The organism is Acidovorax sp. Root217 (genome assembly GCF_001428645.1).
GTDB lineage: Bacteria > Pseudomonadota > Gammaproteobacteria > Burkholderiales > Burkholderiaceae_C > Acidovorax.
Genome location: NZ_LMIH01000012.1, coordinates 345,627 through 386,944 on the forward strand (window position 1 = coordinate 345,627; position 41,318 = coordinate 386,944).

The window sequence follows — 41,318 nt, forward strand, 5'->3', positions numbered from 1 at the left end:
GAGTAAGTCACGGATTCCAGAAATGAAAAAGCCCGCAGCTGCGGGCTTTTTCTTTTTGCGCTGGACGGGCTCAGTCCCTGGTCGCGCGCCTCTGCACGGCGGCGATATAGGCGTCGCCATCGGGCGGGCGGCCCGAGCGCTGGCTTTCCCACAGCATCTGGCCCAGGCATTCCATGGTGGCGTGGTGGGCGTCGTGCAGCGAGTCGAGGCGCTTGGCCAGCAGCTCCACCGCCTGGCGGATGCCGCGCGGCTGGTCGATGCTGCACTGCTCGCTGATCGACAGGTGCATCGACAGGTGCAGGAAAGGGTTCGTGCGGTCCGGCGTCTCGTCGTAGTTGCGGGCCACCGCGGCATCGGCATCGGCGAAGTCGGCGTGGTATTCGGGGTGCTCGGCGATCCACAGGCTGGCCAGTGTCTCGATAGCCTCCATGGGTGCGCCGGTCTGGGACTTGGCGTGCACGCCGCAGATAAAGCGGCGCACGTCGGCTTGGGACGGGTTGAACATATTGGGGCAGCAGCGTAGCACGCAGCGCGTGCCGGGGTAGGGTGCGGGGGTATGTGCGCGTTGCAGCCAAGGGGGCTGACTACCGCTGCCTGAAGCGGCCCGGCTCGCACCAGAAACGGGTTTTGACGCCCGGCTGGCCCTCGAACAGGTCGGCCGCATGGTCGCAGTTGGCCAGGTTGTAGGCCTTGCCATCGGCTGCATCGAAGGTGGCGACATGCATCCGCAAGGTGCCGTTGACGGCGCTGTTGCGGTACAGGGTGAACACCACGGAGTTGTCATCCGTGGCGGCGGTGGTGGTTGCCGAAATGGCCGCGCAGCACGCGAACAGTACCGCGAGGCCCAGCCAGCGGGAGCCTGGAGGGAGCGTCATGCTTTCAATTTAGCAGCCTGCCATGACAAGCGGTAGTGCCAAATTACCAGCCCGCTGCGCTCGGGCTTTTGCGCCGACTTGGTGCCAATGCGGCGGAACGTCTTCAGCGCACCCGGCCAGGTGGCTGGTGGGTGGCTGGCGATTTTGCTGCACAGGGCGGGGCGAATCCGTCCTACGCAATCGCCCCAGGCCCGCCCCTACATTGGAGCCGCGGGGGACACAGCTTGTCACCGCCCGATACAACCCAAGACAAACAACCACCATCCAAGGAAACTGCCATGAACAACAACGCAACGCGCATCATCGGGGCCCTGCTGCTCATCGTCGGCCTGGCCGGCTTCTTCACCGGCGGCTTCAGCTTCACCAAGGAAACCACCCAGGCCAAGCTCGGCCCGCTGGAGCTCAAGGTGCAGGAGAAAGAGTCCGTCAACGTGCCCCAGTGGCTGAGCGTGGGCGCCATGGCGCTGGGCGCGGTGGTGCTGGTGCTGGGCTTTCGGCGCCGTAGCTGAGGCGTCTGCGGGTCACGGCCTCGGGCCAATGGTGAAGCGGCCCACGGTGACAGTGTCTCCCTGGCCCGTCAGGCGCAGCACCACGTCCTCGTCCTTCTGCGCGGGCGTGCCGAAGCCGGTGCTAAAGCGCAGCATCAGCGTCGTCGCCGGGGCCACCACCTGCTGGCGGTGGCCGTAGAAGCGGGCGCGCACGGTGTAGGTGCCGGGCTTTGCGTTCTTGAGTGAAAACTCCTCGGGGCCATAGCCGCCCGTGAAGTCGGCCGACATGCGCCCGCCCTGGTAGGTGAGGCGGTTGCCGAAGTAGGCTTCTTCGCCATTGGGGTCCAACACGTACAGGTCGATGTCGGTGTTGTCCGCATCCCATGAGAGCACGGCGCGCAGGTCGAGCGGCAGGTTGCGCAGCATGCGCGGGTCCACGGCGCTGGTGTTCACTGTCTGTCCATTGGCCTGGGCCTGGGCCACGATGGCGTTGAGCTCGGCCAGCGCGATCAGCTCCACGCCGGGGAATCGCCCGGCCCAGGGTTTGGCCACCACCTGCCACAGCTGGTCCGCCGCCGCCTGGGGCTGGCCCGCCTTGGCCAACGCCAGGCCCAGGTCGCGCCATGATTGGGGTTCGTCGGGGCTCAGCGCCAGCACCGTGCGCAGCACGGGCAGGGCCACGGCGGTGTCGCCGGCCTGCAGCAGCCGGTAGGCCAGGATGCGCAGCACATGGCGGTTCTCCAGCTCCATCTCGGCCAGGTTCGACAGCACTCGGCGCGCGAGGGCACCATGGCCACGCTCGTACAGCAGGTCGGCCACGTCGAGGAAGAACGCCGTGCTGTTGGTGTGCGAGGGGCGCTCGTCGAGGTAGATGGCCTCCAGGTCTTGCACCGAGCCTGCCGAGCGCAGGCGGCGCAGGTAGGGCGCGTCGGGCTGCCAAGCGCGCAGCTGGATGGAGGCGGAGGGTGGTGCTGCGGCCCGCCCAGGCGCTGCAGCCATGGCATCGGCACCTGGTGCGAAGGGTGCTTCCCGCGTGAGGCCCCTGGTGCCCGTGGATGCGGTCGAGCGATTGGTGCTGCCGTCCATCTTGGGGAGCACGGCGGGCGATGGCGTAGGCGGTGGCGGCGCTGCCGACATGCCCACCGCACCTCCGCGCGCCTGCTCCTTCAGCCTGGGCGGCGCCTCGTCCTTGGGGAAGTCCTTGTCCCACCAGGCCAGCTTCTCGTCGAACTGGCGCGCGATGCGGTCCAGGTGCTGGGCGCGGGTGGCCGCCTCGCGGCTGGCCGTGTCGGTGCGCAGCAGGGCCCAGCGGGCGCGCAGTGCGGGCGGAGGCTCGATGTCGTGGCGCGCATAGTCCTGCACGGTGTCCAGCACGATCAGCGAGGTCTCGCGGCCGGCGATGCGAAAGGCCTGGCCCAGGCGGCGCACGGCGGCGCGCTGGCGCTCGCCCTCGGACTCGAGCCGCGCCATGCGCAGTGCGGCCCAGCGGTGGGCGGCCACGCCGGGGGCCGGGACGGTGGTGCTGTCCGCTGCGGGCGCTGCGATGCGCAGCGTGCGGGTTTCGCTCTTGCCGCCGGGCTGCGGCCATTGCAGGGTGACCACCGCCTCGGGCCCGGTGAAGCGCCCGGCCAGCGCGATGCGGCCTTGCTCAGGCAGTGCCGAGGCCAGCTCCACATCCTCGGCCCCCTCGCTGGTGGCCACTTCCCCGCGCGGCGCCTGCTGGGCCAGTGCGTCGAGCGCTTGGGTGGTGGACACGGCCAGCAGGTCCAGGTAGCCGCCGCCACTGGCATCGGCCATGCGGCGCAGCCCGGCTGCGTTGCTGCCGGCGCTGGCGGTCACGGCATACGTCGGCACGGGTTGCGCGGGCAGGGCGGCGGCGTCGGGTCCGCTGCCCCAGTTGCCCAGCCCGTCGCTGAACACCAGCGCCATCTGCACGTCTTCGGGGGCGCGCAGCGCGGCGGCCTGGGTGGCGCCGTCGTAGGCCATGCCCTTGAGCCGGTCGCGCAGTGCCGACCAGTTGCCGCCCTGCACGGCAAAGCGCTCGATGGGCCCGGCCACGTCGCGCACGGGTTGCAGCAGCACCTCCACCGTGCCCAGGCGGCGCAGCCAGCCGTCCAGCAGCGCAAGCTCGCGCGCATGGTCGCGGGCTGCGCCCGAGCCCGAGGCGTCCCACACCAGGCCCACGCGCTCGGGCCGTGCGCGCTCGGCGCTGCGCGCGGCTACCGGCACCTCGGCATAGAAGTAGCTGGCGCCGTCAAAGCGCTGCGTGGCCACCAGGGGCTGGGGCCTGGAGAACCAGGTGGATGCCTGCGCCGGCAGCTCCACGCGCAGCTCCTCGCCCCGGCTGTGCTGCGCGCCCACCAGTGCGATGTGCGTGTCGGCTCCCTCGGCGCGGGCCGCCATGCCCAGCGTGCCCAACTGGGCCTTCACGGCACCTGGCGCCACGCCCGCCACGCGCACCGACACATCAAGCCGCGTGGCCGGCGCCTGCAGGCCCAGGGGCAGGCGCCACACGGGCGCGGCGGCGTTGGGCAGCACCTCGCTCAGCTCCAGCACCACGCGCCGGCTGCCCTGGGCGGGCAGTGGGTAGACGCGCAGGCGATGGTGGTTGCCGCCCACCGATTCGAGCAGGGCCGGGTCCACGCGGGCGCGTGTGATGTCCTCGAAGACCTGGCGGCCCTTGGCTTTTTCGACCGGCACGGCCGGGCGCAGCTCGCCGTCGATGTCGAGCGCAAAGCCGGTCACGCTCTGGCCCTCGGCCAGGGGGAACTGCAGCTGCACCTCCAGCTGGCGCCCATTGGGGTTGAACAGCTCCAGCTCGATGCGCGTGGCCGCCGTGCGCCCGACGATGGTGGCCTGCACGTCGAGGCGGCGCAGCTCGATGGGCGTGGCTGCTGCGGGTGTCTGCCACGTGAGGACGCGTGGAAGTAGTCTCTGCGGTTGCGTCTGCGCGGCTTTCATTCTCGCCAGGACTTCCTGTGCGTGTACCTGTACCTGTGCCACCTCTGCCGGTGTCAGAGCTTGCGGCGTGGGCATCACTCGAAAGCGCTGCGGGGCCTGTGCGGGCGCCTGCGTTTGCTCCGGCTGGGCCTGGGTGGGTATAGCCAAGGGCAGCAGGGCCAGTGCGCACAGAATGCCGAGCAGCGGGCGCTGCCAGGGGCGGCGGTGCGCGGGTGCAGGGGCAAGGTTCTTGGTCATGGTCATCGCGTGCTCTGGAGTGGGCAGAGCCGCACGATAGACGCAGGCCAACGCGCCGCACGCACCACGTCGCCCATGTGGCGCCGGTTTCCGTGACAAATCGGACGAATCAGGTCCGGGGTGCGCCCATCATTCTGGAAATCAATTTGGCCGCCTTGAGCAGCGCCGGCAGCATCGCCTCCTGCATCACCTCGGCACTGGTGCGGTTGGCCTGGCCGCTGATGTTGAGCGCGGCCACGGTCTGGCCGGTGCGGTTGGTGAGCGGCGCAGCGATCGAGATCAATCCCTCCTCCAGCTCCTGGTTCACCAGGCACCAACCCTGTTGGCGTGCCTGGCGGATGCGGGTGAGCAGGGTGGGCACGTCGGTGGCGGTGTGCTCGGTCCAGCGTTGCAAGGGGTGGGCTGCGAGCCTGGCCTGCAGTTCCTCGTCGGGCAGGGCGGCCAGCAGCATGCGGCCCATCGATGTCCAGCATGCGGGCAGGCGCGAGCCCACGCCCAGGTTGGTGCGCATGATCTTGTGCGTGGGCACGCGCAGCACGTAGACGATGTCCAGGCCGTCGAGCACGGCGGCCGATGACGACTCGCGCACCTCTTCCACCAGGTCTTCCATCACCGGCTCGGCCAGGTTCCAGATGGGCAGGGACGACAGGTAGGCAAACCCCAGGTCCAGGATGCGCGGCGTGAGGCGGAACTGCCGGCCATCGGTCTCCACATAACCGAGTGTCTGCAGCGTGAGCAGGATGCGGCGGGCCCCGGCGCGCGTGAGGCCGGTTTGCGCAGCCACCTCGCTCAGCGTCTGCTGTGGTGCAGTGGCGCTGAACGAGCGAATCACCTCCAGCCCGCGCGCAAAGGATTGCACGTAGCTGTCGCTGGGCTTGGGGTCTTTGGCGGGCGCAATTTGGGTGTTCATGGACGGTGTGACTATAATTCTTTTAGCGAACATTTGTTCTTTAGGCGAACAAAATCAAGAAGAAGTTGCAGGTGCGAGACAAACCCGCCGCAGCTTCCCTCCATTCTCAGGAAAGCAGATCGATGATCAACAAGATTGCAGAGTCGGTGGCCCAGGCGCTGGCTGGCGTGAAGGACGGCGCCACGGTGCTGATCGGTGGCTTCGGCACGGCCGGCATCCCTGGCGAGCTGATCGATGGGCTCATCGCCCAGGGCGCGCGCGACCTCACCGTGGTCAACAACAACGCCGGCAATGCCGACCATGGGCTGGCCGCGTTGCTCAAGGCCGGCCAGGTGCGCAAGATCATCTGCAGCTTTCCGCGCCAGGTGGACAGCTACGTTTTTGACGAGCTGTACCGCAGCGGCAAGCTCGAACTCGAACTGGTCCCCCAGGGCAACCTGGCCGAGCGTCTGCGCGCCGCAGGGGCCGGCATCGGCGCCTTCTTCTGCCCCACGGCCCATGGCACCGAGCTGGCCGCAGGCAAGGAGACGCGCGAGATCAACGGCAAGCACTACGTGCTGGAGTACCCCATCCACGGCGACGTGGCGCTGATCAAGGCCGAGAAGGGCGACCGCTGGGGCAACCTGACCTACCGCATGTCGGCACGCAACTTCGGGCCCGTGATGGCAACGGCGGCCAAGACCACCATCGCCACCGTGCACGAGGTGGTGGAGCTGGGCGCGCTGGACCCCGAGGCCATCGTCACGCCCGGAATCCACGTCACGCACGTGGTGCGCATCGACCGGGTTGCCACGCAAGCCGGCGGTATCAAAAAATGAGAAGCCCCCCTGAGTCGCTTCGCGCCATCCCCCCAGGGGGACGCCCCCAGCGCGGCGGGGCGGCCCTTGCGCGGGGGCGCTGGCATGGAGCGCGCCAGTTTCAACGTGCGGCAGGTGCCGCACACGCCTCGGACAACTGCAACGACAACCGCGGATGAAGTGCCCAATATGACCACCACCAGCTACCAAAAACGAAGCAAGGACGACCTGGCCCGCCGCGTGGCGCAGGACATCCACGACGGCGCCTACGTGAACCTGGGCATCGGCCAGCCGACCCTGGTCGCCAACCACATCCCCGCGGGCCGCGAGGTCATCCTGCAAAGCGAGAACGGCATCCTGGGCATGGGCCCGGCGCCCGCTGCGGGCGCGGAGGACTACGACCTCATCAACGCCGGCAAGCAGCCCGTGACCTTGCTGCCAGGCGGCGCGTATTTTCACCATGCCGACAGCTTTGCCATGATGCGCGGCGGCCACCTCGACATCTGTGTGCTGGGGGCCTTCCAGGTCTCGGCCACGGGCGACCTGGCCAACTGGAGCACGGGCGAGCCCGGTGCCATCCCCGCCGTGGGGGGCGCCATGGACCTGGCCATCGGCGCCAAGCAGACCTGGGTGATGATGGACCTGCTGACCAAGCAGGGCGCCAGCAAGGTGGTGGCCCAGTGCAGCTACCCGCTCACCGGTGTCGCCTGCGTCAAGCGCATCTACACCGATCTGTGCACACTGGCCTGCACGCCAGCGGGCCTGCAGGTCATCGACACGGTGGACGGACTCACGCATGCCGAGCTGGAACGACTGGTGGGACTGCCCCTGCTGGCCGCTGCGTAAACGCTTTTCATACCGCTTTCATAAACCCCTCAGGAGACAAGACCATGAGCCAGCAAGCCTTCATCTGCGACGCGATTCGCACCCCCTTCGGCCGCTACGGCGGCGCGCTGTCCAGCGTGCGCACCGATGACCTGGGTGCCATCCCCCTCAAGGCGCTGATGGCGCGCAACCCCGGCGTGGACTGGGCGGCGGTGACCGACGTGCTGTACGGCTGCGCCAACCAGGCCGGCGAAGACAACCGCAACGTGGCGCACATGTCCAGCCTGCTGGCGGGCCTGCCCATCGAGGTGCCCGGCGCCACCATCAACCGCCTGTGCGGTTCGGGGCTGGACGCCGTGGGATCGGCCGCGCGCGCCATCAAGGCCGGCGAGGCGGGCCTGATGATTGCCGGCGGCGTGGAGAGCATGAGCCGCGCACCATTCGTGATGCCCAAGGCCGAGACGGCCTTCAGCCGCAACAACGCGGTGTACGACACCACCATCGGCTGGCGCTTCATCAACAAGCTGATGAAGGAAAAGTACGGCGTGGATTCGATGCCCGAGACGGCCGAGAACGTGGCCACCGAGTTCGGCATCGAGCGCGAGGCGCAGGACCGCATGGCCCTGGCCAGCCAGCTCAACGCCGTGGCCGCGCAAAAGGCCGGCCACCTGGCGCGCGAGATCACGCCCGTCACCATCCCCCAGAAAAAGGGCGATACCATCGTGGTCGACACGGACGAGCACCCGCGCGAAACCAGCCTGGAAGCGCTGGCCAAGCTCAAGGGCGTGGTGCGGCCTGACGGTACCGTGACCGCCGGCAACGCCAGCGGCGTGAACGACGGCGCCTGCGCCCTGCTGCTGGCCGACGCTGCCAGCGCCGGCAAGTACGGCCTCAAGCCCCGCGCCCGCGTGGTGGGCATGGCCACGGCCGGCGTTGCGCCGCGCATCATGGGCTTTGGCCCCACACCCGCTACGCTCAAGGTGCTGGCGCAGACCGGCCTGACCATCGACCACATGGACGTGATCGAACTCAACGAAGCCTTTGCCGCACAGGGCCTGGCCGTGCTGCGCGCCCTGGGTTTAAAGGACAACGATGCCCGCGTGAACGCCTGGGGCGGCGCTATTGCCCTGGGCCACCCGCTGGGTGCCAGCGGTGCGCGCCTGGTGACCACCGCCGTCAACCGCCTGCACGAGCACGCCGGCCAGTACGCGCTGTGCACCATGTGCATCGGCGTGGGCCAGGGCATTGCCATCATCCTCGAACGCGTCTGACCCGCAGCTTGTCTACAGGAGCCAGGCCGTGCCCACTACCTTGTTGCAGACCCCCGCCGGGGCCTTTCGCGTCGCCATCGACGGCCCCGAGGGCGCGCCCGTGCTGGTGCTCTCCAACTCCCTGGGCACCACCCTGGAGATGTGGGACGCGCAGGCCGCGCGCCTGGCCACCAGCCACCGCGTGGTGCGGTACGACACGCGCGGCCACGGCGGCAGCGTGGTGCCGCCTGGCCCCTACAGCTTCGAGCAACTGGGCGGTGATGTGCTGGCCCTGCTCGACGCCCTGCAGGTCGAGCGCGCCAGCTTCTGCGGCATCTCCATGGGCGGCTTCACCGGCCTGTGGCTGGGCGTGCACGCCGGCCACCGGCTGAACCACCTGGTGGTGGCCAACAGCGCCGCCAAGATCGGCACCGAAGAGGGCTGGCGCACCCGCGCCGCCCTGGTGCGCGAGAAGGGCGCTGCTGCCATGGCCGAGCTGGCCGCATCGTCGCCCGGCCGCTGGTTCACCGAGGCCTTCGTGGCCGCGCAGCCCGCGCTGGTGCGCCAGGCGCAGGGCTGGATCGCCGGCATCGCCCCCGAAGGCTATGCCGCCTGCTGCGAGGCCCTGGCCCAGGCGGATCTGCGCAGCAGCATCGCGCGCATCGCCGTGCCCACCCTGCTGATCGCCGGCGCGGCCGACCCCGTGACCACGGTGGCCGACGCCCAGGCCATGCAGGCCGCGATCCCCGGCGCGCAGCTGGTGCAGCTGCCGGCATCGCACCTGTCCAACCTGGAAGCCCCGGCCGAATTCGACGCCGCGCTGGCCGCCTTCGTGGCCTGAGCACCGTAACACGCCGCCCCCGCCACTGCGCCGTTTGGCGCGTGTGGCGCCCGCTGGCTGGGCGCAACCCTGGCCACCCCTTGAATCTGTGAAGGAAGCATCCCCATGACCCACCCCAGCACCCAGCGCGAGCGCGTTCTCATCACCGGCGGTGGTGCCGGCATCGGCGCGGCCACGGCCGAGCGCTGCCGGGCCGACGGCTATGAGCCCGTGGTCATCGACCGCGTGGTCAACCACGTGCCCGGCGGCATACAGGCCGACCTGTCCAACACGGCCGACACGGCGCGCGCGCTGCAGCAGGCGCTGGCCGGCGGCCCCATCACGCGGCTGGTGAACAACGTGGGCGTGGTGGTGCCGGCCGATGCCGAGCACCAGACGCTGGACGAGTTCGACCTGGCCGTGGCGCTGAACCTGCGCTGCAGCCTGCAGTGCATGCAGGCCCTGCTGCCCGGTATGAAAGAGGCAGGGTTCGGGCGCATCGTCAACATGTCCTCGCGCGCCGCGCTGGGCAAGGAGCTGCGCACCGCGTATTCGGCCACCAAGGCCGGCCTGATCGGCATGACGCGCGTGTGGGCGCTGGAGCTGGGGCGCCACGGCGTCACCGCCAATGCCATCGGCCCCGGCCCCATCCGCACAGAGCTGTTCGACCGCGCCAACCCGCCCGACGCGCCGCGCACGCGCGCCATCATCGAATCCGTGCCCGTCAAGCGCGTGGGCACGCCGGACGACGTGGCGCATGCCGTGTCCTACCTGCTCGATGCGCGCAGCGGCTTTGTCACGGGTCAGGTGCTGTACGTATGTGGCGGCATGACCGTCGGCGTCGCCGGCGTCTGACGCAGATTTGCCTTCAACCGGCTAACGTCGTTGGGGAGCCTTGCCGTGCAACAGCACTGTCTGCGGCTCCCCGCCTAGTTATCCGGCTGAATGCAAATCTGCAGGGCGTGCTTTGTGAAGCCGCCATCCCTCTATCCCTTTTCCATGCAACCGTTGTTCTAGGAGACACATGAACCCCATCCGCTTTCCCTCCACCCGCCGCACCCTGCTGGCTGCATTGGCCACCGCCGCTGTCGGCGCTGCGATCCCTGCCGGTGCCCTGGCACAAGCCGCCTACCCCACCAAGCCCGTGACCATCGTCGTGCCGTTTGCGGCGGGCGGCACCACGGACATCCTGGCGCGCATCATCGGCCAGGCCCTGACGACCGAACTCGGCCAGCCGGTCGTCGTGGACAACCGCGCAGGCGCGGGCGGCAACATCGGCGGCGCCCTGGCAGCCAAGGCCCCGGCCGACGGCTACACCCTGTTCATGGGTACCGTGGGCACGCACGCCATCAACGCCAGCCTGTACAAGAAGATGCCCTTCGACCCGGTCAAGGACTTCGCGCCCCTCACGCGCGTGGCCAACGTGCCCAACCTGCTGGTGGCCAACCCGGCCCAGCCCTACAAGAGCGTGAAGGAGCTGATCGCCTACGCCAAGGCCAACCCCGGCAAGGTCAACTTCGGCTCCTCGGGCAACGGCAGCTCCATCCACCTGTCGGGCGAGCTGTTCAAATCGCTGGCCAAGGTCGACATGGTGCACGTGCCCTACAAGGGCAGCGCCCCCGCTGTTACCGACCTGCTGGGCAACCAGATCGGCATCATGTTCGACAACATGCCCTCGGCCATCCAGCACGTGCGCTCGGGCAAGCTCGTGCCCATCGCCGTGACCACCGCCAAGCGCTCGCCCGAGCTGCCCAACGTGCCCACCATCGCCGAAGCCGGCGTGCCCGGCTACGAGGCCACCTCGTGGTTCGGCATGTTCGCCCCGGCCGGCACGCCCGCGCCGGTGCTCGCCAAGCTCAACACCGCCCTGGTCAAGGTGCTCAACCAGGCCGAGGTGAAGAAGAAGATCAACGAGCAGGGTGCCGAGACGACCAGCGAAACGCCCGAGCAGTTCGCCGCCTTCATCAAGGCGGAAAGCGTGAAGTGGGGCAAGGTCGTCCAGGAGTCCGGCGCGAGTCTGGACTGAGGGAGAAAAAAAGCCCTCGCTGGCAGGGGCCGGCCAGCGGGGCTTTGCACATGCCGCGTGCTCACTGCACGCGGTACACCCGCCCGGTCTGCCCGCCTTCCACGCTGCGCTGGTAGGCCAGGGCCGCACGCGCGGCGGGCACGGTTTCGAAGCCCGGGAAGAAGGGGCCGTAGCTGCCCACCGATTCGGTCAGTATGGTGGGGCTCACGGCATTGATGCGAACCCCGCGCGGCAGCTCGATGGCGGCAGCCGCCACGAAGCCGTCGATGGCCGCGTTCACCGCCGTGGCGTTGGCCCCGTTGCGGATGGGCTCGATCCCCACGATGCCGCTGGTCAGCGTGATCGAGCCGCCGTCGTTCAGGTAATGCTGGCCCAGCAGCGCCAGCTGCACCTGGCCCAGCAGCTTGTCCTGCAGGCCCAGGTTGAACTGCTCGGCCGTCATCTCGGCCAGCGGGCCGAAGTGCAGGTTGCCAGCGGTGCTGACGATGGCATCCACCTTGCCGACCGCCTTGAACAAGGCCGCCACCGATCCTGGTTGCGAGAAGTCCGCACGGTGCGTGCCGCTGGTGCGGCCCACGGTGATGACCTCGTGGCGTGCCGAAAGATTGGCCAGAACGGCCTGGCCGATGGTGCCGCTGGCGCCGATGAGAAGAATCTTGCTGGTGGTGGACATGGCTTGTTCCTTTTTGCGGGTGTTGCCCGAAAGCGTTGAAGAAGCCTGGATTGTTTTGTGAATCAATCGGCGCATAAAGTAAAGTGAAGTTATTCTTGAACTAACCTGGGGTTCGTAATCGCCATGGACAAGCTGCGCAACATGGAGGTCATGGTGGCGGTGGTCGAGGCCGGCAGCTTTGCCGCTGCGGCGCGCCAGCAGGACATTTCGGCCGTGATGGTGGGCAAGCACATCCGCCAGCTGGAGGAGCACCTGGGTGCGCGCCTGTTTCAGCGCAGCACGCGCCAGAACAGCCTGACCGAGGTGGGCGCGGCCTTTTACGAGGACTGCCGGCGCGTGCTCGAACAGGTGCGCTGGGCCGAGTCAGCCGTGGAGCGCAACCGCGCCGTGCCCCAGGGCCTGCTGCGCGTGAGCGCGCCCTTCACGCTGGGCAACCAGGTGATTGCGCCGCTGGTGGCCGACTTTCTGCTCGCCCACCCGCAGGTGCGGGTGGAGCTGCAGCTGACCGACAGCGTGGTCGACATGGCAGGTGAGGGCTTCGACGCGGCCGTGCGCATCGGCGCCATTGCCGACGAGGGCCTGGTGGCCCGGCCGCTCAAACCCTACCGCATGGTGATCGCCGCCACGCCCGGCTACCTGGCACGCCATGGCCGCCCCGAGCGCGCGGCCGACCTCGCGCAGCACCAGTGCCTGAGCCATTCGGTCTGGCAGCGGCGCGTGGAGTGGACGCTGTTCGACGGCGGCAAGGCCTTCCAGTGGCCAGAGCTGGCCCGCTTCACCTGCAACCAGGGCGACGGCCTGCGCCAGGCCGCGCTGCGTGGCCTGGGCCTCATCATGCAGCCCGAGGTGCTGCTGGCCGAGGAGATCCGCGAGGGCCGGCTGGTGCCGGTGCTCACCCGCTGCGTGCCGGCAGCGCGCCCGGTGCACATCGTCTATGCGCCGGACCGGCGCCAGTTGCCCAAGCTGGCGCGCTTCGTTGAGTTCGTGGTGCGGGCCATGGGGGAGCCCTAGAGATTGCGCACCTTGCACGCCGCCGAGATCATGCGCCGCGACCATTCGCCCGACATGTCCTTGAACAGCACCGGCGCCTCGCCTTCCTTGTAGTCCTCGCGCCCGACGATGGGGCCGGCCCACTCGGGCTGCGCGTAGTACGAGAGCCACAGGTACCAGGCCTTGCGGGTGGGGCAGTCCACTACCACCTTGGCGTAATAGGAGCGGTATTTCTGCCCACGGAACGAGGTGCGCTGCTGGTCGCGCGAGACGCGCAGGTCGAGCACCACGCGCTGGTCCACCCCGATGGGCTCGGGCAGGATCTCGATCAGGTTCTTGCCCGCCTCGGCGCGGTCACCGCTCAGCGTGAACCAGCCATCCGATGAAACGGGCCGTTGCTGCGGTTGCGCTGGTGGTTGCTGGCCCCCAACCAGGGCTGCGATACATAGAACAACGGCGCAGAGCATGGGAGGCTTGGGGGTGTCCAGGGACGGGTGGTGGCAATCGGAAAATCATTATCACTGAGGCTGGTGCTCAGTTTCTACCTGTTACAACAGGGCGCGCGCCGGGCCGTGGCGGGCCCACCCGTTCAGGTGATGCGCCAATCCGATGTTTCTGCCAACAGCCAATCAACTGTAGTTGTTGGGCACGTCCGAGGCAAAGGGTTTGATCAAACGCCCTACCGTAATGTCCGCCGAGACCACCATCCGGCTGCAGGGGCTGGCGTTCGGGGCGTGCATCCTGGTGGTGCCGGGGATGATGGCAGTGTCGTGACGGGCCATTGCGGATTTTGATCGCTGTCGGGCACTCAACTTCGCAGAGATGGGGTTTTGGACAGGATTCGACCTGTCCCACACTACGTTTGTACTCTTTCACGCCGGCGTGCCCAGGCCAGCAGCGCCCACCCTGCGACCACGACGACGACCGCGATTCCCACTGCATACACCGCCACGCCGCCGTACCCGCCCACCTTTGCTGGATTCAGGAAGGGGTAGGGATACCACCCAACGGCAGCGCCGCGCACCATTGAATACGCGAGGTACAGGCCCGCAAACGCCACCACCCAGCGCAGCGGCCGTACGCCCACGGCCGGGCGCGGCGGCCACAGCAGCCAGTCAAGCAGCACCACGACGGGCATCACATGGTGCAGCACCGAGTTCACCCAAGGCCTCAGCGCGCCCAGATCCACGTCGCGCAGCAGCAGCGCGAACACCACGCCGACCACCAGCATGCAGGTTGCGGCCACGGCGCGCAGCGATTCGAAAGCCGCCGAGGGCCGCGCGTGTGTCCATTGGCGGCATGCACCAGCGATCAAGACGCCAGCGGCCAACAGGTTCGACAGGTTGGTGAAGTAGCTGAAGAAGTTGAGCGCGCTGTAGCCCAGTCCCACATGCAGCCAAAGTTGCCAGCCGATGGCGGCGAGTGCGAGCAGGGCGAAGGCCAGGCGGAGGACGGCAGTGAGGGGCGTTGGGGTCATGGTGGATCGTCGTTGATGGCGATGAAGCTGCTGCGTGGCCGGAGCATCACACCCGCCACGCCGGCAACTCCCAGTTGCGCCACAGCGCCAGCCCGCGCAGCCCGGCCGTGGCCACCACGCAGGCCAGCAGCGGCGCCCAGCCCGGCGCATCCAGCTGGCGCAGGGCCACGTCGATCCAGCCGCCGGCAAACGCGCACAGGGCGTACGGACGGTGGTCGCTGAAGGCCTGGGGCACCTCGTTGCACAGCACGTCGCGCAGCACACCGCCGAAGACGCCGGTGGTCACGCCCATCATCACGGCGATGATGGGCGGCATGCCGATGGCGGTGGCGATGTCCACCCCCACGGCGGCGAACAGGCCCAGGCCGATGGCGTCGGGCAGCAGCATGGCGCGCTCGGTGGGCTGAAAATGCCGCTGGCGCATGAACAGCATGGCGCACACGCACAGCGCGATGAGCCCCCAGATGAAGCCGGTGTGGCGCACCCAGAAGAAGGGCCGCTGGTCCAGCAGCAGGTCGCGCAGCGTGCCGCCGCCAAACGCTGCCACGAAGGCCACCACGCACACGCCCACCACGTCCATGCGCTTGCGCGCCGCGGCGATGATGCCCGATAGCGCGAAGGCGATGGTGGCCGCGACTTCGAGAAAAAAGCGCAGCGTCTGAATCCAGGGGGCGTCGAGCAGGTCCATGGCGGCGATTGTGCCGCGCGACCTGTCACCAGGCCAGTGCGTGAATAAGCAGGCCCAGTACGCAGCCAGCCCAGCCCACCGCGCCAATGCGGCGCGCCCAGCGCAGGCTGCCCTTTGGCCACTGGTTCATGGCCAGCACCAGGCCCCAGCCCAGCACCATCCACGATGCGAGCGCGATGGCGATGCCTGCGGCCGGGCCGGCGGCCATCGTGGCGGCAGTGGCCTGCAGCGCCAGCGTGGCCAGCGCCAGGCCCCAGGCCTTGCGCTGCGTTGGCGGGCCGGCGAGGACATCGCCCCAGGCGCGCGTAGCAGTGGCCTGGGCCCAGTGCACCAGGGCCAGCAGGCAGGCGGCGGCCGCGCAGGCCAGGGCGAGCGTGTCGCCCATCATGCGGCGGACTCCGCGCGCTGCCCAGGCCGTGTGGCGTGCACGGAGGAGGCTGCGCGGTGCTTCCATTGGCGGTGCAGCACCGCGATGCCCATGGCCAGGCACAGGGCCGCAGCCCCGCCCCACACTGCCATGCCTGATCGCCATGCCAGCCCCGCCAGGGCCGCTGCGGCCAACGCTGCCAGCACTGCTGCGGCGCGTGGCCACCAGGCCTGCAGCGTGGCGGCCGGCAGCACCAGGAAGAAGGCCACCAGCAGACCCAGCATGCCGGCCGAGCGCGCGGGCTCCACCGCCACGATATGGGCGATGCGGAACGACTCGATGGCCAGCAGGCCCGCCAGCCAGAACGAAAGGGTCTGTGTGGAGGGCATGGCGGGCCAGCGCCATCCCCCGCGCGCGGCGCGGCGCGGTGGGTGGCTGCCGTTGTCGCGGCGGCGGTTCGCCTGCACCCGCGCCGGGCCAATGAAGGCGGCCAGGCCCGACAGCACGGCGCCCAGTGCCACCAGGCTGGCCAACATGGGCCACTGCAGCGGCGCGCCCAGCACCATGCCCGCCGCGCCGGCCAGCCCCAGCAGCCCGCCGGCCGCGCAGAGCGACACGCGCCACAGCGCCAGGTGGCGTAGCGCCCAGGCCGCGAGCAGCGAGGTGATGAGCCAGGTGGCAATCAGCGTCCACACGGCCCACACCGGCCGCTGCGCCAGCGGCGGCAGGCCGGCGGGTGGCCACAGGTGCATGAGCACGGCCACCAGCACGGCGGCGGGCACGGTGGCGTGCAGCGCGAGGAAGCAGCGCACCACGAAGGAGGCGCAAGGGGCTGCGGCCTGTTTCGTCATGCCTGCAGCCCTGGCGGCCCGCTGGCCTGCTGCCCTGCCGGTTGCGATTCACGCCGCCGCTGCTGGCGCGAGTCCAGCCAGATCAGCGTGCCCGAGATGGACAAAAACGCCGGCGTCATGCCCAGGATGAAGTAGAGCCACTTCAATGCCAGCCCACCGAAGTCGCCGAAGTGCAGCGGCTCCATGAGCCCGTTGACCAGCGACCAGAAGCCCGCCGTGCGCGGGTCCAACGTCTTCTTTGGCGCACCTGTGGCGGCGTTCATGTCCACCCGCGCCGTGCTGGCCAGGTGGCCGGCCAGGGCGCCGGTGAAGCTGGCCTCGGCCGCGCTGGTACCCCAGCGGCGCAGCGACACATAGCGTGCCTCCAGCCCCGGCACGGCCTGCTGCGCGCTGCGGTACAGGGCGTCGAGGGACTGCATTGCCGCGGGCTCGGCGGCCGGTGGAGGCTTGCGCGCGGCGCTGGCGGCAGGCGCGTCCGCGCTCACGTATTTGTAACCCTGCTCGAACAGCGGTGCCAGGCCCAGCCAGGCACCCGTGGCCGCGATCAGGATGTGAAAGCCCAGCCCCCAGATGCCGGCGGACTTGTGCAGGTCCGACATCACCACCCGAAAGCTGCGGCCCCAGCGCTGGGTGAACAGCTCGGTCAATATCTTGCGGTGGATGACGATGCCCGTGGCGATCAGCACCAGCATGGCCGCGCCGAGAAAGCCCACGATCCAGCGCGGCCCGAAGAACAGAAACACGTGCAGCATGCGCAGGTACTGGCCGAGTTGGCTGTCCACCGGGCCCACCACGGCGCCCGTGTCCGAGCGCAGGGCCACCTTGGTGCGCTGGCTGGCGGGCGCGCCGCGCTCGCGCACGTGGGCGAAGTAGCTGGGGTTGGTGGCGTCGGGCAGGGCGATGGTCTCCACCGTGGCACCCGGGTAGCGCGCCTGCAGCTGCGCCAGCACGGTGGCCAGCGGCGCGGGCGGCTCAGTGCGCGGCAGCCCCGCCAGCGACGGGTTGGCCCACAGGTCGATTTCGTTCTTGAACACCACCACCGCGCCCGAGAAGCAAACGATGAACATCAAGAGCCCTGTGACGATGCCCGCCCACGAGTGCAGGACGAACAGGCGGTTCAGGGTGCGCTGGCTGGTGGGCATGGTGGCGCCGGGTCAGAAGAAGTACGTCAGCCCCAGGCTGAAGTTGCGCGGCAGCGCGGGCGAGACCACGTTGGCGTTGATTGCGCCGTCGTAATACGCCTTGTTGAACAGGTTCTTCACCCCGGCCGTCAGGCGGTAGTTCTCGCCCGCGTAGCTGATGGAAGCATCGGCCACCACGTACGAGGGCAGTGTGAACGGGTACGAGCCGATCTGCTCGCTCACATAGCGCCCGCCCAGGCCCAGCGTGACGCGCTGGTACTGCGGCAGCTTGTAGGTGGCCCAGGCCGTGAGCGTGTGGCGCGGCGTGAGGTTGAGCGGCAGGCCCACGATGGCGGCGTTGTTGTCGCGCGTGACCTTGGTCTGCGTGTAGGTGTAGGCGCTGGTCAGCTTCCAGCCGTTCTTCATGTCGGCGCCCAGCTCCACCTCCAGGCCGCGCGCCCGCTGCTGGCCGGTCTGCACGCTGAAGCCGGTGTTTACCGGGTCGGCCGTGGTCACGTTCTCGCGCACCAGGTCAAAGAGGGCCAGTGCACCCGTGAGCTGGCCGCCCGGGGCTTCGTACTTCAGGCCCGCCTCCCACTGCTTGCCCGTCTCGGGCACGAAGGGCGTGCCGTTGAAGGCCAGGCCCGAGGTCGGCAAGAAGGACTCGCCGTAGCTGCCGTAAGCGGCCCAGCCGGGTGTGAACTCGTACACCAGGCCGGCCGACAGCGTGGTGGCACTGTCCTTTTGCTGCGTCTGCACGCGCGTGAGGAGGTTGTCGATGTCGTTGGTGGACCAGTCGCGGCGCAGGCCCACCAGGGCCGTCCAGCCCTGGCCGAACTTGATCTGGTCCTGCGCATACAGGCCCGCCACCGTGAGCTTGCCGGGCGCGTCGCTGGTCCGCGCCGCAGGGCAGTTGGCCTGCACGCCGTAGGCCGGCGCGAACAGGTCCAGCGCGGCAATGGAGCAGGTGCGGCTGGCCAGCAGGCTGTGGCCGCTGCGCACATCCAGGCCCGTGACCAGTTGGTGCTTTGCGCCCAGCGCCTCGAAGCGCGTGAGCAGCGAGGTGTCGGTGGCCAGCAGGTCGTAGTCCATGGTCTGGCGCGAGGCGCTGCGGTTCTGCAGCCGCTGGTTGGCCTGCAGCGCCTGGTTGGAGACAAAATTGCCCGTGCCCTTCTCGGTCTCGTAGCGCACGTTCTGGCGGAAAGTCATCGCAGGCGAGACCTGGTGCTCCAGCGCGTAGCCCAGCGTGGTGCTCTCCACGTCGTACACACCAAACGCGGGATCACCGGTGAACAGCGTGCGGGACAGCGTGCCGTTGCGGTTGGGCAGCAGCGTGCCATAGGGCGTGATGCCCTGCTGGCGCATCCACTCGCTGCGGCTGTAGGTGGCGAACAGCACCAGATCGGTCTGCGCACCCAGGTCGATGGAGAGGGACGGCGCGAACCAGCGGTCCTTGCGGTAGACGAACTGCGTCGGGTCGTCGGCATCCGTCACCTGCGCATTGATGCGCAGCGCTGTCTTGCCCGATTCGGACAGCGGCCGGTTCACGTCGGCCTGCAGCGTGCGCTGGCCGAAGCTGCCGACCTCGATGCCCACCTCATTCAGCGGCTCCTTGCGGGGCCGCTTACTCACGGCGTTGACGATGCCGCCCGGCTGCACCTGGCCATACAGCACCGAGGCCGAGCCCTTGAGCACCTCGAAGCGCTCGTAGCCATAGGGCTGCAGCTTGGCCCACATGCCGGGGCTCTGCACCAGGCCGTCGACCAGAATGGATTCGGTGGAGCGGAAGCCGCGGATGTTGAGGTCATCAAAGCCCCGGCGCCCGAAGTTGACAGGGCTCACCCCCGCCACCGTCTGCAGCGCCTGCTGCACATTGGTGATCTGGCGCGACTCCATCTGTTCGCGCGTCACCACGCTGACGGACTGCGGGGTTTCCAACCGCCGCATGGGCGCCTTGCCGGCCGTCTGGGCCTCCACAGGCGCAAAGCCCATGTCCTTTTCGGTGCTGGCGTTGATGCGCACTTCCTGCAGCTGGGGCGCAGTGGTGGCCGGGGCATCGGCGGCAGCTTGTGCAAAGGCGGACTGCGCCAGGCACAGGGCCAGCGGGGTCAGGGCGAACAGGCCGGCGGTGCGGGCGGGCGAAAGGGCAGGCGTGCGCAGGCGCAGCGCAGCGCGTTGGGGCAGGGGGTGCATGAAAAGGGTCCGAGACAGGAGGAGCAGCGGGCGCTGGCGGGCATCCTGACGGGACACTTGGCTTGCGTGAGGGTATGGATTGTAATGGGAATGAATCTTGTTTGCGAAGATTTGCAAAGACGGGTGGGTTCGTCCTCTCGCGTACTGCTTTCAGTGTGTCGGTCGGGGCTTGCTGGTTTTCATCGGCCCATTTCGGCGGGACCCATTCCATCCCTGCAAGTGCCGATCCACCGCGGCGTCTTTGGTCGCTTGTCTCAGCGCTCTTCACCGCCCGCAGGGGCGTTGCTGTCTGGCCCCGCATACCCGGGATATGCCCCGTCCTCCCCCGCCGCCGCAGCCTCCTGCCGCTCCCTGGCCATCTGCTCCGCCAACTGACTGCGCCCTTCGCGCGCCACGGCGATCATTTTGGCGCGGTCGCGGTGGTGCGGGTACATGCGGTCGGACAGGGCGATGTTGTGTTCCCTGAAGCGCCGGGTCATCTCATTGGCCTCTTCTGGTGGCAGGCCCATGAGTTCGAGCACCGTGCGGGCGCTGTGCATGCTCGATTCGAACAGCTCGCGCTGCACCAGGGTCACGCCGGCGTCGCGCAGGTTGTTCCAGTGCGTGAGGTCGCGCGCGCGGGCCACCACCTGCAGGTGCGGGAAGTGCTTGCGCGCCAGCACGGCGATCTTGACGGACTGCTCGGGGTCGTCCACGGCGATCACCAGGATGCGCGCCTGCCCGGCACCCGCGATGCGCAGCAGGTCGAGCCGGGTGGCGTCGCCGTAGTGCACCCGGTAGCCGAAGGTGCGCGCCACCTCCAGCATCTCCACGCTGTGGTCGAGGACGGTGGTGCGTATGCCCTGCATCAGCATCACGCGCGCCACGATCTGGCCGTAGCGGCCGAAGCCGGCGATCACGATGGGCGCCTCCTGCGGCTCCGAGATCTCGTCGGCCTCGGGCGCCTTGACGTGCGCATAGCGGCGCAGCAGCACGCGGTCCAGCACCACCAGCAGCAAGGGGCTCAGCAGCATCGACAGCGCCACCGCACCGATGAGCAGCGAGGCGGTTTCGGCGGGGAACACCTGGGCGCCGGCGGCGGCCTGGAACACCACGAAGGCGAACTCGCCGCCCTGTGCCAGCAGCAGCGTGAACACGGGGCGCTCCTGGTAGGGGATGTTCACCGCGCGCGCCAGCGCATAGATCACCACCGCCTTGCAGGCCAGAAAGCCGAAGAGGATGCCCGCCATGAGCCAGGGTGAGCGCATGAGCACGCCGAAGTCGATGCTCATGCCCACGGCAATGAAGAACAGGCCCAGCAGCAGGCCCTTGAAGGGCTCGATATCGGCCTCCAGCTCGCGCCGGTACTCGCTGTCGGCCAGCAGCACGCCGGCCAGAAAGGCGCCGAGCGCCATCGACAGCCCGACCATCACCATCAGCATGGCGATGCCCACCACCAGCAGCAGCGCGGCGGCGGTGAAGACCTCGGGCGTCTTGCTCTTGGCGATCCAGCGCAGCACGGGCCGCAGCAGCAGGCGCCCGCCGAGGATGATGGCGGCGATCACGCCGACGATCTTGGCCACCTCCAGCGCCACCTCGCCCGGCGAGTGGCTGGTGCCCGCGCCGGCTGCGGCGCCCAGCAGCGGCAGCAGCGCCAGAATGGGGATGGCCGCCACGTCCTGGAACAGCAAAATCGAAAAGCCTGCCTGCCCGCTGCTGGTGCGCATCAGGTTGCGCTCGGCCAGGCTTTGCAGGGCGATGGCGGTGGACGACAACGCCAGCCCCAGTGCCCCCACCAGGCCCACGCGCCAGGGCAGGCCCACCAGGCTGGCCAGCACGAAGAGCACCGCCGCGCAGCCCAGCACCTGGGCGCTGCCCATGCCGAAGATGGGGCGGCGCAGCGCCCACAGCCGGCTGGGCTGCAACTCCAGCCCGACGAGAAAGAGCATCAGCACCACGCCGAACTCCGCGAAGTGCAGTATGTCCTGCACATTGCTGACCAGTGCGAGGCCCCAGGGCCCGATGGCGATGCCCGCCGCCAGGTAGCCAATGATGGCGCCCAGGCCCAGGGCCTTGGCGATGGGCACGGCCAATACGGCGGCCGTGAGGTACAGAAAGCCGTAGGTGAGCCAGGTGGGTGCGTGTTCCATGGGGGCAGGTCGGGCCGGGGGTGGTCTGTTGTGTTGGGGATGTGTGTTCCCTCGGCGTGTACATTTTGGCATCGCTGCGCTTTGCTCTGTTTTTGGTAGCGCAATAGGCCGACATGCTGTGCGGGCCGACCATGCTTGATAAGATACGCGCCCTTGCTTTTGTGTGGTGGTTGCTCCATGGATTTCCAGACCTGGTTGGCTTTTTTCGCGGCCTCGTGCCTGATTGCGGTGTCCCCCGGTTCGGGCGCGGTGCTGTCGATGAGCCATGGCCTGTCGTTCGGCGTACGCAAGACCGGTGCCACCATCCTGGGCCTGCAGCTCGGGCTACTGCTCATCCTGCTGGTGGCGGGGGCGGGCGTGGGCTCGCTGCTGCTGGCGTCCGAGCTGGCCTTCAGCGTGGTCAAGGTGCTGGGCGCCGGCTACCTGATCTATGTGGGCTTTTGCCAGTGGCGCTCGGGCGATGCCTCGCCGCTGCAAGGCGACGAAGAGGTGCCCGCAGGCACTTGGCAAAAGCGCTGCCTCACCGGCTTTCTGACCAATGCCACCAACCCCAAGGGCATCATCTTCATGGTGGCCGTGCTGCCGCAGTTCATGACCGATACCCGCCCGCTGTGGACGCAGCTGCTGGTGATGGCCGCCACCACGGTGGCCGTGGACGTGACCGTGATGCACGGCTACGCCGCCGGCGCCAGCGCCATGCGCCGCCTGATGCGCAGCGCCCGGGCCCTGCGTGTGCAGAATCGGGTCTTCGGCGGGCTGTTGATGGCCGTGGGCGCCGGGCTCTTCTTCGTCAAGCGCGGCGGCCAGCACGCATGACGGGCTTGGGTCTTGCTATCGATTGGGTAGCATGACCGGGCGAGTCGGAGTCAGCGCCTGCCTTTGTCTTTCCAGCCGATTTCATTGCCAGACCCAACGCAAGGAGTTTCGTGATGCCAGTGATCGTCGTTGCCAACCCGAAGGGGGGCGTGGGCAAGTCCACGCTGTCGACCAATGTGGCGGGCTACTACGCCAGCCACGGCCACCCCGTGCTGTTGGGCGACACCGACCGCCAGCAATCCGCGCGCCTGTGGCTGGGCCTGCGCCCGCCCGCAGCGCGGCCCATCGGCGTGTGGGACGTCAACTCCGACGTGATCAGCAAGCCGCCCAAGGGCACGACGCATGCGGTGCTCGACACCTCGGCCGGCCTGCACGGCTGGCGCCTGAACGACGTGCTCAAGGTGGCCGACAAGATCATCGTGCCGCTGCAGCCCAGCGTGTTCGACATCTTCGCCACGCGCGAATTTCTGGACCAGTTGGCCGAGCACAAGCGCTCCGCCGGGGTACAGGTGGGCATTGTGGGCATGCGCGTGGATGCGCGCACGCGTGCTGCCGACCAACTGCACCAGTTCGTGGACAACCTCGGGTTTGCGGTGCTGGGCTACCTGCGCGACACGCAGAACTACATCCACCTGGCGGCGCACGGGCTCACGCTGTTCGACGTGGCACCGGGCCGCGTGGCGCGCGACCTGGAGCAGTGGCAGGGTATCTGCGAGTGGCTCGACGCATGAGCGCTGCTCGCCTGAGGGTTATTACCTGTCACCCGGCCGACAAGGCGGGCTGTGGCGCAGCGCTACATTGGTGCCATGAAAATCTTCCGCTCCTACTCCGAAGTCAGCGCCTGCGTGGGCCAGGAGGTCGCCGTGACCGACTGGATCACCATCACGCAGGAACAGGTCAACCTGTTTGCCGAAGCCACGGGCGACCACCAGTGGATCCATGTGGACCCCGAGCGTGCCAAGGCCGGGCCCTTCGGCGCGCCGATTGCGCATGGCTTTCTCACGCTGTCGCTGATTCCGCGCTTCTTCGAGTCGGGCATTGCCATCGAGGGCGCGCGCATGGGCGTCAACTATGGCCTGAACAAGGTGCGGTTCACCTCGCCGGTGCCGGTGGGCAGCCGCGTGCGGGCACGCCTGACCCTGCAGGCCGCAGAGCCGCTGGCGCCGGACGGCATGCAGATGACCTGGCTGGTGACCGTGGAGCGCGAGGGTGGCGACAAGCCCGTGTGCGTGGCCGAGTCGCTGGCCCGCAACTACGGCGCCAAGCCTTGAGGGCAGGGCGCCCGGCGCCCTTTCACCCGGCGCTCTTTCACATTTGGCAGGAGGGCTGAACGATGGACCGCCTGCAAGCCATGAAAGTCTTCGACCGCGTGGTCGACGAGGGCGGCTTTGCCGCCGCCGCCCGCGCGCTCGACATGTCGCCCCCCGTGGTCACGCGCATGGTGGCCGAGCTGGAGCAGCACCTGGGCACGCGGCTGCTGCAGCGCACCACGCGCAAGGTGGCGCTCACCGATGCCGGCGAGGTCTACCTGCAGCGGGTGCGCAGCATCCTCAACGAGATCGACGATGCCGAAGCCGAGGCCGTGGCCAGCACGCGCGACCTGCGCGGCACCATCCGCATCGTGGCGCCGCCGGTGCTCACCACCAACTTCCTCGCGCCGCTGACGGCGCTGTGGCATGCGCGCTACCCCAAGTTGATGCTGGACATCAGCGTGGATTCGCTGGCCCTGCGCCGCATCGACGAGTTCGACGTGACCATCATGGTGGCGGGCGAGGACTTCGATGCCAACATCGTGGCCCGCGCCCTCCTGCATGGCGAGGCCATCGTCGTGGCGTCGCCCGAGTACCTGGCGCGCAAGGGTGTGCCCCAGGTGCCGATGGACCTGCTGCAGCACGAGTACCTGCGCGATACGGGCGCACCCGCACGCTCGGAAATGGGCGGCGGGCGCAAGCTGCGCCTGTACCCGGCCACGGGCGATGCGCCCTCGCAGGAGGTGGATGCGCCGCCGGTGCTGCAGTCGGACAGCAATGGCGTGCTGCTGCGCGCGGCCATCGATGGCGCGGGCGTGGCGGTCACCGCGCGCCTGTTGATCGAGGAGCAATTGGCCAGCGGCGAGCTGGTGCATGTGCTGCCCGAGTGGATCGTTTCGCGCTACACGGTGTATGCCGCGCTGCCCTCGGGTCGCATGCTGCCCGCGCGCACCAAGGTGTTCCTGGACTTCATGTCCGAGCAAGGGCCCCAGGCCATTGCGGACCAAAGGTATCACCCCGGCTGAAGCTGCGCCAGTTCGCTTGGAGAGGGGGCGGCTACAGCGCCAGCGGCGCCGAAGCTGTTCTGGCGCCAGGCCTCGAACACCGACACCGCCACCGCGTTCGACAGGTTCAGGCTGCGCTGCCCGGCGATCATGGGCAGGCGCAGCCGCTGTGCGGGAGGGAAGGTCTCGCGCAGTTCGGGCGGCAGGCCGCGCGTCTCGGCGCCGAACACCAGCCAGTCGCCCGGCAGAAAGCAGTTGTCGAACAGGTCCTGCGATCCATGCGTGGTCATGGCGAACATGCGCGCCGGGTCGGGCTGCGCATCGCGCAGGAAGGCCGTCCAGCCCGCATGGCGCAGCACGGCCGTGTACTCGTGGTAGTCCAGCCCGGCGCGGCGCATCAGCCGGTCTTCCATGGAAAAGCCCAGCGGCTCGATGAGGTGCAGGGTGCACCCCGTGTTGGCCGCCAGCCGGATCACGTTGCCGGTGTTGGGCGGAATCTCGGGCTCGACCAGGACGATATGGAACATGGGCGGTATTTTGCTGCGAACCTGGTCCTTTGCGGCCGGGTTTTGTAACAAATCATGGGAGGCTTGCGGTGTGGTCCCGGTGCGGTTCCGTGCGGGCGAACACCAGGGCGCTGATGGATGCCACGCCCGCCTCGCGCAACGTGGTGGCGGCGGCATGCAAGGTGGCGCCGGTGGTCATCACATCGTCGATGAGCACGATGCGCTGGCCCCGCAGGCCGGCGGCCCGGGCGGGCTCCACGGCAAAGGCGCCGCGCAGGTTGCGCAGCCGCTCGGCGCGCGTCAGTTGCGCCTGGTGTACCTTGGTATCGCCCGCCTGCAGCCGCAGCAGTATGGCGGGGTGTGCCTTGTGGGGTGACAACTGCCGGGCCAGCAGCAGGGCCTGGTTGAAGCCCCGCTCCCGCAACCGCTCGGGCGACAAGGGAATGGGCAGCACCAGGTCGGCCGCGTCGAGTGCCTGCGCCAGCCCAGGGCTGCCGCGCATCAGCGCTGCCAGTGTGGCGGCCCAGCCGGGGTCGGCGCGGAACTTGAAATCGGCCAGCACGCCGGACCAGGGGTAGGCGTAGTCCACGGCGGCGAGGCAGCGCTCGAAGACCGGTGGCGCGCGCAGGCAGGCGCCGCACACCGTGACACCCTCGGGCACACGCAGGGCACAGTGGGTGCAGCGCGACACCGGCTGGGCGAAGCGGGCCGTACAGGCCTTGCACACGCGCGTGGCAGGCCAGGCATGACAGACGGCGCACTGGCTGGGCAGGGCGCCGGCCAGCGCCCTGAGCCTGCGCCCCACCCCCGATAGCCCTGTGAACGCCTTGAACTGCATGAGTCAATATACTCGTTGGGCCCCCGGTTCCTGCGTGGGGCCCGGTTCCTACGACATGCCCACAGAGCGCCCCCCCACGATCGATCCCCTTGCTGCTGCCCGCTGGCATGCCGCCGCGCCTGCCATGGCCCCCTGGCTCCACGAAGAGGTGGCCCGCCGCATGGAGGACCGCCTGCAGTGGATACGCCAGGCCCCCGCGTCCTGGTGCCACTGGGATCCTGTGCGCGGCGGCCTGCAGGGCCATGCGCTGGTGAGTGCCCGCTATCCCAAGGCCGCCTGCCAGGTGGCCGAGACCGCTGCGCACTGCGTGCCGGTGGCCGAGCAGGCGCTGGCCCGGCCCTGGTGGAGCCCGGCACGCTGGAGCGGCCCGGCGCCGCAGTTCGGCCTGCCGCCCGATGCCAGCGTGCAGATGCTCTGGGCCAACATGGCGCTGCACACGGCGGCCGACCCGCAGGCCCTCATCGGCCAGTGGCACCGCGCGCTGGCGACCGACGGCTACCTGATGTTCTCCTGCCTGGGGCCCGACACCGCGCGCGAGCTGCACGGCGTGTATGCCGCGATGGGCTGGCCGCCGGCCGGCCATGCCTTCACCGACATGCACGACTGGGGCGACATGCTGGTGCACGCCGGCTTTGCCGAGCCGGTGATGGACATGGAGCGCATCACGCTCACCTTCGCCACGCCCGAGCGCCTGCTGCAGGAGCTGCGTGAGCTTGGCTGCAACCTGCACCCTGACCGCTTTGGCGCCTTGCGCGGGCGCTGCTGGCGCGAGCGCCTGCATGCTGCGCTGGTGGAGCACCTGGCCGACCCTGCGCAGAACGGACAGTTGGCACTGACTTTCGAGATCATCTACGGCCATGCCTTCAAACCTGCGCCGCGCCTGAAAATGAGCGCCAGCAGTGCCGTTTCGCTGCAGGACATGCGGGCCATGCTGGCCACAGGTACAGGTAGAAGTACCGGGTAGGCTCGTGTCAATGACATGGAACAAGGCACGCTACAATTCAGGGTTATTGGGATTTCGGGCATCTTCCCGCGCAACGTAGCGGGCTGCGCATGCCGCGCCAGTGGCTTTTCTGGTGTGGTCTGCAGCCGGCAGTCTTGTGGGCACCTCCGGTGACAGGCTTGGTTTTTCGTTTTGCCACTGTCTCGGGTCAGCGCATCGATTGGCGCCTGGCCCGCAACTGCTCGGTCACCCCCGCGCAGATGGGCTGGATGTACCTGTCGCTGTGTTCGGTTTCACTGGGCATTGCAACGTTCTTCTGGATGCTCGGGGCCCGTCTGGTCATGCCCTTCGCATGGCTGGAGATGGTGGTGGTTGGGTTGGCATTCGCCATGTACGGACGTCATGCGGCCGATGGCGAGAGGATTTCACTGCAGGGCTCGCGCCTGGTGGTGGAGTTGGAGACAGCAGGCAAGCTCGAGCGCGCCGAATTCGACCGGAGCTGGGTTCGCGTGGAACCCAAGACCGGCGACCGGTCGTTGATCACCTTGTCTGCACAGGGCCGATCGGTGGAAGTGGGGCGCTACGTGCGCCCCGAGCTTCGGCCGGCCCTGGCATCGGAGATACGCATGGCCTTGCGCGCAGCCTGACCCCACGCAGGCGCGCCAGCAGGGATTGGTTAATTTGAGGCTTAGAAGTAAATGAGAACTATGAAGAGCATTTCCAACAAGCTGGCTTCTCTGCTCCTGATCGCCGGTGCATGGGTGGGCGGCGTGGCCCATGCCGTTCAAGACCTGCCTGGCGGTCCCGCAGTCAACCAGCTCAATCTGCACCCCCCTGTCACCAGGATTGCAGAGGAGCAGCATTTCCTGCACTGGATGATGCTGGTCATCTGCACGGTGATCTTCGTAGCCGTCTTCGCCGTGATGTTCTATTCCATCTGGAAGCATCGCAAGTCCAAAGGCGCCAAGGCGGCCAATTTCCATGAGTCCGTGACCGTGGAGGTGGTCTGGACCATCATCCCCTTCATCATCGTGATCCTCATGGCGCTGCCCGCCACCAAGGTGCTGGTGGCCCAGAAGGACACGACCAATGCCGACCTGACCATCAAGACCACGGGCTACCAGTGGAAGTGGGGCTACGACTACATCACCGGCGAGGGTGAGGGCCTGGCCTTCATCTCCACGCTGGACAGCAGCCACCGCGTGATGTCCGACAGCGGCAACGTCAAGGACGCGCCCGCCGACTACCTGCTCAAGGTGGACAACCCGATGGTGGTGCCGGTCAACAAGAAGATCCGCATCATCACCACCGCCAACGATGTGATCCACGCCTTCATGGTGCCCGCCTTCGGCATCAAGCAGGATGCGATCCCCGGCTTCGTGCGTGACACCTGGTTTCGCGCCGAGAAGATTGGCGACTACTACGGCCAGTGCGCCGAGCTGTGCGGCAAGGAGCACGCCTACATGCCCATCCATGTGAAGGTCGTGTCCGCCGAGGACTACACCACCTGGGTGGCTGCCCAGAAGAAGAAGGCCGCCGCCAAGCTTGACGACCCGACCAAGGTCTGGACGCTGGAAGACATCACCAAGCGTGGCGAGAAGGTCTACGCGGCCAACTGCGCCGCCTGCCACCAGGCCAACGGCAAGGGTGCCGGCCCTATCAAGCCCCTGGACGGCTCGGCCATCGTGCTCGACACCGACCATGCCAAGCAGATCCAGATCCTGCTCAAGGGCGCGGCCAACGGCGCCATGCCTTCGTGGGCGCAACTGAGCGACACGGACATCGCCGCCGTGGTCAGCTACACCAAGAACAACTGGTCCAACAAGACCGGTCAGCTGGTGCAGCCTGCTGAAGTCCTGGCCCAGCGTGGCAAGTAATCACCGCCCCATCGCATTGAGGAATACAAAATGAGCGCAGTTCTCGACGACAAGCATGGGCACGCAGGCGACCACGCACACGACGACCATGGCCACCACGGCCCCACCGGCTGGCGCCGCTGGGTGTACGCCACCAACCACAAGGACATCGGTACCCTGTACCTGCTGTTCGCCTTCACCATGCTCATGGTCGGCGGCGTCCTGGCCCTCTTGATCCGCGCCGAGCTGTTCCAGCCCGGCCTGCAGCTGGTGAACCCCGAGCTGTTCAACCAGCTGACCACCATGCACGGCCTGATCATGGTGTTCGGCGCCATCATGCCGGCCTTCGTGGGCTTCGCGAACTGGATGATCCCGCTGCAGATCGGCGCATCCGACATGGCCTTCGCGCGCATGAACAACTTCAGCTTCTGGCTGATGATCCCGGCAGCGCTGATGCTGGTGAGTTCGTTCTTCATGCCCGGCGGCGCCCCTGCTGCCGGCTGGACGCTGTACGCACCGCTGACCCTGCAGATGGGCCCCTCCATGGATGCCGGCATCTTCGCCATGCACATCCTGGGCGCCTCGTCCATCATGGGCTCGATCAACATCATCGTCACCATCCTGAACATGCGCGCCCCCGGCATGACGCTGATGAAGATGCCCATGTTCGCCTGGACCTGGCTGATCACCGCCTACCTGCTGATCGCCGTGATGCCCGTGCTGGCCGGCGCCATCACCATGACGCTGACGGACCGCCACTTCGGCACCAGCTTCTTCAACCCCGCCGGCGGCGGCGACCCGGTGATGTATCAGCACATCTTCTGGTTCTTCGGCCACCCCGAGGTGTACATCATGATCTTGCCGGCCTTCGGCATCGTCAGCCAGATCGTGCCCGCCTTCGCGCGCAAGAAGCTGTTCGGCTACGCCTCCATGGTGTATGCCACCTCGTCCATCGCCATCCTGTCGTTCATCGTGTGGGCCCACCACATGTTCACGACCGGCATGCCCGTGACCGGCCAGTTGTTCTTCATGTACGCCACCATGCTGATCTCGGTGCCCACGGCCGTGAAGATCTTCAACTGGATCGCCACCATGTGGCGCGGCTCCATGACGTTCGAGACCCCCATGCTGTTCGCCGTGGGTTTCATCTTCGTGTTCACCATGGGTGGTTTCACCGGCCTGATCCTGGCCATGGCGCCCATCGACATCCAGCTGCAGGACACCTACTACGTGGTGGCCCACTTCCACTACGTGCTGGTGGCCGGCTCGCTGTTCTCGATGTTCGCAGGCGTGTACTACTGGCTGCCCAAGTGGACCGGCCACATGTACTCCGAAACGCGCGGCCAGATCCACTTCTGGGGCTCGCTGATCACCTTCAACGTGACCTTCTTCCCGATGCACTTCCTGGGCCTGGCCGGCATGCCCCGCCGCTATGCCGACTACCCCATGCAGTTTGCCGACTTCAACGCCATCGCTTCGGTGGGCGCCTTCGGCTTCGGGCTGATGCAGGTGTACTTCTTCCTGGCCGTGGTGCTGCCTGCCATGATGGGCAAGGGCCCTGCTGCCCCCGCCAAGCCATGGGACGGCGCCGAGGGCCTGGAATGGGAAGTGCCATCGCCCGCACCGTTCCACACCTTCGAGACCCCACCCAAGCTGGACGCCACGGCAACCCGCGTGATCGGCTGAACACCATGCCCATGACCCCCGAACAAAAGAAGAGCAACCTGCGCCTGGGCCTGATCCTGGCCTCCGTGGCTGCGGTGTTCTTCATCGGGTTCATGGTCAAGATGGTCCTCCTGTCCTCGCGCTGAAGAGAAGACACAGGGCTCCATGCCATGAACCTTCGCCACGAAAACGCCAAGATGGTGGGCAAGCTGCTGGTGATTGCGGCCGGCATGTTCGCCTTTGGCTACGTGCTGATCCCCATCTACAAGCACATCTGCGAGATGACGGGGATCAACATCCTGTCGCTGTCCGAGCGCCAGGTGCCCGGCAACGGCGTGGCCGGCAAGGACGTGAAGGTGCCCGCCAACACGCAAGTGGACAAGAGCCGCACCATCACCGTCGAATTCGACGCCAATTCGCGCGGGCCGTGGGACTTCAAGCCCGCGCAGCGCTCGGTGCAGGTGCACCCCGGCGAGCTGACGACGGTGATGTACGAGTTCCAGAACGTGCAGAACCGCCGCATGGCCGCCCAGGCCATCCCCAGCTACGCACCGCGCCAGGCGGCAGCGCACTTCAACAAGCTGGAGTGCTTCTGCTTCAACCAGTATGTGCTGGAGCCCGGCGAGAAGAAGGAATGGCCCGTGGCCTTCGTGATCGACCCGCGCCTGTCCAAGGACGTCACGACGATCACGCTGTCCTACACCTTCTTCGAGGTGGGTGGCAAGACGCCTGCGGCGCCCGAATCCACGGCTGCAGCGCCCGCGCTGCAGCACCCTGCCGTCGAAGGAGCCGGATCATGACCGACAAGCCTCTACCGCACCCCGCTGAGCCCGTGGCACCCTCGCCGGTGCAGCGCAAGGGTTCGCTGCTGCGCACCATCCGTGCGGTGGCCTGGTCGTTCATCGGGCTGCGCAAGGGCAGCGAATATGCGCAGGACGTCGAGAAGCTCAACCCGGTGCACATCATCGTGGTCGGGCTGGTGGCGGTGTTCCTGCTGGTGATTTCATTGATCACGCTGGTGAACGTCATCGTCTGACGCTGCCAGCCAAGTGTTTCCGCGATTACGATAACAAAAGATTTTGAGATTCAGGAGCTGAAATGAGTGCATCGACCCACGGAACGACCCCGTACTACTACGTGCCCGCCGAGTCGCGCCACCCGGTGATGGCGGCCATCGGCCTGTTCTTCGTGATACTGGGCGCGGGCCAGTGGATCAACGGCCACGACTGGGGCAAGTACTCCCTGCTGCTGGGCATGGTTTGGTGGCTGTTCGTGCTGTACCAGTGGTTCGGCGACGCCATCCGCGAAAGCCAGGGCGGCCTGTACGGCCACAAGATCGACCTGTCGTACCGCTGGAGCATGAGCTGGTTCATCTTCTCCGAAGTGATGTTCTTCGGCGCCTTCTTCTCGGCCCTGTGGTGGGCGCGCGCGCACTCGGTGCCGGCCCTGGGCAGCCTGGACAACGCGCTGCTGTGGCCCGACTTCAAGGCCGTGTGGCCCAGCCTTGCCGCTGGCGTCACGGCATCGCCCGCCGGCATCGTCGAGCCCTTCCAGACCGTGGGCCCCTTCTGGCTGCCCACCATCAACACCGCGCTGCTGCTGACCTCGGGCGTGACGCTGACCATCGCCCACCACGCCCTGCGCGAAAACCACCGCGGCAAGACCATCGCCTTCATGTGGGCCACGGTATTGCTGGGCTTCGTCTTCCTGTGCGTGCAGGGCTACGAGTACTACCACCTGTACACCGACCTGAACCTGAAGCTCAGCTCCGGCGTGTTCGGCTCCACCTTCTTCATGCTGACCGGGTTCCACGGCTTCCACGTGTTCCTGGGCATGCTGATGCTGCTGTTCATCACCCTGCGCCTGCAAAAGGGCCATTTCACCCCCGAAAAGCACTTCGGCTTCGAAGGCGCCGCCTGGTACTGGCACTTCGTGGACGTGGTCTGGCTCGGCCTGTACGTTCTGGTCTACTGGATGTAATCCGGCGCGGCCTCCAAAGAAAAAAGCGCCGCGAGGCGCTTTTTTTGTGCCGGCCGAAGCCCGCGAAGGCGTTCCGTTCCGTCGGGGCTTCAGCGCGAGGCGGCAGGCAGGCCGGTGGGCTGGATATAGCCCAGTTGCCATGCGACGAGAATGCACAGGAACAGCGCGATGGAAAGCCCCACCCGTATGGCCAGCGCCCACGCCATGCGGTGGCCCTTGGCCTTGTCGGCGCCGGCATCCTTGCCGCCACGCATCATGAAGAACAGGGCCGAGGCCAGGCTGGCCAGAATGGCGATGAAGGCCAGCACAACGAGGTATTTCATGGAGCACATTATCCTGTGACAAGCACGCGACGCGACCTGGGCCCGCTTTTCTGGCTGATTCTGATCGCGGCCCTGGCCTCCATGCTGGCCACGGCCTCGCTCGGGCGCTGGCAACTGGCGCGCGCCGCCGAGAAGGAGGCGCTGCAGGCCCGCATTGACGAGCGCACGCGCCAGCCGGCCATCGACGGCCGCTCGCTGCTGGCCCCGGCCGGGCCCGAGGCGCAGCAAGCGCTGGTACACCGCTCCGTCGCGCTGCAAGGCCGCTGGCTGCCCCAGCACACGGTGTACCTGGACAACCGGCAGATGCAGGGCCGCCCCGGCTTCTTCGTGCTCACCCCCTTGCAACTGGTCGATTCCAATGCGGTGGTGCTGGTGCAGCGCGGCTGGGCGCCACGCAATTTCCAGGACCGCATGCAGCTGCCGCCAGTGCAGACACCGGATGGCACGGTGCAGGTCGCGGGCCGCGTAGCGCTGCCGCCTTCGCGCCTGTACGAGTTCGAGGGCGGCGATAGCGCCAAGGGGTCTTCCCGCATCCGGCAAAATCTCGACCTGGCTGCCTTTCGGGCAGAGACGGGCCTGGCGCTGGCGCCCCTCACGGTCTTGCAGACCGGGGATGCTGCGGAAGGGCTGTCGCGCGACTGGCCCGTCATCGGCGCGGGCGTCGACAAACACTACGGTTACGCATTTCAATGGTTCGGGCTCTGCGGCCTGATTGCACTTCTCTATGTCTGGTTCCAAATCGTCCGACGCTTCATTCGCCCACGCAGCCAGCCAGGCACCTGAGCAGCACAGCAACGGCGGGGCCCACCCGCTGGGCCTTACCGTGCACAGCCTGCCCGAGGCGCGCGATGCCGTGGCCGGCACGCAGCGCACCCGCCATGGCCGGCTGAAGATGCTGGGCGTGCTGCTGATCTGCGCGGCGCCCGTGGTCGCCTCGTACTTCACCTACTACGTCATCCGCCCCGAGGGCCGCCGCGTCTACGGTGAACTGGTCAACCCCCAGCGCCCCATGCCCGAGCTGGTGGGCACCGCGCTGGACGGCAAGCCCGCGCTCCTGGCCTCGCTCAAGGGCCAATGGCTGCTGGTGAGCGTGGCCGGCGGCGACTGCAACGACGCCTGCCAGAAGCACCTGTACCTGCAGCGCCAGCTGCGCGAAACCCTGGGCAAGGAAAAGGACCGCGTGGAATGGGTCTGGCTCGTCAACGATGCCGCCCTGCCGCCCCCGCTGCTGGCCCCGGCCCTGCAGCAGGCCACCGTGCTGCGCCTGCCCCCCGAGGGCGTAGCCGCCTGGCTGGCCCCCGCTGAAGGCCATGCGCTGCAGGACCACCTCTACGTGGTCGACCCCATGGGCAACTGGATGATGCGCTTTCCCGCTGCGATGGACAGCAGCGGCGCGGCCAAGGCCAAGCGCGACCTGGATCGCCTGCTGCGCGCTTCTTCGTCGTGGGATGAGGCCGGCCGGCCCGCCAAGCCATGACCGACGCACAGCCCCTGTACGACCTGGCGCCGCTGGCCCGGCTCATGCTGCTGGGCGTGCTCATCGCGCTCGGCCCGCTGGTCTGGGTCTGGCTGCGCAACCGCAACAGCACGCCGCTCAAGCGCCTGCAGGCGCTCACCGTGCTCACGCTGTTCCTCACCTTCGACCTGGTGCTGTTCGGCGCCTTCACCCGGCTCACCGATTCGGGCCTGGGCTGCCCCGACTGGCCGGGCTGCTACGGCAACGCCAGCCCGGTGGGCGCGCACGCCGACATCGCGGCCGCGCAGGACGCCATGCCCACGGGCCCGGTCACCCACGGCAAGGCCTGGGTGGAGATGGTGCACCGCTACCTGGCCACGGGCGTGGGCGTGCTCATCATCGTGATCACCGTGTCCTCCTGGGTGCAGCGCCGCCAGGCCTGGCGGCAAGGTGTTGCCGAGCCACCCATCAGCCCCTGGTGGCCCACCTTCACGCTGTTCTGGGTGTGCCTGCAGGGCGCGTTCGGGGCGCTCACGGTCACCATGAAGCTCTTCCCGGCCATCGTCACCCTGCACCTCATCGGCGGCCTGGTGCTGCTGGCCCTGCTGTGCGTGCAGGCCGTGCGCCATGCCCACTGGGCGCAGGGCAGGGTGGCCGAGCGCATCGCGCCCGCGCTGCGCCGGGGCCTGGTGTGGGCCACCGTGCTGGTCACCGTGCAGATCGTGCTGGGCGGCTGGGTCAGCACCAACTACGCCGTACTGGCGTGCACCAGCTTCCCCACCTGCCAGGGCAGTTGGTGGCCGGCCATGGACTTTGCCCAGGGCTTCCAGGTCTGGCGCCAGCTGGGCCTGCTGCAGGACGGCAGCCACATCAGCTTTGCCGGCCTCACGGCCATCCATTACGTGCACCGGCTGATGGCCTATGTGGTGCTGGCCGCGCTGCTGGCGTTGGTCTGGCGCCTCTACAAGGCAGCCGTGCTACCGGTACAGGCGCGCTGGCTGCTGGCGCTGGCGCTGGCACAGCTGGCCACCGGCTTGTCGAACGTGGTGCTCGGCTGGCCCCTGCTGGCCGCCGTGCTGCACACCGGCGGTGCGGCCGCCATGGTGGTGGTGCTGACCTGGGCGCTGGCGGCCAGCCGCGCAGCCACCGCACCGCAACGAGACGAAACCCCAGCGCCTTCGCGCGCATCGAGAAGAGTGTCCGCATGAGTGTCGCCCCCGCCCTTTCCTCGCCGCCCTCGCGCGTGGCCCAGTTCTATGCCCTCACCAAGCCGCGCGTGGTGCAGCTCATCGTGTTCTGCGCGCTCATCGGCATGGTGCTGGCCGTGCCCGGCATGCCCACCGCGCCGCAGTTCGGCCTGATGGTGATCGCCTGCGTGGGCGTGTGGCTGGTGGCCGGTGCCGCTGCCGCGTTCAACTGCATCGTCGAGCAAGGCATCGACGCCAAGATGAAGCGCACGGCCTGGCGCCCCACCGCCAAGGGCGAGCTGTCCAATTCGCAGACCCTGCTGTTCTCTGCCGTGCTGTGCGCCGCCGGCTCGGCCCTGCTGTACTTTGCGGTGAACCCGCTGACCATGTGGCTCACCTTCGCCACCTTTGTCGGCTACGCCGTGGTCTACACCGTCATCCTCAAACCGCTCACGCCGCAGAACATCGTGATCGGCGGGGCCTCGGGCGCCATGCCGCCGGTGCTGGGCTGGTCGTCGATGACGGGCGACGTGGGCCCCGAGGCGCTGATCCTGTTCCTCATCATCTTTTTGTGGACGCCGCCGCACTTCTGGGCCCTGGCGCTGTACCGGGTCGAGGACTACCGCAAGTCAGGCCTGCCCATGCTGCCTGTGACGCACGGCAACGAGTTCACGCGGCTGCAGGTGTTTCTCTACACGCTGATCCTGTTCGCCGGCTGCCTGATGCCCTTCATCTACGGCATGAGCTCGTGGATCTACCTGGTGGCGGCTGTGGTGCTCTCCGCGGGCTTCTGCGGCTATGGCTTCGCGCTGTGGCGCAACTACTCGGACGCGCTGGCGCGCAAGACCTTCCGCTTTTCCCTCATCCACCTGAGCGTGCTTTTCGCCGCGCTGCTGGTGGACCACTACGTGCTTTGAACGGCCACACCATGCACAAACGACATGCTCTCCGAATGATCGCCATGGGCGCAACCGCGCTCGCCGGCAGTGCGCTGCTGGGTGCCTGCTCCGAAAAGAAGCTGGAGTTCCGTGGCGTGGACGTCACCGGCGCCGACTACGCCCGCGACCTGCCGCTGACCGACCACAACGGCCAGGCACGCAGCCTCAAGGACTTTGCGGGCAAGGTGGTGGTGGTGTTCTTCGGTTTCACCCAGTGCCCCGACGTCTGCCCGACCTCCATGCAGGAGCTGGCCGAAGTCAAGAAGGCCCTGGGCAAGGACGGCGAGCGCCTGCAGGGCATTTTCGTCACCGTGGACCCGGACCGCGACACCCCCGAGGTGCTCAAGGCCTACATGGCCAACTTCGACCCCACCTTCCTCGCGCTTCGCGGCACGCCCGAACAACTGGCCGCCGTGGCCAAGGACTTCAAGATCTACTACAAGAAGGTCGAGGGCAAGACCCCCACCAGCTACAGCATGGACCATTCGGCCGGCAGCTACATCTACGACCCGGCCGGGCGCCTGCGCATCTACAGCCGCTATGGCAGCGGCGCCCAGGCCCTGACCGAGGATGTGCGCGCGCTGCTGAGCGCCGCCTGAACGCACCCACAAAAAAGCCCTCCGTCGCCGTTGCAGGCGTGGGGAGGGCCGTTGGGGCCGGTGGGCTTATTCCGCCTTGATCCCGCGCATGGCGATCACGCCGCCCAGCAGGTTGGTGTCCGCCTTGATGCGGTTGGCCAGGCCCTCGGGTGAAGTGCCCACCACCTGCCAGCCCTGCTGGAACAGCTTGCTGCGCACGTCGGGGCTGCGCGCGATCTCGCTGATCAGTGCCGCCACCTTGGCCTGGATGGGCTTGGGCATGGTGACCGGGGCGGCGAAGGCGTTCCAGATTTCCAGGTTGTAGTTGGTGATGCCGGCCTCTGCCAGGCTCGGCACGTCGGGCACCAGCGGGCTGCGGCCGGCGGAGGTGACGCCAATGGCGCGCAGCTTGCCCGCCTTGATCTGGGCCTGGGCCAGGGCCGGCGGCAGCAGCGCCATCTGCAGCTGGCCACCCAGCATGGCCGTGGCCACCTGGGGGTAGCCAGGGTAGGGCACATGCACGGGGTTGATGTTGCTGCGCGACTTGAGCAGTTCGGTGCCGATGTGGCCCACGGTGCCCACGCCGGGGGTGCCATAGCTCCACTTGTCGCCGCCGTTGCGCGCGGCCACGAAGAACTCGCGCGCATCGGCCGTGGCCGGCACGCCGGGCTGGCTCACGGGCGCGGTCAGCACCAGGGGCGAGGTGCCGATCAGGCTCAACGGTGCCAGGTCCTTGATGGGGTCGTAGGGCACGGCGGGGTTGAGCATCTTGGCGATGGTCATGTTGCCGTTGATCATCAGGCCGATGGTGTGGTCGTCGCGCGCCTTGGCCACGGCGTCGGCGCCGATGTTGCCACCCGCACCCACCTTGTTCTCGACGATCACCGGTTGGCCCAGCGCCTTGGACAGGGGCTCGGCGATGGTGCGCGCCGTGAGGTCGGGCGACGAGCCCGCCGGGAAGCCGACGATGATGCGCACCGGCTTGGTCGGCCAGGCCAGGGGGGCTGCCGCTGCTGCTGGCGCGGCGCCGACAGGTTTGGCTGCCGGGGCTTTTTGCGGGGTCTGTTGGGCGATGGCCCAGGGCGACGACAGGGCGGCGAGCGCGAGCGCCAGGGCGGCACGGCGGGGAACAACAGGGCGTGACAAGAGCATCTCCTTGGAATTTATCTTCCGGAGGCTGAGACACTGCAAAAGAAAAGGGCCCCGACGGGGCCCTTTCTCGAAGGTACTTCAGCCGCGAAGCAGCGATGTTAACGCGGCCTCTGTGCCAAAGCGTGGCGCTGCTTATGCGTATTCGGCCAACGTCTTCTTCATCTTCTTCATCGCCGCGACCTCGATCTGGCGGATGCGCTCGGCGCTTACGCCGTACACGGCTGCCAGTTCGTGCAGCGTCATGCCGCCCGAACCATCGTCGTTCACCTTGAGCCAGCGCTCTTCCACGATGCGGCGGCTGCGCTCGTCCAGGCTGGACAGGGCGGTGGCGATGCCATCGGTGGCCAGGGAATCGCGCTGGCGCGACTCGATCATGGCCGTGGGTTCGTGCGCGGCATCGGCCAGGTAGGCGATGGGGCCGAAGGCCTGCTCGCCGTCATCCGAAGGGGCCGGGTCGAGCAGCACGTCACCGCCCGACATGCGGGTTTCCATCTCGATGACTTCCTCGCGCTTGACGTTCAGCTGCTGCGCGACCGAGTCGATTTCGCTCTCGGAGAGGGTGTCGCGGTGCGTCGCAGCGTCGGCAGCGGCCGCGTCGGCCTTGAAACCCTGCTTCATGGACCGCAGATTGAAGAACAGCTTGCGCTGGGCCTTGGTGGTCGCCACCTTGACCATGCGCCAGTTCTTGAGGATGTACTCGTGGATCTCGGCCTTGATCCAGTGCATGGCGTAGCTCACCAAGCGCACGCCCTGGTCGGGATCGAAGCGCTTGACGGCCTTCATCAGGCCCACGTTGCCTTCCTGGATCAGGTCGCCATGCGGCAGGCCATAGCCCAGGTACTGGCGCGAGATGGAGACCACCAGGCGCAGGTGCGACATCACCAGCCGGCCGGCGGCGTCCAGATCGTTGTTGTCCTTGAGCGCGCGTGCATAGGACTGCTCTTCCTCGTGGGTGAGCAGGGGCAGGCGGTTGACGGCCGAAATATAGGCGTCCAGGTTGCCCAGCGGGGGCACCAGCGCCCACGGGTTTGCGGGCGCCAAAGTCGTCGTAGCGGTTCCAGATTGAATGTTCATTCCGGGAATCCTTTCCTCTAAGGCATGATATTAGCACTCTCTTGGAGTGAGTGCTAAGGCCGAAATTCCCCCTGCTTTTTCTGGGTGCTTTGGCAGGGATTTCGATGCCCTGACCGTCTCTGGGCGGGGGCCAGGTACTGGCTGTCCCTTGATCCGACCTTTGCACTTGCCAATGAGTCTAGGCGGGTCGATTCGTGTCACCTGTAGGAGCCGAGGCCGGACGATTGTGGTGAACCAGAGGCTGATGGCGCTCGCTACCCAGCCGTTCCCGCGGCTCCCCACCCTCAGGTCGTGCGGAACTGCCTGCGGTACGCCAGGGGGGAGACCTTCATGGCCGCAGCAAAATGCTGGCGCAGCGAGGCCGGGGTGCCAAAGCCTGCCTGGTCGGCCACCGCGTCGATGGATTCCTCGGTGGTCTCCAGCAGGCGCTGGGCCAGGGCCAGGCGCTGGTGCAGTAGCCACTGGCCGACGGTGGTGCCCATGGCCTCGCGGAAATTGCGGGTGAAGCTCCGGCGACTCATGAGGGCGCGCTGTGCCAGGGCGTCCAGGTCGTGCGGCTGCTGCAGGTTCTGCAGCATCCAATCGACCACGGGACTCAGGCGGTCGCGTTCGGGCGCGGCGCGCACCGGGGTCTCTATGTACTGTGCCTGGCCACCCTGGCGGTGCGGGGCCACGACCATGCGGCGGGCTGCTCGGTTGGCCGCATCCGCACCGTGGCGCATACGCAGCAGGTGCAGGCAGCAGTCGATGCCGGCAGCGGTGCCTGCGGACGTGAGCACGTCGCCGTGGTCCACGTACAGCACCTCGGGCTGCAGCACCACCTGCGGGTAGCGCTCGGCAAATCTCCCGGCCAGGTACCAGTGGGTGGTGGCCGTACGCCCCTCCAGCAGGCCCGCCTCGGCCAGCACGAAGGCCCCCAGGCACAGGCCCACGATGGTGGCGCCGCGGCGGTGGGCACGGCGCAGCGCGTCCAGCAACTCTAGGGGTGCCGCCCGGGTGTCGTCGAACCACGAGGGCACGACGATGATCTGCGCCCGGCGCAGTATCTCGAGCCCATGCGCGACATGGATCGCAAAGCCCGCGTTGGTGCGCAGCGCGCCGGGCACCGCGGCGCAGACCGAGAGCGCGAAGCGGTGGCGGCGGTCCTCGTCGCGGTCCTCACCGAAGACCAGGCAGGGCACCGACAGGTGGAAGGGGCTGATGCCGTCGAAGGCGACCACGGCGACGGTTTCGGGCTGGCGGGCGATCATGGCCCGATTCTATCGATGATTGGCATTCGGGCCGCTATCGGCCAGGCGTGTCGCTGCCTAAGATCCAATCCATCGCAACCCAATGGAAACACCGACCATGTCCAACCCACCCCGCCGCGCCCTCATCGTCATCGATGTGCAGAACGAATACTTCGAAGGCGGCCTGCTGCCCATCGAATACCCGCCCGTGGCGCAAAGCCTGCCCAACATCCTGCGCGCTATGGACGAGGCCCATGCGGCCGGCGTGAGTGTGGTGGTCGTGCAGCACCATGCGCCCAAGGGCGCGCCGGTGTTCCAGGCCGATGCGCACAATGGCCAGCTGCACTCCGAAGTGGCGCGCCGCCACCGCGACCACCTGATCACCAAGGCCACGCCCAGCGCGTTCACGGGCACCGACCTGGCGCAGTGGGTCGCCGACAACGGTATCGACACGCTCAGCATTGCCGGCTACATGACGCACAACTGCGATGCGTCCACCACCTTCGAGGCCATGCACCGCGGGCTGGCGGTGGAGTTCCTGTCGGACGCCACAGGCGCGTTGCCGTACGAGAACGCGGCCGGCTACGCCAGCGCCGAGGAGATCCACCGGGTCTTCAGCGTCGTCTTCCAGAGCAATTTCGCAGCGGTGGCCAGCACCGAGGGCTGGCTGGCTGCGGTGCGCGATGGGCAGGCCCTGGCCAAGGACAATGTAGTGGTGTCGAACCAGCGCGGCCGTGCACGCGCAGCCCGCGCCTAAGAGGCTGAGAATATTTCGTCCATGTCCGCCTTGCACGCCAAAACACCCCGGCTCGTCGTTGCAAATGCTCGCCATAGCCCGAGCTATG

General features: G+C 67.9%; 45 protein-coding genes. 26 read left to right on the forward strand and 19 right to left on the reverse strand.

Features of this window, described 5'->3' with window-relative positions; genetic code table 11:
• Positions 1-70: 70 nt before the first annotated feature.
• A complete protein-coding gene (locus tag ASE31_RS11700) occupies positions 71-505 on the reverse strand; it encodes a DUF1841 family protein (protein ID WP_057201807.1) in 435 nt (144 codons plus the stop codon).
• 79 nt (positions 506-584) lie between these two features.
• Positions 585-875 carry a hypothetical protein gene (locus ASE31_RS11705; protein ID WP_057201808.1) on the reverse strand — a complete coding sequence of 97 codons (291 nt, stop codon included), beginning with the start codon at positions 873-875 and terminating at the stop codon, positions 585-587.
• A 278-nt stretch (positions 876-1,153) separates the two neighbouring features.
• On the opposite strand from ASE31_RS11705, the gene ASE31_RS11710 reads away from it, so the two are divergent.
• Positions 1,154-1,384 (forward strand): hypothetical protein, encoded by a 231-nt coding sequence (locus ASE31_RS11710; protein ID WP_057201809.1) that lies wholly within the window; start codon positions 1,154-1,156, stop codon positions 1,382-1,384.
• Between the two features lie 12 nt (positions 1,385-1,396).
• Here the strand turns inward: ASE31_RS11710 and ASE31_RS11715 are convergent, their stop codons facing one another.
• Both ASE31_RS11715 and ASE31_RS11720 read right to left on the reverse strand, forming a co-directional pair.
• Positions 1,397-4,561 carry a VIT domain-containing protein gene (locus ASE31_RS11715; protein ID WP_162261394.1) on the reverse strand — a complete coding sequence of 1,055 codons (3,165 nt, stop codon included), beginning with the start codon at positions 4,559-4,561 and terminating at the stop codon, positions 1,397-1,399.
• A gap of 109 nt (positions 4,562-4,670) precedes the next feature.
• Positions 4,671-5,471 carry an IclR family transcriptional regulator gene (locus ASE31_RS11720; RefSeq protein ID WP_057201811.1) on the reverse strand — a complete coding sequence of 267 codons (801 nt, stop codon included), beginning with the start codon at positions 5,469-5,471 and terminating at the stop codon, positions 4,671-4,673.
• A gap of 122 nt (positions 5,472-5,593) precedes the next feature.
• Between ASE31_RS11720 and ASE31_RS11725 the strand changes: the two genes are divergently transcribed.
• The 6 genes from ASE31_RS11725 to ASE31_RS11750 all read left to right on the forward strand — a co-directional run bounded on the left by ASE31_RS11725 (position 5,594) and on the right by ASE31_RS11750 (position 11,189).
• Positions 5,594-6,289: a 3-oxoacid CoA-transferase subunit A gene (locus tag ASE31_RS11725; protein WP_057201812.1), complete on the forward strand. Its 696-nt coding sequence runs from the start codon at positions 5,594-5,596 to the stop codon at positions 6,287-6,289.
• Between the two features lie 168 nt (positions 6,290-6,457).
• The gene (locus ASE31_RS11730; protein WP_057201813.1) at positions 6,458-7,114 is read left to right on the forward strand and encodes a 3-oxoacid CoA-transferase subunit B; all 657 of its coding nucleotides are present in this window, start codon (positions 6,458-6,460) and stop codon (positions 7,112-7,114) included.
• Positions 7,115-7,158: 44 nt separating this feature from the next.
• Complete coding sequence (gene pcaF / locus ASE31_RS11735; protein ID WP_057201814.1) at positions 7,159-8,364, forward strand: 3-oxoadipyl-CoA thiolase; 1,206 nt, start codon at positions 7,159-7,161, stop codon at positions 8,362-8,364.
• A gap of 28 nt (positions 8,365-8,392) precedes the next feature.
• Positions 8,393-9,184 (forward strand): 3-oxoadipate enol-lactonase, encoded by a 792-nt coding sequence (gene pcaD, locus ASE31_RS11740; RefSeq protein ID WP_057201815.1) that lies wholly within the window; start codon positions 8,393-8,395, stop codon positions 9,182-9,184.
• A 105-nt stretch (positions 9,185-9,289) separates the two neighbouring features.
• Complete coding sequence (locus ASE31_RS11745; protein ID WP_057201816.1) at positions 9,290-10,018, forward strand: SDR family oxidoreductase; 729 nt, start codon at positions 9,290-9,292, stop codon at positions 10,016-10,018.
• Between the two features lie 169 nt (positions 10,019-10,187).
• A complete protein-coding gene (locus ASE31_RS11750) occupies positions 10,188-11,189 on the forward strand; it encodes a tripartite tricarboxylate transporter substrate binding protein (protein ID WP_057201817.1) in 1,002 nt (333 codons plus the stop codon).
• Positions 11,190-11,250: 61 nt separating this feature from the next.
• On the opposite strand, the gene ASE31_RS11755 is transcribed toward ASE31_RS11750, so the two are convergent.
• Positions 11,251-11,862 (reverse strand): short chain dehydrogenase, encoded by a 612-nt coding sequence (locus ASE31_RS11755; RefSeq protein ID WP_057201818.1) that lies wholly within the window; start codon positions 11,860-11,862, stop codon positions 11,251-11,253.
• Between the two features lie 123 nt (positions 11,863-11,985).
• On the opposite strand from ASE31_RS11755, the gene ASE31_RS11760 reads away from it, so the two are divergent.
• Entirely contained in the window at positions 11,986-12,873 is an 888-nt protein-coding gene (locus ASE31_RS11760; RefSeq protein WP_057201819.1) for a LysR family transcriptional regulator, read from the forward strand.
• Here ASE31_RS11760 and ASE31_RS11765 read toward each other — a convergent pair.
• From ASE31_RS11765 to kefC, 8 genes are all read right to left on the reverse strand, one after another.
• Positions 12,870-13,319 carry a surface-adhesin E family protein gene (locus tag ASE31_RS11765; RefSeq protein ID WP_057201820.1) on the reverse strand — a complete coding sequence of 150 codons (450 nt, stop codon included), beginning with the start codon at positions 13,317-13,319 and terminating at the stop codon, positions 12,870-12,872. The two genes, ASE31_RS11760 and ASE31_RS11765, sit on opposite strands and share 4 nt — an antisense overlap.
• 389 nt (positions 13,320-13,708) lie before the next feature.
• Complete coding sequence (locus ASE31_RS11770) at positions 13,709-14,329, reverse strand: Pr6Pr family membrane protein (protein ID WP_057201821.1); 621 nt, start codon at positions 14,327-14,329, stop codon at positions 13,709-13,711.
• 46 nt (positions 14,330-14,375) lie between these two features.
• A complete protein-coding gene (locus ASE31_RS11775; protein ID WP_057201822.1) occupies positions 14,376-15,017 on the reverse strand; it encodes a trimeric intracellular cation channel family protein in 642 nt (213 codons plus the stop codon).
• Between the two features lie 25 nt (positions 15,018-15,042).
• Complete coding sequence (locus tag ASE31_RS11780; RefSeq protein ID WP_057201823.1) at positions 15,043-15,402, reverse strand: hypothetical protein; 360 nt, start codon at positions 15,400-15,402, stop codon at positions 15,043-15,045.
• Positions 15,402-16,235: a hypothetical protein gene (locus ASE31_RS11785; protein ID WP_057201824.1), complete on the reverse strand. Its 834-nt coding sequence runs from the start codon at positions 16,233-16,235 to the stop codon at positions 15,402-15,404. The genes ASE31_RS11780 and ASE31_RS11785 overlap by 1 nt, the downstream gene beginning before the upstream one ends.
• Complete coding sequence (locus ASE31_RS11790; protein ID WP_057201825.1) at positions 16,232-17,377, reverse strand: PepSY domain-containing protein; 1,146 nt, start codon at positions 17,375-17,377, stop codon at positions 16,232-16,234. Before ASE31_RS11790 ends, ASE31_RS11785 begins: the two co-directional genes overlap by 4 nt.
• A gap of 12 nt (positions 17,378-17,389) precedes the next feature.
• The gene (locus tag ASE31_RS11795; protein ID WP_057201826.1) at positions 17,390-19,549 is read right to left on the reverse strand and encodes a TonB-dependent siderophore receptor; all 2,160 of its coding nucleotides are present in this window, start codon (positions 19,547-19,549) and stop codon (positions 17,390-17,392) included.
• 254 nt (positions 19,550-19,803) lie between these two features.
• Complete coding sequence (gene kefC / locus ASE31_RS11800; protein WP_057201827.1) at positions 19,804-21,678, reverse strand: glutathione-regulated potassium-efflux system protein KefC; 1,875 nt, start codon at positions 21,676-21,678, stop codon at positions 19,804-19,806.
• Positions 21,679-21,855: 177 nt separating this feature from the next.
• Here kefC and ASE31_RS11805 point away from each other — a divergent pair, with 177 nt between their 5' ends.
• The 4 genes from ASE31_RS11805 to ASE31_RS11820 all read left to right on the forward strand — a co-directional run bounded on the left by ASE31_RS11805 (position 21,856) and on the right by ASE31_RS11820 (position 24,769).
• The gene (locus ASE31_RS11805; RefSeq protein WP_057201828.1) at positions 21,856-22,494 is read left to right on the forward strand and encodes a LysE family transporter; all 639 of its coding nucleotides are present in this window, start codon (positions 21,856-21,858) and stop codon (positions 22,492-22,494) included.
• 113 nt (positions 22,495-22,607) lie between these two features.
• Entirely contained in the window at positions 22,608-23,225 is a 618-nt protein-coding gene (locus tag ASE31_RS11810; RefSeq protein WP_057201829.1) for a ParA family protein, read from the forward strand.
• A 75-nt stretch (positions 23,226-23,300) separates the two neighbouring features.
• Positions 23,301-23,765, forward strand: a complete 465-nt coding sequence (locus ASE31_RS11815; protein WP_057202490.1) for a MaoC family dehydratase — start codon at positions 23,301-23,303, stop codon at positions 23,763-23,765.
• A 62-nt stretch (positions 23,766-23,827) separates the two neighbouring features.
• Positions 23,828-24,769 carry a LysR family transcriptional regulator gene (locus ASE31_RS11820; protein ID WP_057201830.1) on the forward strand — a complete coding sequence of 314 codons (942 nt, stop codon included), beginning with the start codon at positions 23,828-23,830 and terminating at the stop codon, positions 24,767-24,769.
• On the opposite strand, the gene ASE31_RS11825 is transcribed toward ASE31_RS11820, so the two are convergent.
• Together ASE31_RS11825 and ASE31_RS11830 are read right to left on the reverse strand one after the other, a co-directional pair.
• Positions 24,757-25,275 (reverse strand): tRNA (cytidine(34)-2'-O)-methyltransferase, encoded by a 519-nt coding sequence (locus tag ASE31_RS11825; RefSeq protein ID WP_057201831.1) that lies wholly within the window; start codon positions 25,273-25,275, stop codon positions 24,757-24,759. The two genes, ASE31_RS11820 and ASE31_RS11825, sit on opposite strands and share 13 nt — an antisense overlap.
• 52 nt (positions 25,276-25,327) lie before the next feature.
• Positions 25,328-26,092, reverse strand: coding sequence for a ComF family protein (locus tag ASE31_RS11830; RefSeq protein WP_057201832.1), 765 nt, complete (start codon positions 26,090-26,092; stop codon positions 25,328-25,330).
• A 55-nt stretch (positions 26,093-26,147) separates the two neighbouring features.
• On the opposite strand from ASE31_RS11830, the gene ASE31_RS11835 reads away from it, so the two are divergent.
• The 8 genes from ASE31_RS11835 to ASE31_RS11865 all read left to right on the forward strand — a co-directional run bounded on the left by ASE31_RS11835 (position 26,148) and on the right by ASE31_RS11865 (position 32,536).
• Positions 26,148-27,056: a class I SAM-dependent methyltransferase gene (locus ASE31_RS11835; RefSeq protein ID WP_057202492.1), complete on the forward strand. Its 909-nt coding sequence runs from the start codon at positions 26,148-26,150 to the stop codon at positions 27,054-27,056.
• Between the two features lie 89 nt (positions 27,057-27,145).
• A complete protein-coding gene (locus ASE31_RS11840) occupies positions 27,146-27,682 on the forward strand; it encodes a DUF2244 domain-containing protein (protein ID WP_218885854.1) in 537 nt (178 codons plus the stop codon).
• A 60-nt stretch (positions 27,683-27,742) separates the two neighbouring features.
• A complete protein-coding gene (gene coxB, locus ASE31_RS11845) occupies positions 27,743-28,912 on the forward strand; it encodes a cytochrome c oxidase subunit II (RefSeq protein ID WP_057201834.1) in 1,170 nt (389 codons plus the stop codon).
• Positions 28,913-28,942: 30 nt separating this feature from the next.
• Complete coding sequence (gene ctaD / locus ASE31_RS11850) at positions 28,943-30,577, forward strand: cytochrome c oxidase subunit I (protein ID WP_057201835.1); 1,635 nt, start codon at positions 28,943-28,945, stop codon at positions 30,575-30,577.
• Positions 30,578-30,588: 11 nt separating this feature from the next.
• The gene (locus tag ASE31_RS32560) at positions 30,589-30,702 is read left to right on the forward strand and encodes a cytochrome oxidase small assembly protein (protein ID WP_218885856.1); all 114 of its coding nucleotides are present in this window, start codon (positions 30,589-30,591) and stop codon (positions 30,700-30,702) included.
• A 24-nt stretch (positions 30,703-30,726) separates the two neighbouring features.
• Positions 30,727-31,356, forward strand: a complete 630-nt coding sequence (locus tag ASE31_RS11855) for a cytochrome c oxidase assembly protein (protein ID WP_057201836.1) — start codon at positions 30,727-30,729, stop codon at positions 31,354-31,356.
• Positions 31,353-31,592 carry a DUF2970 domain-containing protein gene (locus ASE31_RS11860; RefSeq protein WP_057201837.1) on the forward strand — a complete coding sequence of 80 codons (240 nt, stop codon included), beginning with the start codon at positions 31,353-31,355 and terminating at the stop codon, positions 31,590-31,592. Before ASE31_RS11855 ends, ASE31_RS11860 begins: the two co-directional genes overlap by 4 nt.
• Positions 31,593-31,654: 62 nt before the next feature.
• Positions 31,655-32,536, forward strand: coding sequence for a cytochrome c oxidase subunit 3 (locus tag ASE31_RS11865; protein ID WP_057201838.1), 882 nt, complete (start codon positions 31,655-31,657; stop codon positions 32,534-32,536).
• A gap of 89 nt (positions 32,537-32,625) precedes the next feature.
• Here ASE31_RS11865 and ASE31_RS11870 read toward each other — a convergent pair whose 3' ends face one another.
• Positions 32,626-32,859 (reverse strand): twin transmembrane helix small protein, encoded by a 234-nt coding sequence (locus ASE31_RS11870; protein ID WP_057201839.1) that lies wholly within the window; start codon positions 32,857-32,859, stop codon positions 32,626-32,628.
• Between the two features lie 15 nt (positions 32,860-32,874).
• On the opposite strand from ASE31_RS11870, the gene ASE31_RS11875 reads away from it, so the two are divergent.
• From ASE31_RS11875 to ASE31_RS11895, 5 genes are read left to right on the forward strand one after another with little or no spacing between them, the layout of a single operon-like run.
• The gene (locus tag ASE31_RS11875) at positions 32,875-33,642 is read left to right on the forward strand and encodes an SURF1 family protein (RefSeq protein WP_057201840.1); all 768 of its coding nucleotides are present in this window, start codon (positions 32,875-32,877) and stop codon (positions 33,640-33,642) included.
• Positions 33,584-34,336: a hypothetical protein gene (locus ASE31_RS11880; protein WP_057201841.1), complete on the forward strand. Its 753-nt coding sequence runs from the start codon at positions 33,584-33,586 to the stop codon at positions 34,334-34,336. Before ASE31_RS11875 ends, ASE31_RS11880 begins: the two co-directional genes overlap by 59 nt.
• Positions 34,333-35,523 (forward strand): heme A synthase, encoded by a 1,191-nt coding sequence (locus tag ASE31_RS11885; protein ID WP_057201842.1) that lies wholly within the window; start codon positions 34,333-34,335, stop codon positions 35,521-35,523. The genes ASE31_RS11880 and ASE31_RS11885 overlap by 4 nt, the downstream gene beginning before the upstream one ends.
• Positions 35,520-36,419 (forward strand): heme o synthase, encoded by a 900-nt coding sequence (gene cyoE, locus ASE31_RS11890; RefSeq protein WP_057201843.1) that lies wholly within the window; start codon positions 35,520-35,522, stop codon positions 36,417-36,419. Before ASE31_RS11885 ends, cyoE begins: the two co-directional genes overlap by 4 nt.
• 44 nt (positions 36,420-36,463) lie before the next feature.
• The gene (locus ASE31_RS11895; RefSeq protein ID WP_235514420.1) at positions 36,464-37,039 is read left to right on the forward strand and encodes an SCO family protein; all 576 of its coding nucleotides are present in this window, start codon (positions 36,464-36,466) and stop codon (positions 37,037-37,039) included.
• 66 nt (positions 37,040-37,105) lie between these two features.
• On the opposite strand, the gene ASE31_RS11900 is transcribed toward ASE31_RS11895, so the two are convergent.
• From ASE31_RS11900 to ASE31_RS11910, 3 genes are all read right to left on the reverse strand, one after another.
• Complete coding sequence (locus tag ASE31_RS11900) at positions 37,106-38,170, reverse strand: tripartite tricarboxylate transporter substrate binding protein (protein ID WP_057201845.1); 1,065 nt, start codon at positions 38,168-38,170, stop codon at positions 37,106-37,108.
• Between the two features lie 132 nt (positions 38,171-38,302).
• Positions 38,303-39,244: an RNA polymerase sigma factor RpoH gene (rpoH, locus tag ASE31_RS11905; RefSeq protein ID WP_057201846.1), complete on the reverse strand. Its 942-nt coding sequence runs from the start codon at positions 39,242-39,244 to the stop codon at positions 38,303-38,305.
• A gap of 284 nt (positions 39,245-39,528) precedes the next feature.
• Positions 39,529-40,494, reverse strand: coding sequence for a GlxA family transcriptional regulator (locus ASE31_RS11910; RefSeq protein WP_057201847.1), 966 nt, complete (start codon positions 40,492-40,494; stop codon positions 39,529-39,531).
• A gap of 97 nt (positions 40,495-40,591) precedes the next feature.
• Between ASE31_RS11910 and ASE31_RS11915 the strand changes: the two genes are divergently transcribed.
• Positions 40,592-41,230, forward strand: a complete 639-nt coding sequence (locus ASE31_RS11915) for a cysteine hydrolase family protein (protein ID WP_057201848.1) — start codon at positions 40,592-40,594, stop codon at positions 41,228-41,230.
• Positions 41,231-41,318: the final 88 nt, after the last annotated feature.

Excerpts from the sequence above, each read along its gene's own strand:
- ASE31_RS11700 (WP_057201807.1), bottom strand. The coding sequence starts at position 505 with ATGTTCAACCCGTCCCAAGCCGACGTGCGCCGCTTTATCTGCGGCGTG.
- ASE31_RS11705 (WP_057201808.1), bottom strand. The coding sequence starts at position 875 with ATGACGCTCCCTCCAGGCTCCCGCTGGCTGGGCCTCGCGGTACTGTTC.
- ASE31_RS11710 (WP_057201809.1), top strand. The coding sequence starts at position 1,154 with ATGAACAACAACGCAACGCGCATCATCGGGGCCCTGCTGCTCATCGTC.
- ASE31_RS11715 (WP_162261394.1), bottom strand. The coding sequence starts at position 4,561 with ATGACCAAGAACCTTGCCCCTGCACCCGCGCACCGCCGCCCCTGGCAG.
- ASE31_RS11720 (WP_057201811.1), bottom strand. The coding sequence starts at position 5,471 with ATGAACACCCAAATTGCGCCCGCCAAAGACCCCAAGCCCAGCGACAGC.
- ASE31_RS11725 (WP_057201812.1), top strand. The coding sequence starts at position 5,594 with ATGATCAACAAGATTGCAGAGTCGGTGGCCCAGGCGCTGGCTGGCGTG.
- ASE31_RS11730 (WP_057201813.1), top strand. The coding sequence starts at position 6,458 with ATGACCACCACCAGCTACCAAAAACGAAGCAAGGACGACCTGGCCCGC.
- pcaF (WP_057201814.1), top strand. The coding sequence starts at position 7,159 with ATGAGCCAGCAAGCCTTCATCTGCGACGCGATTCGCACCCCCTTCGGC.
- ASE31_RS11745 (WP_057201816.1), top strand. The coding sequence starts at position 9,290 with ATGACCCACCCCAGCACCCAGCGCGAGCGCGTTCTCATCACCGGCGGT.
- ASE31_RS11750 (WP_057201817.1), top strand. The coding sequence starts at position 10,188 with ATGAACCCCATCCGCTTTCCCTCCACCCGCCGCACCCTGCTGGCTGCA.
- ASE31_RS11755 (WP_057201818.1), bottom strand. The coding sequence starts at position 11,862 with ATGTCCACCACCAGCAAGATTCTTCTCATCGGCGCCAGCGGCACCATC.
- ASE31_RS11760 (WP_057201819.1), top strand. The coding sequence starts at position 11,986 with ATGGACAAGCTGCGCAACATGGAGGTCATGGTGGCGGTGGTCGAGGCC.
- ASE31_RS11765 (WP_057201820.1), bottom strand. The coding sequence starts at position 13,319 with ATGCTCTGCGCCGTTGTTCTATGTATCGCAGCCCTGGTTGGGGGCCAG.
- ASE31_RS11770 (WP_057201821.1), bottom strand. The coding sequence starts at position 14,329 with ATGACCCCAACGCCCCTCACTGCCGTCCTCCGCCTGGCCTTCGCCCTG.
- ASE31_RS11775 (WP_057201822.1), bottom strand. The coding sequence starts at position 15,017 with ATGGACCTGCTCGACGCCCCCTGGATTCAGACGCTGCGCTTTTTTCTC.
- ASE31_RS11780 (WP_057201823.1), bottom strand. The coding sequence starts at position 15,402 with ATGGGCGACACGCTCGCCCTGGCCTGCGCGGCCGCCGCCTGCCTGCTG.
- ASE31_RS11785 (WP_057201824.1), bottom strand. The coding sequence starts at position 16,235 with ATGACGAAACAGGCCGCAGCCCCTTGCGCCTCCTTCGTGGTGCGCTGC.
- ASE31_RS11790 (WP_057201825.1), bottom strand. The coding sequence starts at position 17,377 with ATGCCCACCAGCCAGCGCACCCTGAACCGCCTGTTCGTCCTGCACTCG.
- ASE31_RS11795 (WP_057201826.1), bottom strand. The coding sequence starts at position 19,549 with ATGCACCCCCTGCCCCAACGCGCTGCGCTGCGCCTGCGCACGCCTGCC.
- kefC (WP_057201827.1), bottom strand. The coding sequence starts at position 21,678 with ATGGAACACGCACCCACCTGGCTCACCTACGGCTTTCTGTACCTCACG.
- ASE31_RS11805 (WP_057201828.1), top strand. The coding sequence starts at position 21,856 with ATGGATTTCCAGACCTGGTTGGCTTTTTTCGCGGCCTCGTGCCTGATT.
- ASE31_RS11810 (WP_057201829.1), top strand. The coding sequence starts at position 22,608 with ATGCCAGTGATCGTCGTTGCCAACCCGAAGGGGGGCGTGGGCAAGTCC.
- ASE31_RS11815 (WP_057202490.1), top strand. The coding sequence starts at position 23,301 with ATGAAAATCTTCCGCTCCTACTCCGAAGTCAGCGCCTGCGTGGGCCAG.
- ASE31_RS11820 (WP_057201830.1), top strand. The coding sequence starts at position 23,828 with ATGGACCGCCTGCAAGCCATGAAAGTCTTCGACCGCGTGGTCGACGAG.
- ASE31_RS11825 (WP_057201831.1), bottom strand. The coding sequence starts at position 25,275 with ATGTTCCATATCGTCCTGGTCGAGCCCGAGATTCCGCCCAACACCGGC.
- ASE31_RS11830 (WP_057201832.1), bottom strand. The coding sequence starts at position 26,092 with ATGCAGTTCAAGGCGTTCACAGGGCTATCGGGGGTGGGGCGCAGGCTC.
- ASE31_RS11835 (WP_057202492.1), top strand. The coding sequence starts at position 26,148 with ATGCCCACAGAGCGCCCCCCCACGATCGATCCCCTTGCTGCTGCCCGC.
- ASE31_RS11840 (WP_218885854.1), top strand. The coding sequence starts at position 27,146 with ATGCCGCGCCAGTGGCTTTTCTGGTGTGGTCTGCAGCCGGCAGTCTTG.
- coxB (WP_057201834.1), top strand. The coding sequence starts at position 27,743 with ATGAAGAGCATTTCCAACAAGCTGGCTTCTCTGCTCCTGATCGCCGGT.
- ctaD (WP_057201835.1), top strand. The coding sequence starts at position 28,943 with ATGAGCGCAGTTCTCGACGACAAGCATGGGCACGCAGGCGACCACGCA.
- ASE31_RS32560 (WP_218885856.1), top strand. The coding sequence starts at position 30,589 with ATGACCCCCGAACAAAAGAAGAGCAACCTGCGCCTGGGCCTGATCCTG.
- ASE31_RS11855 (WP_057201836.1), top strand. The coding sequence starts at position 30,727 with ATGAACCTTCGCCACGAAAACGCCAAGATGGTGGGCAAGCTGCTGGTG.
- ASE31_RS11860 (WP_057201837.1), top strand. The coding sequence starts at position 31,353 with ATGACCGACAAGCCTCTACCGCACCCCGCTGAGCCCGTGGCACCCTCG.
- ASE31_RS11865 (WP_057201838.1), top strand. The coding sequence starts at position 31,655 with ATGAGTGCATCGACCCACGGAACGACCCCGTACTACTACGTGCCCGCC.
- ASE31_RS11870 (WP_057201839.1), bottom strand. The coding sequence starts at position 32,859 with ATGAAATACCTCGTTGTGCTGGCCTTCATCGCCATTCTGGCCAGCCTG.
- ASE31_RS11880 (WP_057201841.1), top strand. The coding sequence starts at position 33,584 with ATGTCTGGTTCCAAATCGTCCGACGCTTCATTCGCCCACGCAGCCAGC.
- ASE31_RS11885 (WP_057201842.1), top strand. The coding sequence starts at position 34,333 with ATGACCGACGCACAGCCCCTGTACGACCTGGCGCCGCTGGCCCGGCTC.
- cyoE (WP_057201843.1), top strand. The coding sequence starts at position 35,520 with ATGAGTGTCGCCCCCGCCCTTTCCTCGCCGCCCTCGCGCGTGGCCCAG.
- ASE31_RS11895 (WP_235514420.1), top strand. The coding sequence starts at position 36,464 with ATGGGCGCAACCGCGCTCGCCGGCAGTGCGCTGCTGGGTGCCTGCTCC.
- ASE31_RS11900 (WP_057201845.1), bottom strand. The coding sequence starts at position 38,170 with ATGCTCTTGTCACGCCCTGTTGTTCCCCGCCGTGCCGCCCTGGCGCTC.
- rpoH (WP_057201846.1), bottom strand. The coding sequence starts at position 39,244 with ATGAACATTCAATCTGGAACCGCTACGACGACTTTGGCGCCCGCAAAC.
- ASE31_RS11910 (WP_057201847.1), bottom strand. The coding sequence starts at position 40,494 with ATGATCGCCCGCCAGCCCGAAACCGTCGCCGTGGTCGCCTTCGACGGC.
- ASE31_RS11915 (WP_057201848.1), top strand. The coding sequence starts at position 40,592 with ATGTCCAACCCACCCCGCCGCGCCCTCATCGTCATCGATGTGCAGAAC.